The sequence below is a fragment of the Nocardia takedensis NBRC 100417 genome (genome assembly GCF_000308695.1).
In the GTDB taxonomy this organism is placed as follows: Bacteria; Actinomycetota; Actinomycetes; order Mycobacteriales; family Mycobacteriaceae; genus Nocardia; species Nocardia takedensis.
The window spans coordinates 1-41,785 of the sequence record NZ_BAGG01000075.1; the positions used below are offsets into that span (position 1 = coordinate 1).

Consider the following 41,785-nt stretch of genomic DNA (forward strand, 5'->3'; position numbering starts at 1 on the left):
GAGCCGGAAACTGCGCATCGCGTCCCGGTCGCGGTCGTGCCCGACCAGATACCAGCGGCCGTGCCTGGTGACCACGCCCCACGGTTCCACATCGCGCATGAGATAGGGCGCGTTGACCGCGCCCCGGTGTTCGAATCGCACCGCCTGACCGGCGTCGATCGCCGCGAGCAGTTTGCCCAGCACCGGTTCGGAGCCGCGGGTGCGGGCGGGCACCGCGGGCACCGAGGCCACCGCCGCGTCGGTCTCGACGTGCACGCCCGCCGCGCGCAGCTTGAGCAGCGCGCCGTCGGCCGCCGCCGACAACTCCGGGGACTCCCACATCTGCACCGCGACGGCGACCGCGGCCGCTTCCTCGTCGGTGAGCTCGATATCGGGCAGTTCGTAGGCGTCGCGGTTGATCCGGTAGCCCTCGACCGAGGAGTAGCGGCCCACCGGGCCGACCTCCAACGGGATCCCCAGATCGCGGAGTTCGTTCTTGTCGCGCTCGAACATCCGGCTGAACGCCTCGTCGCTAGCGGACTCCTCGTACCCCGCGACACTGTCCCGGATCCGCTCCGCGGTCAGAAACTGCCGGGTCGACAGCAGCGCGATGACCAGATTCATCAGCCGCTCGACCTTGGATATCGCCACCCGATAGAGGGTAATGCGCCCCGCAAGCGGCGCGCGCGGCGGCGCGCTGTTCGAATGCCGGACACCGGCGGGTCCGGTCCGGGAGTCGTCGTCGCCGACGACCCCGGACCGGTGCGACTACATCGAGGCGATCAACCGGTCGACGCGCTCGTCCACCGAGCGGAACGGGTCCTTGCACAGCACCGTGCGCTGGGCTTGGTCGTTGAGCTTGAGGTGCACCCAGTCGACGGTGAAATCGCGACCGGCTTCCTGGGCGGCGGTGATGAAATCGCCGCGCAGCTTGGCCCTGGTGGTCTGCGGCGGGGTGTCGACCGCGGCGTCCACGGCCTCGTCCTCGGTGATCCGCTTGGCCAGACCCTTGCGCTGGAGCAGGTCGAACACCCCGCGTCCGCGCTTGATGTCGTGGTAGGCCAGATCCAGCTGGGCGATCTTGGGATCGGACAGCTCCATCGAGTAGCGATCCTGGTAGCGCTGGAACAGCTTGCGCTTGATCACCCAGTCGATCTCGGTGTCGACCTTGGCGAAATCCTGCGCCTCGACCGCGTCCAGGGTGCGACCCCACAGGTCCACGACCTGGTCGATCTGCGGGTCCCGGTCCCGGTTGCGCAAGTGCTCGACCGCGCGGGCGTAGTACTCGCGCTGGATGTCGAGGGCGCTGGCCTGCCGCCCGCCCGCCAACCGGACCGGACGCCGCCCGGTCAGGTCGTGGCTGACCTCGCGGATGGCCCGGATCGGGTTGTCGAGGGCGAAATCGCGGAACGACACTCCCGCCTCGATCATCTCCAGCACCAGCGCCGCCGTGCCGACCTTGAGCATGGTCGTGGGTTCGGCCATGTTGGAATCGCCCACGATGACGTGCAGCCTGCGGTACTTCTCCGCGTCGGCGTGCGGTTCGTCACGGGTGTTGATGATGGGGCGCGAGCGGGTGGTCGCCGAGGAGACGCCCTCCCAGATGTGCTCGGCGCGCTGGGACAGGCAGAACGTGGCCGCCTTGGGCGTCTGCAACACCTTGCCCGCACCGCAGATCAACTGTCTGGTCACCAGGAACGGCAACAGCACGTCCGAGATCCGGGAGAACTCGCCCGCGCGCACCACGAGGAAGTTCTCGTGGCAGCCGTAGGAGTTGCCCGCGGAGTCGGTGTTGTTCTTGAACAGGTAGATGTCGCCGCCGATACCCTCTTCGGCCAGTCGCTGCTCGGCGTCGATCAGCAACTCCTCCAGCACCCGCTCACCCGCGCGATCGTGGGTGACCAGCTGATGCAGGTTGTCGCATTCGGCCGTGGCGTACTCCGGATGCGAACCGACGTCGAGGTACAGCCGAGCACCGTTGCGAAGGAACACGTTAGAGCTACGGCCCCAGGACACCACCCGGCGGAACAGGTACCGGGCAACCTCGTCGGGGGACAGCCGACGGTGACCGTGGAAGGTGCATGTCACACCGAACTCGGTCTCGATCCCCATGATTCGTCGCTGCACATCATCGACATTACAGCCATGACCGGCTCTCGCGGGGGGCTGCGGACAACACCGACGCATACGTCTTCACAACGATTCGGCACGATTTGTCGGCTTTTCCGGGGTTTCACCGGGCGATTCCCCCGCCGCGGGCCTGCCGCGCACCCGGTGTCACAAATACGGCGGACCCGCGTCGGAACCGGCGAAACCACCGTATTCCGGACGCGGGTCCGAAGAGTTTACTACTCGGTCGCGGAGTCGTCCGCGGCCGGGGCCGACTCGGCCGTGGCCGGGTCGCCGCCGGTCGCCTCGGCGCCTTCGGCGGGGGTCTCGCCCTCGCCCAGCAACCGCCGCAACTGCAGCGCCGAGATCCGGCGGAAGGCCCGACGCGGGCGCGCCTGCTCCAGCGTCGCCACCTCCAAGGAGGCCACGCCCAGCGTGCGCTTGTCCTTGTCGGCGGTCTCCGGGATGCCCGCCTGCAACGCCTTGACCGCGACCCCGATGGCCGCCGACAGGTCCAGCCCCGCGGTGTAGGACGACTTGAGCGCGGTGAGGATGGGTTCGGTGGTACCGCCCATCACCACGTATTCGCGCTCGTCCACGATCGACCCGTCGAAGGTGATCCGGTAGAGCACCGACTGGCTCGCCTGCTCCGGATAGCCGATCTCGGCGATGCAGATCTCGACCTCGTAGGGCTTGAGCGAATCGGTGAAGGTCGTCCCCAGCGCCTGGGCGTAGGCGTTGGCCAGCGCACGACCGGACACATCGCGCCGGTCGTACTGGTATCCGCGCAGGTCGGCCTGGAGGATGCCGCCCCGGCGCAGGCTCTCGAACTCGTTGTACTTGCCCACGGCCGCGAACCCGACGCGGTCGTAGAGCTCACTCACCTTGTGCAACGTCGCCGACGGATTCTCCGCGACGAACAGCACACCCTTGTCGTACACCAGCACGATGACGCTGCGACCCCGAGCGATGCCCTTGCGCGCGAGCTCGGTCTTGTCGCGCATGATCTGCTCGGCCGACGCGTAGTACGGCAGCGTCATGCGGTGGCACTCCCTTCCTCGGCGGCCGCCCGGTCGGCGACGATCGCGCGGGTGATCTCCTCGAGGCGCGCCTCGTCGACCTCCTCGGCCCCTTCCTCGGTGATGAGGACGGCCGTGGGGTAGATGCCGCGCACCAGATCGGGCCCGCCGGTGGCGGTGTCGTCGTCGGCGGCGTCGAACAGCGACTCCACCGCGATGCGCAGGGCCCGCGCGTCGTCGAGTCCCTTGGTGTACAGCTTCTTCAGCGAGGTCTTGGCGAACATCGACCCGGAACCCACGGCGGTGTAGCCGAAACGTTCCTCACTGCGCCCGCCGACCACGTCGTAGGAGATGATCCGGCCCGCGCGGTCGGGGTGGGTGGCGTGCTCGTCGTAGCCGACCAGCACCGGCACCACCGCCAGGCCCTGCATGGCCGCGGCGAGGTTGTCGCGCACCATCTTCGACAGCTTGTTGGCCTTGCCGTCGAAGGTCAGCGAGATGCCTTCGATCTTCTCGTAGTGCTCCAACTCCACGGCGAACAGCCGCACCATCTCCACGGCGATGCCCGCGGTGCCCGCGATGCCCGCCGCGGAGTAGGTGTCGGTGATGTACACCTTCTCCATATCCCTGCTGGCCAACAGGTTTCCCTGGGTGGCCCGCCGATCGCCGGCGATCAGCACGCCGCCGCGGAAACTCACCGCGACGATGGTGGTGCCGTGCGGGGCCAGGTCCTTCGCGACGGCGCCACCGGGAAACCCGGTGGCGTCGGCGGCGAACCTGTTGCCGGGCAACAGCTCCGGTGCGTGCGAGCGCAGGTGTTCGGTGAAGGAGGAGAGTGCGTGCCCCGCGCGGAGCCGCATCGGATCACCTGCGGTCACTGGCCACCCTTCTGCACGTACGCGCGGACGAAGTCCTCGGCGTTCTCCTCGAGCACGTCATCGATCTCGTCGAGCAGGTCGTCGGTGTCCTCCGCCAGTTTCTCGCGACGTTCCTGACCGGCGGCGTCGACACCCTCCGGGCCTTCGTCCTCGTCGCCGCCCCCGGCGCGCTTGGTCTGCTCTTGTGCCATGGCAGCCGACCTCCTCTGTTCGAGGGCGGCGCCACCGGGCCCTACGCGGTTGCGCAGGCTCTCGCCTCCGGGTCCGCCTCGCGCCGCCGTGTCCTCATCATGACCGAAGCTCGAGTATGAGCACTGCTCCGATCATGAGCAATGTTCGGTGCTCGTTCCACAACCCTACCCAGCGCGGCCGACACGATGGCGATTCTGTGTCGAAATCGCCACGCCGGGCGGGGCGTCACTGGGTGAGCTGCTCCACCAGTTCGGCGGCGCTGTCGACCCCGTCGAGCAGCTTGCCGACATGCGATTTGGTGCCGCGGCGCGGTTCCAGGGTCGGGATGCGCACCAGCGAGTCACCGCCCAGATCGAAGATCACCGAATCCCAGCTCGCCGCCGCGATGTCGGCGCCGAAACGGCGCAGGCACTCGCCGCGGAAGTAGGCGCGGGTGTCGGTGGGCGGCTTGGTCATGGCCTCGAGCACCTGCTGCTCGGTGACCAGGCGTTTCATCGACCCGCGGGCCACCAGGCGGTTGTAGAGGCCCTTGTCCAGGCGCACGTCGGAGTACTGCAGGTCCATCAGGTGCAGTTTCGGCGCGGCCCAGCCCAGGCCCTCGCGGTTGCGCATGCCCTCGAGCAGGCGCAGTTTGGCCGTCCAGTCCAGCAGGTTCGCCGTCTCCATCGGATCGCGTTCGAGCAGGTCCAGCACCATGGCCCAGTTGTCGAGGATGTCGCGGGCGCGCGGGTCGTCGTTGCCCTCGCGGTCCATGAACTTCGCGACCCGCTCGTGGTAGAGCCGTTGCAGGGCCAACCCGGTCAGCTCGCGGCCGTCGGAGAGCGCGACCGCGGTGCGCAGGGTCGGGTCGTGGCTGATCTGGTGCACCGCCGTCACCGGACGGGCCAGTTGCAGATCCGAGAGATCCTCCCCCGCCTCGATCAGGTCCAGCACCAGCGCGGTGGTGCCGACCTTGAGATAGGTCGACATCTCGGCCAGGTTCGCGTCGCCGATGATGACGTGCAGCCTGCGGTACTTGTCGGCGTCGGCGTGCGGTTCGTCGCGGGTGTTGATGATGCCGCGCTTGAGGGTGGTCTCCAGACCGACCTCGACCTCGATGTAGTCCGCGCGCTGGGACAGCTGGAAGCCCGCGCTGTCGCCGGACTGGCCGACGCCGACGCGCCCGGAGCCGCTGATCACCTGCCGGGAGACGAAGAACGGCGTCAGGCCGAGGATGATCTGGTTGAACGGGGTGTCGCGGCTCATCAAGTAGTTCTCGTGGGTGCCGTAGGAGGCGCCCTTGCCGTCGACGTTGTTCTTGTACAGCTGCAACCGGGGCGCGCCCGGCACGCTCGAGGCGTGGCGCGCGGCGGCCTCCATCACCCGTTCGCCCGCCTTGTCCCAGATCACCGCGTCCAGCGGATCGGTGACCTCCGGCGCGGAGTACTCCGGGTGGGCGTGGTCGACGTAGAGGCGCGCGCCGTTGGTGAGGATCATGTTGGCCGCGCCGACCTCGTCGGCGTCGATGACCGGTGCGGGACCGTTCATGCGGCTCAGATCGAATCCGCGCGCGTCGCGCAGCGGCGATTCCACCTCGTAGTCCCACCGGGTCCGCTTCGCGCGCGGCACGCCCTCGGCGGCCGCGTACGCGAGCACCGCCTGGGTGGAGGTCAGGATCGGGTTGGCCGCCGGCTCCGTGGGGGTCGAGATGCCGTATTCGACCTCGATACCGATGATGCGCTGCATGCCATCGAGCCTAGGCGAACGAAAGCCGCGTTCTCCCGAGGGTGCTGGATGTCTCCCGGCCGGGCGCGCCGTGACCCGGGCACGCACCGGTATCGGCGCGGACGGCGGCGAACACGAGTAGCGCGGTACTCGTGTACCGCGGGCGCGCGGCCGCGAAGCTGGGGCGGCGTGGTCATCGCGGACACGCGCTCACCCCCACCCGCATGCGGCGGCGAGCGACCCGCGAATCGGCCGCCGCGCGACGGAAAGACGGAGTAATCACCGATGAAAGCCGCGGTCCGGGCGATCTGGCTGCCGTTCAATGTCCCCTTGGAGGGCCGAGTTCCCTGGATGTATCTCGATGTCCGCGGTCGCGTCAGCACCGCGGTCGGCGTCACCCTCGACGACACGGCGCGCGAATTCGCCGAACCCACCGCGACCGAGCGCGCCGGGTCGCTGGCGGCCTCGCGGCGGTTGCCGTGGCGGCACGGGACGCGCGGCCGGTTCGCCGCCGATCCGGCCGTCGACGCCGCCTGGGACATCGTCAAGGGCCGCCGCGATCTCGCGCGCGGCGGCTGTCGCCGGTTCGAACGGCTCACCGACCTGCGGTTGACCGCGGCCGCGATCGACCGGGTCGTCTTCGAGCGCCTCGACCGGTTCGAGGCGTTGCTGCGCGGCCGGATGACACGCGATTTCGACGGCTCGGTGACGCTGCCCTACGCGCGGTTCGACAGTTGGCCCGCCGACGCCCAACTCGGTGCGCTGAGCATGTGCTGGATCGCCGGTCCCGCCTTCGACTTTCCGCGTTTCGCCGAGGCGGCCCGCGAGCGCGACTGGTTGCGCTGCGCCGCGGAGTGCCGGATCAACCCCGAGGTCGGCACGGTGACCCGGCGCAACGATCGCGACCAGGAGTTGTTCCGCAACGCCTTCCGCGTCGAGCGCGACGGCCGCGACCCCGAGCAGTTGCTGTTCACCCTGCCGTGACCGCAACGGCCGCCGCGCAATCGGGGGCGCAAGCCGGGTGGGCGGCCCGCCGGAAACGATCATCGGGAATTCCGGATCGGGTGCGGCGAAACCCGCACCGCGACGGTGCCGCACCGATAGTCTCGGCGGTGGATCCGAACACGGATTCGCGTGTCACCTGCCGGGAGCGTCCGATGGAGAAGGCTCTGGTCACCGAAGGAGTGTCGACGGTCACCGAAGGAATGTCGACGGTCACCGAAGGAATGTCGACGACACCCCGCGAACCGGGCGGCACACCCACGCCCGACGAGTACCGTTGCGCGACAGCCCTGCTGCGGCCCGGTCTGCTCGCTTTCGGCGGCGCGATCGCCGAGACGACGCTGCACGCCCATCACGCCGTGCAGATCCTCACCGCGTCCACGCCGCTGACGGTCATGGACGCCAGCGGTGTGCACCACCACGGCACCCTGCTCATCGTTCCCGCCGACGCGCCGCATCGCATCGACGCGGGCGCGGCCGACGGCGCGGCGCTCTACCTCGATCCGGAGACGGTCGCGGGCGCGGCCGCGGATCGCCGCGCGCACACCGACGGCTGGACCGGCCGCGGCCGGCTGCCCGCCGCCGCGCAGACCCGGCACACTCTCACCGACCGGGTGGAGACGATCGTCGCGGACCTGCGCGGGGACCTGCCCCGTTCGACCGCGCGGCACAGCGCCGTCACCGAGGCGCTGCGGATGCTGCCCGGCCTTGTCCCCGACCGCACGGTGCGCGGCGCGGATGTCGCTCGGCGCGTCGGGCTCTCGCCGACCCGGTTGTCGCATCTGTTCGCCGCCCAGGTCGGTCTGCCGTTGCGCCCCTACATTCTCTGGCTGCGGTTGCGGCTGGCGGTGATCCGGGTGCGCTCGGGCGACGATCTGGCCGCGGCGGCCGACGCGGCGGGCTTCGACGACAGCGCCCACCTGACGCGCACCTGCCGTCGCACCTTCGGCTTGTTCCCGACCGCGTTGGATTCCGACGACCACTGGGATCTCGACGACGACTCCTGGGAGTGCGACGGGCGCTGACCCCGTACGCTGAGAGCATGTTCCAGCGGGTTCAGGTGACGGCCTACGCGATCCTCGCGTTGCTGCTGCCCGCGCTCGCCCTCTTGACGAACCCGTCCGCGGATTCCGCCGCGCTGGCCGTTCTCGGCGCGTTGGCCGTTTCGACGGTCGTCCTGGCGACGATGCCGCCCGGCGTCGTCGGGGCCGCGCCGCCCGTCGCGCACGCGGGCCCGCCGTCTTCGGCACGCCGCCGCAGGCGCGGCAGCTATCTGCGCCAGAGCAATCCCGACACCGCGGGACGTCCCCGACCGAGAGCACCGGGCGCGGTCGCGCGCTGACGACGTCGATCCGGCGTCGTCGGCCCGTCGCCGACCTCGTCCGTCCCGTGCCGTCCCGGCACGCGGTCCTTCGACCGCACCGCCACCCCGTCGCATCTGCCGTTCCAGGCCATCGCGACCCCGATGACGCCCGAGCAGAACGCCGCGACGGCCAACTACGTCTTCGACCCCGAGCAGGTGCGCTCGTTCCTCGACGCCGACCTGTTCGGCGCGCCGCTCTCGGCGACGCTCGCGGGCAGTCCCGGCGCGGCGGTGGCGGTCGTCTCGATCGCGCTGATGCTGATCGCGGCGGTGGCCACCCACCTGACCGCGCGGATCGCGGTCGCCCGACAGGACAGCGACACACCACAGGCACGCGTCATGAACTCGATGACGCTGTGGGTCTTTCCCGCCGGTGTCCTGGTCGGCGGCGCGCTGCTGCCCGTGGTGATCCTGCTGTACTGGGTCACCAACAACGCCTGGACCGTGGCCCAGCAATTCTTGATCTACCGCAAGGTCGACGCCGAGTTCGCGACCGCGCCCCCGCCCGTGGTCCGCACCGCCACGGCACCGAAGCCGGGGGTGAAACCGCGGCGCGCCCGTCGCCGTCGCTAGCGGGTCGCGGTGTCGCGGGTGCGCAACGCCTTGCGCGGCCGGTTCGGGCCACTTCGCGGGTCCACGAACCGCCGCGGCCGAGAATCATCTGCCGTCGAAGAGCTCGGCGAGGCCGTCAGTTCCCGGCGGTGGGGAACACCCGGCCGACGGCCAAGGAGACGACGCGCTGATAGGAGGAGCCGAGCAGGCGGACGAGGACGTCGGCTACGTAAGCGTCGGGGCCGACGAGGATCTTGGGTCTGCCCGCGGCGGCGCCGTCGAGGATGGTGCGGGCGGCGCGTTCGGGGCTGGTGCGGGCGATGACGTCGAACAGGCGGGCCAGACGCTCGACTTCGGCGGTGTCGGTGCCGGTGGCCTTGGCGGCGATGGCGGTGCGCACGCCGCCGGGGTGCACGCTGGACACGGTGACCGGGTGGCCCGCGGCGAGCATCTCCAGGCGTAGCGATTCGGTGAATCCGCGGACGGCGAATTTGGCCGCGTTGTAGGCGCTCTGGGTCGGTGCGGCGAAGAGTCCGAAAATGCTGGAGGTGTTGGCGATGCGACCGTGGCCCGAGGCGATGAGGTGGGGCAGGAAGGCTTTGGTGCCGTGCACCACCCCCCAGTAGTCGACGTCGAGAACGCGGGCGATGTCTTTGATGTCGCTGTTCTCGATCGTGCCGACGAAGCCGATGCCCGCGTTGTTGAACAGGTCGTGCACGACGCCGAATTCGGCGAGGACGCCCTCGGCGAAGGAGAGCATCTGTTCGTATTCGGCGACGTCGACGACCGCGGTGTGGACCCGGTGGCCGTGCGCCCGACACCGCTCGGCGGTTTCACCGAGCCCGTCGGCGTCGAGGTCGCACAGTGCCACGTGCGCGCCGCGGCGCGCGAGTTCGATCGCGAGCGCGCGGCCCATTCCCGAGGCGGCTCCGGTGACGACCGCGACGTGTCCGCGGTAATGGTCGGACATGGTTCTCCCGTAGGTGGTTTCGAGGCACGGCGGCCCGGGTGCGGCGGATGACGATACCCGCCTCGGGTTTCGGGTCAGTGTCGGATGCGGTCGAGGTAGGCGCTGCGCTGACGCTGGTCGTATTGTCCGGGTTCCCGGCCGACGAATCGGCGTTTCACCGCGCGCAGAGCGGTTTCGGGGACGCCTTGTTCGACCGTGCCCATCGGCGCGAGCCAGCGGGGGATGGTGACTTCGGCACGGCGGTGGCGGACGGTGTCGACGATCGCCGCGCCGACTTCTTCGGGTTGCAGAGTGGGTTGCAGTCGCAGATTCACCCCGGAGGTGAGTTCGGTGTGCACGGCGGCGGGCATGACCGTGGTGACGCTCACCCCGGTGTCGGCGAGTTCGGCCCGCACCGCCCGGGACAGCGCGCCGACGGCGAATTTCGACGCGCAGTAGACCGCCGCGCCGGGCGTGGTGACCTTGGCGGCCATCGAGGCGACGTTGACGATGTGGCCGCGGCCGCGCGCCACCATGCCCGGCAGCGCCAGGCTCATGCCGTTGATCACCCCGCCGACGTTGATCGCCATCTCGCGGTGGTGTCCGGCCAGGTCCAGGTCGAGGAACGGGGCCAAGCGCATGATGCCCGCGTTGTTGACCAGGATCTCGACCGGCCCGGACGCGCCCGCGGCGATCAGGAATTCGGCGAAGCCGCTGGGGTCGGTGACGTCGAGATACGCGGCGTGCCCGCCGATCTCGGCGGCGGTCGCCTCGGCGGCGGGCAGGTCGATGTCGCCGATCCAGACCCGCGCGCCGCGCGCGGCGAGGGCGACGGCGGTGGCGCGGCCGATCCCGCGCGCCCCGCCCGTGACACACGCGACGGCGCCTTCGAGCCGGATCACCGGTCCACCTCCCGCAGCGGGGCGCGCAGCGCGAAGTAGCCGATGGCCCGCACCTCGCCGGCGCGGGAGGTCATCGACGCGCGGCCGAGATACACCCCGGGGACGAGTTCGACGAGTTCGTCGCGGATGCGATCCATGGGCACCACACCACTGGCCGGGGTGCCGAGAGAAGGATCGGTGTAGCTGACCGCGGCGACCAGGTTGTGAGGCGGCAGCACGGCGGGTTCGATCCGGTAGCGGAATCGGAACCCGTGATACACCTCGCCGGACTTCTCCCAGCCCCGGTACCGGGGCACTACCACGCGCAGCGCGGCGTAGGCGAGGCGGTTGAGGCGATTGTGCCCGGTCGCGGTGGCGGCGTCGAAACTCTTGCCGACCCACCCCGGTTGGACGGCGACCACCGGATTGAGCAATGCCGCCTCGGGGATGCCGAACAGCTTGCCGGCGATCATGCCTTCGTAGTCGCCGTCCAGTTCCGGCGCCGCGCCGCGGGCGAACAGCGCCGCCAGCAGATCGCGGTCGTCGGCTTCGGAGGCCGCGCGCAGGTAGTCCCAGCAGGCGGTGGCGGCGCGGGCGGGCGCGGCGGCGGCCAGTTCGCGTAGTTCGTCGAGCAGCGAGAACGGGTGGGCGACCGCGGTTTCGCGGCCTCGTTCGGGTGAGGTCCGGGTGGGCATCGGGGTCCTTTCCGCTGGGGAAGACAGGGGTATCGGTAGGGAGTTCAGGCCGCCGTCGTGGCAGCGGCGGGGTGGAGGTGTTCGCGGGCGAAGCGGGCGATCTCCGCGGTGAGCGCGCGACTTTCGGGCAGGTACGGGAACACCACGGGGAAGGCGTGGATCTGGCCGTAGAACAGGTGCAGTTCGCACGGAACGCCCGCGGCGGTGAGCAGTTCGGCCATGACTTCGGAGTCCGGGCGCAGGAATTCGTCGTCGCAGGCGACCAGCATCGTCGGCGGCAGCGTTGCCGGGTCGCCGTTGACCGGAGACAGCGTCGAGTCGATGCGGCCATCGCGGGCGCAGCCCAGTTCGGCGATGCGGGTGAAAGCGGCCAAGGGAAGGTATGCCTCGGTGTCGGCGTTGGCGTGGGCGAGTTTGGCCGTCAGATCGAGGTCGAGCCACGGACTGATCGCGACCACCGCGCCCGGCCTGGGTAGGCCGGCCTTCGCCACGGTCAGCGCGGTGCTCACCGTCAGGAACCCGCCCGCGGAGTCGCCGGCGAACACCACCGAACCCGGCGGCGCGCCGCGCCCGAGCAGCCACCGGTAGGCGGCCACGCAGTCGCTCACCGACTCCGGGACCGTCGCCGCGGGCAGATACCGGTAGGCCACCTGCACCACGGGCAGACCGGTGCTCGCCGAGAGTTCGGCGGCGAATCGGCGATGGGTGTGCGTCCCGCCCGCCACGAAACCGCCGCCGTGCAGGTAGAGGACCGCTCCCGCGCCGAAGCCGTCGCCCACGCCCGCGGCCCGCACGATCTCGCAGCGCACCGTCCCCGCCGCGACCGCCTCGACGGTCACCGCGGTCCGCACCGGCAGCAACCGCGCGCCCAGGTCGATCAGGGCCGTCGCGCGCAGCACCGGCGGGGAGAGCGAGATCCGGCGCAGGACGGGGCGCACCAGTTCGCGCACCGCCGCGGTCGCCACTCGTGACCGCAGGCTGGGGTGACGACGCGCTCCGGGGCCGAAGTGGTGGCGGGCACGGGTGGTGGAGGTCATGCGAATCACCTTTCCGGGGCCGGACGTGCGAGGCGCGCCGTCGGGAAATCAACAAGGTGAAACGAGCGTTTCATGTTGAAACGGCCGATGTCAATAGTGGGCGGAATGCCCGCACATCCCGGGCGCGATGGAAGGATCACCCCCATGAGCACTCCGAAGCTGTGGCGCGGGCAGACGCTGAAGGACCGCTCGCTGGATCGCCGCGAGCAACTGCTCGACGTCGGCGAAGAACTGCTCGGCACGGGCGGGGCCGCCGCCGTGACGACCCGCGCGGTGATCCGCCAGGCCAACCTGAGCCCGCGCTACTTCTACGAGACGTTCGACACGCGCGAGGACCTGATCGTCGCGGTCTACGACCGTGTCGAGGCCCGACTCTTCGAGCGCATGCGCGACGTCCGCATCGAGGGCGGTCTGCGCGCCGCCATCCGGGAGATCTTCGAGATCTGCGCGCGGTACTTCGAGGAGGATCCGGCCCGCGCCCGCATCCTGTTGCGCGAACCGCTCGGCGACGAGACCCTGCACCGCCACGCCGCCGACCGCGCACCGGTCTTCCTGCGCATGCTGATCCCGATCCTGGGCGCCGAAGCGGGCGCGCTGGTGCCCACCGCGGACGAGGACCTGGCCATGGCCGCCGCCGCCCTGAGCGGAACCTTGATCTCGCTGTATCTGGAATGGGTCGACGGACGCTTGGGCGTGGACCGGGAGCGATTGGCCGAGGTAGCGGTCGCGTCGGTATTCGCCCTGCTCGAGGCCGTGCAACGCCGCGAGTGAGCACTCCGGCCTTGACAGGGGCGGCGCTAACTTGAAACATTCGTTTCATCTTGAAACGGATGTTTCTCCTATCGCCGACCCGAAAGGGGTTCCGCCGATGACCGTCGAACCCACCGCGACACCACCCCGCGCCCCGCACGTCGCCCCGGACCGCCACATCGTGATCGTCGGCGCGGGCATCGCCGGCATCGGCATGGCGATCCTGCTGCGCCGCAACGGCATCGAGGATTTCACCATCCTCGAACGCGGCGACGACATCGGCGGGGTCTGGCGCGACAACGTCTACCCCGGCGTCGGCGCCGACGTGCCCTCGTTCACCTATCAGTTCTCCTTCGAGAAGAACCCGCACTGGTCGCGCCTGTTCCCCGAGGGGCGCGAGATCAAGTCCTACCTCGACCACTGCGTCGCCAAGTACGACATCGCCCGCCACCTCGAATTCGACACCGAAGTGCTGCGACGACGCTGGTCCGAGGACGAGCGGGTCTGGCACGTGCGCACCGACAAGGGCGAATTCACGGCGCGCTACGTCATCAGCGCCCTCGGCCCCTTCGTCAACCCGCGCACCCCGGCCATCCCGGGCCTGGCCGAGTTCACCGGGACGGTCATGCGATCCCAGCACTGGGACCACGACCGCGACCTGAGCGGAGCCCGCGTCGCCGTCATCGGCACGGGGGCCAGCGCGGTGCAACTGGTCCCCGAAATCGCCGGAACCGCGGCGCATCTCACCGTATTCCAACGCCGACCCATCTACGTGCTGCCCAAACTCGACCTGTCGGTGCCCCGACCGGTCCAGAAGGCGATCGAAACCGTGCCCGGCGCGCAGAACGCGCTACGGTTGGCTTTCGCCGCGCAGGTCGAGGTCCTGCTGGTCGCCGTGGCCGCCTACGGCAAGACGATGACACCTTTGGCACGCGGACTCTCCGCCGCCAGCCGCGCCCTGCTCTTCGCCCAGGTACGCGACGCCGAACTACGCGAAAAACTCACCCCCGACTACGATTTCGGCTGCAAACGCCCCAGCGTCTCCAACGCCTGGTACCGCACCTTCGCCCGCGACAACGTCAACCTGGTCACCGACCCCATCGAGCGCATCACCGCCACCGGCGTGCGCACCGCGGACGGGACCGAACACCCGGTCGACGTCCTGGTCCTGGCCACCGGGTTCCACTTCGCGCACGAACCGGTCAACTACCGGATCTCTCCGGTCGAGACCAGCGACGGATTCGACCTCGCCGACTTCTTCGAGACCGAACCCCTCCAGTCCTACGAAGGCGTCAGCCTGCCCCAACTGCCCAACGCGTTCTCCCTGTTCGGCCCCTACTCCTGGTCCGGCGGTTCCTACCACTTCATGGTCGAGACCCAGGCCAACCACATCATCCGAGTCCTGCGCGAAGCCGAACGCCGCGGCGCCGAACGCGTCGCCGTCCGCCCCGACGCCAACGCCCGATTCCTCGAATTCGTGCGCGCCAAGGCCTCGAATTCGCTACTGGCCGTCAGCAATTGCGCACCGGCCAACAGCTATTACTTCGACCACCACGGCGACTTCAGCTCGCTGCGTCCCACCACCGGCCTCCAGGCGTGGTGGACCAGCCGCCACTTCCCCCTCGAGGACTACAGCTACGCCTGAGCGCCCCCGCCCTCCGACAGCCCCGACGAAACGGCCCCCGGGAAGCGACAACGCTTCCCGGGGGCCGCTGCGCTGTGGTTCAGCCGCCGAAGCGCTGCCGGAATTTCTTGGTGGCCGCGGGAATCCGCGAGGCGGCCATCAGGGTGCGGAAGGGCCAACTGTCGTCGCGGGGCAGGATGCCCGCGCGCTGCACGCCGTCGAGGAAGTCGTAGAGGGTCTCCCCCTCGGCCATCAGGCCGTCGGCGTTGAAGTGGTAGCGGTCGACGGCGGGAGCCTGGATGAAGCGGCCCGTGCCGTACACGGTGGGGGCCGACTCGTCGTAGGGGTAGAACCGCAGCGGGCCGCTCCAGTGACCGCTGCCCATGTAGCGGATCACCGTGCGCACGGTGCCGTCCGGTTGCACATCGATGTAGACCTGATCGGGCAGCGGATCGTAGCGCCAGTCGGGGATGGCGTCGAAGAAGGCGAAGTTGTACTTCACGAATTCGTCGATCCCGACGATCGTGCGACCGAAGGTGGTGACGTCGGTGTAGCGGACATCCTGGGCGTACAACTCGTCGTTGACGCTCATGTCCCGCACCAGGAAACTCCACCAGTACTTCTTGGCCCAGGTCATGACCCACGACAGGTCACGGTCGTGCCGTTCGGACAGATAGTCGAGCTTCTTCGCGAAATCGTCGAACCACTGCCGGGTGGTCTCCTGCAACTCCGTCTCCGGAATCGCCCTGATGGGCACCGCGCGATTGGATTCCAGGAATTCCGGGACCGGGCGGGCCAGACGCGGCTGCGCCAGCGCGCGGTGGAACTCGTCTTCGTCGTACATCGGCACTCCTCGTCGGACCGGTCCGTAGCGGATCGACCAGAATCTTGAATCAAATGATTCATCTGTAGTCGGGCGATGTCAATCGGCCGTCCACTCTCCGACACACCGGTCTCCGATGTATCCTCCCGACCGGGCCGTCCCTGCCGCGTCTGGAAGCCACCGCCGAGCGACTGCGCGCGGTAACGGAAATCCTCGCCCGACACAAGGATCGGCGCGCGAGTTTCGCCCTCGGTCTCGACGCGCTCGAACAGTTCTCGGTTCTGTCGCTGCAACGTCGGGAGTCGGCGTTCGACGACCCCGACTACGCCCACCGGCTCAGCATCGAGGTGATGCGCCAGTTCCTGGTCAACCTGCACGGCGAATTCGCCTCCGGCCCCGTCGAACCCCGCTGGGCACGCCATTTCGAGCCGGCCCGCGACTGCGACGTCTCGATCGGACGCGTCACGATGGCCGGATACAACGCCCATTTCAGCATGATATGCCGCACGCGGTGGCCGCGATCGGCTCCGCGCCCGCGAATCGGCGCGACTATTTCACCGTCCTCGACACCATCGCGCGAGACCGGCACGTCATCGTCGCCCCGACCGAGGCGGTATTCGGCGAGGCCGTCCGTCCGCCGCTCGAGCGACTCGCGGGCAACGGGCTCGTGGGGCTCGGCTTCACCAACGTCAACGCTCTCAATTTCGCCAACGGCCTCGCCCTGCGGAGCAGAATCCTCAACGGCGTCACCGAAGCCCAGATCACCCTGGTGTGGCGGGCCGTCGACACAGCCGTTCAGGTCCTCTGAGACGGCTCGATTCCACGGTCCCCGGCCTCGGCGCAACCGGGTGATACGAGCGCGAGTTCGGCTGTGACCGGGCTCTCCTCGCAACTCGCGGGCGAATACGCCGCATGCGAAATCGCGATGAACAAAGTTTCTTCCCGATGAAATCTTCTCGATTCCCTTTACGGGCGAGAGACTTTCACGCGGTCGATCTTGACTCGGCGATCGGACGTCACGATCGTCTATGAAAACCGACCGCTCGACATTTGAGGGATGCGTATGCCACCGGCTCGCCGGAACGACCACCACGTCTCACGACGCCGGATCCTGCGAGGCGCGGGCGCTCTGACAGTGGCCACCGCCGCGTCGACCCTGCTCCCCCGGCCCGCCGCCGCGACGCCGACCGGGCGCAGGGTCGCGATCTTCGGCGCGGGCCCCGGCGGCATGAGCATGGCACACGAGATGGCCGAACGCGGATTCCAGGTCGAGGTCTACGAACGACTGTCCCGCCTCGGCGGCGGCGTCCGTTCCTACGTCACCCCGGGAGGCGGCACGGACGGGCGGCCGTCGCTGCCCTACACCTGCGGCGGTCACTTCTTCCTGCCGGGCTACGCCGCCCTGCCGAATCTGTTGCGGCGCATACCGACCGGTGACGGAGGCAGCATGATCGACCGCCTCACGGTCTCCTCGCACGGCATGACCGGACTGGGTTTCGGCGTCAACGGCACCCTGCTCGGTCTGGGCGTGCCCACCTCGCCCGATCGGCTCGCCGATTTCTCCCTCGACCAGGTGCTCGACTCGGTGCGCGGCCTGCTGGCGCCGCGTTCGGCCACCTGGCCCACCGACGCCCCCTTGCTCGCGAGCAAGGTCGCGGCCTGGGTCACCAGCGGTCCGCTGCGCCGCGCCGGACAGTTGGAGTTCCTCGATCTCGAGAACGGCTTCTTCCGCGCCGACCTGCTCTCGCCGACCGCGCACACCCTGATCCGCGACCTGTGTCAGACCACCTCCAACGACTCCCCGACCACCGGCCTGAACGCGCTGACGATGCTGACCTCGGTGGTCGACCAGAACATGAGCATGGCCGCGGGTCGCCTGGGCCCCGACAACTCCGGCCCGAGCGGACTGCTCATGGACGGTCCCGAGACCGAGGTCTGGTTCGACCCGTGGGCGCGCCACCTGGAAAGCCTCGGAGCCACCTTCCACACCCGGCGCACCGTCACCGAACTGGCCGTCGACAACGGACGGATCACCGGCGCCACCGTGCAGGACGAGAACGGCGCGCAACACCGCGTGGAAGCGGACTGGTTCGTGCTCGCGATGCCGCCGGACCGCCTCGCCCCGCTGATCAGCCCCGCGCTGGTGGCCGCCGATCCCGAACTCGCCGACATCGGACGCCTGCACCTGTCGGCGGAATCCGGTTTCGAGCTCTTCTTCCGCGATCACGTCGACACCCTCGGCGGCCAGGTGACCAACCGGGACGTCGGCGACGGCTGGCTGCTCACCCTGGTGGGCATGTCGGAGATCTGGGACCTGGACCTGCGCGACCACGGCGACGGTCGAGCACGCGGAATGCTGTCGGTGGAGTTCAACAACCACCCCTACTACGACTCCCCCGGCCCCACCTACCGCAAACCGATCCGCGCACTCGGTCACGACGAGGCTTTCGCCGAGATCCGCAGGCAGATCATCGAGGGATTCCCCGGCGGCGACAAGCTTTTCGCCGGGGACAATTTTCTCGGCTGGCGCCCGCACCCCACCCTGAACTGGGATGCGGGCACGGGCTGGACCGTGCCCGATCTGCGCACCGCCTCCGCGCCCGGAACCACCCGCTATTTCCCGCGTCAGGCCCGCGCCGTCCCGAATCTGTTCCTCGTCGGCGGTCACACCGCGACGCCGTTCGGACTCGACTGCATGGAATCGGCGGCGTATTCGGCCTGCGTGGCCACCAACGCGCTGCTCGAGCGGGCCGGCATCGACGCCCCCGTCGCCGCGCTCCCCTTCACCGGGATCGGTCCGGAATTCGCGCGCGAACGCGAACAGGACGACGCGCTGTTCCGCGCGGGCCGACCGAACATGTTCGACACCATCGCACCAGCCCGCATGCCGTAATCCGTTCTCCCGCACGGAAGTGACAACCATGGTCCGTCCCCGCCTCGCCTGCGCCGTCCTCGCCGCGGCGATCCTGCCCCTGACCGCGTTCACCACCCCCGTCGCCACCGCGGACGCACCGATCCCCGAATGGCAGAAATACGAACCGCGCAGCTACGACAGCGGCGACCAGCAGCCGAGCGGACACCCGATCCGCGTCGCCACGCCGCGGGACTCGAACCTCGAGGCCCACGACGGCGACATGGTCGCGTCCTGGTGGCTGCTCAAGGACCCGCGCGCCCCGCAGCGGGCCTTGATCCTGCTGCAATTCGAGTTCGACTGGCAGCAGCCGCGCCGGATCGGCGACAGCGCCGACATCAACTGGATACTGATCGACGAGACCAACGCCGCCACCGCGAAATTCCCGTTCCGCAACGGCATCCTCGACCTGGCGGGCGGGCTGCCGGCCGGGGCCGCCCGCGAGCGGGTGCGGATCGACGGACAACCCGGCGTGCGGGGCGCCGACTACGCCATCGACCACATCCCCGACGCGAACAGTTGGCGGGTCCGCGCCCGGAGTTCCGCCGCCACCGCGGAATTCTCCGTCGACGAAGTCGTGCCCGGCTCCTACGGCCCCTACTTCGGCCCCGGCGGAGACCTCCAGGCCACCAATATCGCCGTGGTCGCCAACAGTCGCGCCACCGGAACCGCCCGGATCGGCGAGAAGGTCTACGACCTGAACGGCTGGCGCGCCCAATACTGGCGGATGAACTTCCCCGACCTGCAACGCACCCAATTCGACCCGGATCACGCCTGGGGCGGTTGGGAATGGATTCACACCTTCGAACCCGACGGCGGCTACAGCGAATTCCAGGGCATCATCGACGCCGCGGGCGAATTCCGCGGCTACATGATCGACGGCCGCCCCGGAGACATCCGGATCTGCCGCCGCGTCGACGTGCGCTTCGGCGACTACGCGTGGGGCAACTCGATGTACGGCGACGTCACCCCACCCTTCCAGCGCTACACCATTCCCGGCGCGATCACGGTGACCTGCGCCCCCGGCCAGGGACCGTCCATGGAAAAGACCTTCTACCCCGACAGCCGCGACTACTTCGATATCGGCCACTTCACCTACACCGAAATGCCCGTCCACACCGTCCCAGGCTCCATGGGCTCCTACGAACACATCCGCCTCGGCGACTACCGAGCCGAGAAATACCGCGAGGGCCGAGGCGAATAGCCGCGAGCACTGCCCGACCGGGCAGCGAGCCGCCGCGTGGTCGCTATGGGTCCCGTGAAAAGCTAGGGTGTATCGAGGTCGACCTGTCCGTTGTCGGGAATCGTATCCCGCCTGCTCCGCCCCGAGCGCCGACTCACTTCGGTACGTGGACATCGAGAAGTATTTCCAGCGTTGGATTTTCATCCCTTCCGACCAGAACAGGAAGAAGATATACCCAAGGGAAGAAACGACTGCGACCGTCGCCGGCCGAGACGCCGGGGAGGTGCGGGCAGGGGGAACGACATGACCGACGTCGCGATAGGCGTAGAGACCGATCGGGAGCCAGGCCACTGAGATCGAACCAGCCCTCACAGCCGGAGAGGTGGTGGTCTGTGATCGCTATCTGCCCTCGTCATTGGTGTTGCAGGTTCTCGACGGAGTCGCACCGCGGACCGTGTGGGCACTCAATGAGGGTGTTCGGGTTCCGCACCTCGCGGTGTTCTTGCGCGCCGATGCCGACATCCTCACCGAGCAGGTGCTCACGCGAGGCGCGCACAACCGGTTCGAACGGGTCGCCGATTTCGCCGTCCGTGAACTGGCTTTGTTCGCTACCGTCGCCGAGGAACTGGCTGAGCAGGGGTGGCCGGTCCGGGTGATCGACTGCACACGTCTGTCATTGCCCGAGACCGCCTCCGCCGGCCACGCTGGGTCGGGATGAATCTGCTGGCACCCACCTACGAGATCTCGGCGCGGATCGTCGACGGTCTGGCCGACGACATCCGCGTCATGCTCGGCGGTCACCAAGCCAAAGCCATGCCCACCCGGATTCTCACCGACCCGCGGATGCGCCGATGCGACGCACTCGTGATCGGCGAAGCGGAAACACGAGTGGTCGAGCTACTCGCCGACCATCGCACCCGCTCCCAGCTTCCCGGGGTGATGTGGCTGGACCCGATTCTGAAGACACCGGTGACCGGTGGAATCCCCGGCATGAGTCACCACTTGGCGCCTCCGGTCGATGAGCTGCCTTTCGTCGACCGGCAATACCTCTGCCAGGACCCGCACTTCGACGACGGTCGCTGGGAAGCGAACATGGTCGGCGCCCGCGGGTGCCCCTACAACTGCTCGTTCTGCGGGGCCGCCGTCAGCGCAAACCCCGACATCACGATCCGCGTCCGACGCCCGGACAACATCCTCGCCGAAATGCACGACCTCCGTGAAATTCTCGGGGTGACCGCCTTCCGGTTCGTCGATGACCTGTTCCTCGGGGCCCGCCGCGTCATCGAGACCATGATGGAGGGGTTCACCGCCGAGCATGTCGGCGATTGGGCGCGTTGGGACGCCACCGGGCGCGTCAACGTCCTGCACCGCGCCTCCGACGCGACTCTGGATACGCTCGCCGACAACGGGCTGCGTGAAGTCGCGCTAGGGATCGAATCCGGCAACGAAGCCATGTTGCGCCACATCGACAAACGCATCACCCCTGGAATGGCACTGCGTGTGGTCGAGCGCCTGCTCGACCGAGGCATCGGCGTCAAAGGCTATTTCATCCTCGGTTTTCCCGACGAGACCATCCAGCAGATCAGTGACACCGTCACCCTGATCCACCGACTCTGGGACGCAAGCGAGCACCGGCCGGGCCGGTTCCGGGCCTCGGTATTCGAGTTCCGGCCCTACCCGGGCACCCCGGACTGGACCCGGTTGATGGGCAGCGGCCGCTACACCCCCGAACAACTGCTCGATTACACCGCGGTCGATCTCACCGACGGAGGCGTCGACGAGAGCATGTATGGGCGCGACGAATTCAACTTCTCCGTCGGAATCCAACTCTCGCGCGCACCGATCAGCCACGTCCGCGACCAACTCGCCCGGCTCAGCCGCGCCCAATACGAACGGCTGCGTAGCTAGACGGCGACCGGCACCCAGCCGTGCTCGCTGAACGAGGCCGCCGCGCCGTCGAGGAACGCCCGGATACCCACTGCCGGGTACTCGATCACATCCCATTCGTCCACCCGATCCAGCGCCGCCCAGCAGACCGCGGCGCATTTGTCCGGTTCCCTGTTCATCGGCTCACCGGCCCACCGGCCCACCGGGCAGCGTGCAAGAAGACTCCCAGCCGCGGTTCCGGACCTGATCCCGCGACGTGAGCGACATGAACCACCCGCAGGTCAGCCGGATCGATCACCACACCGACCTCCTCGAGCGCTTCACGCGCGGCCGCGGTGGTGATCGACTCCGAGGCGTCGAGTTTGCCCGAAGGGACATGCCATCGGCCCGAGAACGCGTCGTTCCCGGACCGCTGGGTGAGTAGGAGACGGTCACCGTCGACGAGCAGGACATGGACGTCGATCAGATGACGGTCGGCCATCGGGCAACTCCTCGCGAACGGCGGCAGTGACCCGAGAGACTACGTCATGGCCGAGATCGACATGACGGCCGACACAGCTACTTGCGACTTCCGGAGGGGATCGGCCAGGGGCGTGCGTGGGCCAGGAGGCTGTGGTGGGCCGAGATGCCGAGCAGGACTTGGCGGACGACCGGTGGGGCCCAGGAGGCGGCGGGGTCCTCGATCACCGTGGGGTCGGTGAGTTCTATGGTGCGACCGCGGGTTTCGATCTGGAAGGAGCCCGCGGCGAGGACGTTGCGGACCCAGTCCACGTCGCGGCCGTAGGTGAGGGCGAAGCGGTAGGAGCCGTCGTGGGGGAAGACCCAGACCGGGGTGCGGTAGGTGCGGCCGGAGCGGCGGCCGCGGTGCACCACCACGGCGAACGGGGGGACGCGGCCCGCCACCAGTCCGGCGACGGGGTTGGTGACGTGTCGGTTGAATCTCGCCAGTGCGCGCGGCATGACCATCGCGACGGTCCTCTCTCCGGGTGGGCGATGGGTTCACGCTACTCTCGGACGATGTCGACGGGAGCCCCGAACGCCGATCCGCGGACCGAGCGGATCGCGGTCTACGACGAACTGGGCCGGGTGACGGGGGCGGCGGACCGGGAGACGGTCTATCGCGAGGGCTTGTGGCACGCCAGTTCGGGCGTGCTGGTGCGTTCGACCGACGCGCGGCGCGTCTATGTGCATCGGCGCACGGACACGAAAATGGTGTTCGCGGGGATGCACGATTGTCTGGCGGGCGGGGTGGTGGGTCCCGACGAGTCGCCGGAGCAGACGGCGGTGCGCGAACTGGCGGAGGAGTTGGGGATCGTGCTGCCCGAGGGCGTGGCTCCGCTGCCGATGGCGGGGGCGTCGTGGGACGGCGAGTGGGCGGGTCGCCCGATGCGCTGCCACCTGTTCGCCTATGAGTTGCGTCACGACGGCCCGATCCGGCATCAGCCCGAGGAGATCGCCGACGGCTGGTGGTGGACCGACGCCGAACTGCTGGCCCATCTGGCCGACCCGGCCTGGCCCTTCGTCCCGGACACCAGGGTGCTGGTGGAGGATCTCCTCGCCTGAGCGAGGACCGGGCAGAAACCCGTGCGGCCCGCCGGATATCCGGCGGGCCGCACGATTTCGTCGAACGATTACGCCACGCTGCCCGCGCCGGCCAGGAGGACGGTCTGGAAGATGGTGGCGAGAACGGCGAGAAGCTCCATGGAATTCATTCCTAAATCTATGACGAACAGGGGCCCACAGCATCGACCACGACGGTGTCGGGGGGATTGACGGGCGGTGAACACCGTGACATGTCAGCCCGAACTACGCAATGGATTCGCTTCGAAGATTCTTATCCGGAGGAGGCGACCGAGGCGGACCAGGCCGCGAATGCCCCGGGGTTGCGGGTCTGCAACAGCACCCGGCCGGGGCCGACGAAATCGAAGACGAATCCCTCGCCGGATTTCAGCGACTGGATCGAGCGACCGGACACCGCGCGCCGGATGGTGAAGTTCATCGCCAGGTCGTAGGCGACCACGTGACCGGTGTCGATGGTGATCGGTTCGCCCGGTTGCAGGTCGATCACGTCGATCGCCCCGAAGACGCCGACGACGATCTCCCCGTCGCCGTGGGCGCGCAGACCGAAGCCGCCCTCGCCGCCGAACAGATTCGAGAAACCGCCCCATTTGCTCTCCACCTGCACGCCGTGGGAATTGGCGATCCACCCGCCGCGGCTGATGAAGTAGGGGCGGTCCTGGGTGATCTGAAGGTTCAGCATGTCGCCGGGCAGCGCGGGCGCGACGTCGACCCAGCCGCCCTGCTGGGGCGCGGTGAACGTGGAGACGAAGAACGATTCCCCCGCCAGCACCGAGCGCTTGAGCCCGGCGAGGATGCCGCCCTCGGCCTTGGCCTGCAAACTCACGCCGGCCGAATGCGCCACCATGGCACCGCTTTCGACCCGCATCGGCTCGCCACCGGCCAAAAAGCACCGCGCGATGGTCGACGCGGGATTGTGGCGCAACTGTACCTTCATGCGGGCGACCCTACCGGGTGTCGGACGGGGACGGCGGGCCGCCGATCCCCCGCTCGCGGCCGACGCGGATCAGCCGAGCGAAGCCAGCGCCTCGTCGGTGCGGGCCACGATCGCCGACCCGTCGGCGCGCAACACGATCGGCCGCTGGATCAGCACCGGGTTGGCGGCCAGCGCCTCGATCCACCGGTCGCGGTCGGCGGGTTCGCGTCCCCAGTCCTTCATGCCGAGGTCGACCGCGACGCGTTCGCCGGTGCGGGTGATGTCCCACGGTTGCGCGCCGAGTCGGTCCAGGACCGCGCGCAGTTCCGCTTCGCTCGGCGGATCGTCGAGGTAGCGGCGGACGGTGTAGTCGAGGCCGGTCGCGTCCAGGCGCGCGGTGGCGGCGCGACTCTTGGAACAGCGCGGGTTGTGCCAGATCTCGTTCTGTCCAGCGGTCATGCCCCCAGCCTGTCACACGCCGGGCTACAGGTGCATGAGGGTCGGCCAGATCTCCGACCAGGGATGCCGCGCCCCCGCGCACACCCAGACGGTGACGTCCTGGGTGTTGCCGGGGTAGCCGATCCTGGTGTCGACCTTGCCCTCCGGGCGCACCTCGTCGAAATTCCAGCGCAGGAATCCCTCGTTCATCCCGACGGCGATCACCGTGCTCGCCGCATCCGGCGGCGCGCCGAAATAGCCGTAGCCGCGACTGGCGCTGTAGATGGGGGGCAGTCGGTCGCGGCCGAGTTGGTCGAGCGCGGCGGCCTGCCAATAGGTGTCGGTGAGCACGATCGCCGAATCCCGCCGCGCGGCGGGGAGTTCCGCGTAGACCCGCTCGACCTCGGCGGTCAGTTCGGGCCAGCCGAATTCGCCGTAGACGCCGATGTTGATCGCGGCTTCGACGTCGTCGCGTGGTGGACGCAATCGATCGGCCGAGCGCCACGGGGTGTCGTAGAGCACCATGCCGACCGCGACCGCCGCGAACACACTGCCGAGCACGAGCACGGCGTGTCTGCCACTGCCGCGCAGATGTCGCGCGAGACCGACGAGTCCGACCGCGCCCGCCGCCAGCACCACCCCGTACATGCCCGCGATGTAGTAGATCCGGCCCCCGACCGCCAACAGCAGCACCGTCAGCAGCACGAACGCCAGACCGAGGAATCGGTAAGGCCGCAGGTTCCGGTCACGCAGCAGCGTCCACACCCCGTAGAGCAGCACGATCGCGCCGAGGTAACCGGCCAGCAGCACGGCGAACGGCACGAACATCAACCGGCCGCCGAGAATGCCCTGTTCACCGCTGATCACCTCGCCCATGTGCAGTTGCGGCCACCCGTTGCGCGCCTGCCACATCAGTTCCGGGATCGTCACCGCCACCACGATCGCGCCGCCCAGCCACAGCAACGGCCTGCGGGCCAGTTCGCGAGGCCCGACCAGCAGCGCGCAGCCCACCGCGCAGATCCAGAAGAACGGGATCAGCCATTTGACCTGCATGTCGAGGGCGGTCACCAACGCCGCGAGCACCAGCAGTCGGTCGCGGCGGGTGCGGACCCAGCGCACCACCAGCCAGGTGATCAGCACCCACAGCGCGGTGTCGACGGCGTTGGTGGTCAGCATCTTGCCCTGCAACAACAGGAACGGCGAGGTCGCGTAGGCCAGGGCGGCCAGGGTCTGGGCGAGTGCGCCGCCGCCGAACTCACGGGCGATGGCGGCGGTGAGCACCACCGCCAACACGGTCAGCAGGACCGCGGGCCAGCGCAGGATCGCGTAGGAACCGGGGGCGACGGTGTCCATGAAACGGGCCAGCAGCGGCAGCACCGGCCCTTGGTCGGCGTAGCCGAAGGCCGGGCGGCGACCGGCGGCGAGGAAGTACAGTTCGTCGCCGAAGTAGCCGTAGCGGGTCACCGAGAACAGCAGCGCCGCCGTCGCGCCCGCCGCCACCGCGCCGACGCCGAGAACCGCGAACGGGGGGCGGGTGAGCACCGCCGTGTCCTCCGACCGGCCTGTCGCGGCATCGTCGGCACGGTCGGCGGCGACGTCGGCGCGCGCGGCGTCCACGGGCCGACCGGCGTCGAACGGCGAAAGGTATTCGGCCGGTTCGGATCTCCCGGTCGGGCGGTCTTCGCGGTGGGTCACTCCGGCTCCTGGCGGGTCGGGGTCTGGGCCGTGGTCAGTGTTCGGTGACGTAGTCGTCGGCCACGGCCAACACCTCGTCCAGGATCGCGAGGCCCGTGCGGAGTTCGTCGGCGGAGATGGTCAGCGGCGGGGCGATCTGGAGTCGGTTGCCCGCCACGAACGGCCACAGTCCGCGTTCCCTGGCGGCGGCGGTCACGGCGGCCATCGGCGCGGCGTCGGGTCCGGCGGCGGCGAAGGGGATCAGCGGTGTGCGGCGCGCGGGGTCGCGGACCAGGTCCAGCGCCCAGAAGCACCCGAGTCCGCGCACCTCCCCGACACTGGGATGCCGGGCGGCCAGATCCCGCAGGCCCGGCCCGAGCACGTCGGTCCCGAGGTCGCGCACCCGCGCGAGAATGCCGTCGCGCTCGAAGATCTCGATCGAGGCGACGCCCGCCGCGCAGGCCAGCGGGTGACCGGCGTAGGTGAGCCCGCCCGGATACACGCGGTCGTCGTAGCGGCGGGCGATGCGCTCGGCGATGAGCACACCGCCCAGCGGCACGTAGCCGGAGTTGACGCCCTTGGCGAAGGTGATCAGATCGGGTTCGACGTCGTACTCCTGCACCGCGAACCATCGGCCGACCCGGCCGAACCCCACCATGACCTCGTCGGCGACGTAGACGATGCCGTAGTCGTCGCACAGCGCCCGCACGCCCGCGAGATAGCCGGGCGGCGGAACCAGCACGCCGTTGGTGCCGACCACCGTCTCCAGGATCAGACCCGCGATGTGGTCGGGTCCTTCCAACTCCACGACTTGGCGCAGGTGCCGCAGCGCGGCCGCCGACTCCTGCTCGGGAGTGTCACTGCCCCAGGGAGATCGGTAGAGATGGGGGCCGAGGATGCGGGTGACGTCGACCCCGGTGGGTTCCGCGCCCCAGCGGCGGGGTTCACCGGTCAGGCCGATCGCGACGCCGGTGCCGCCGTGATAGGAGTGGTAGGCCGAGAGCATTTTGGTGCGTCCGGTGTAGCTTCGGGCCAACCGCACGGCGTGCTCGACGGCCTCCGCGCCGCCGGTGGTGAACAGCACCCGATTCAACTGTCCTGGAGCGCGTTCCACGATGAGCCGGGCCAATTCCGCGCGGACGCGGTTGCCGACGGTCGGCGAGATGGTCGCCAACTCCCCCGCCTGCGCGCGGATCGCCGCCACCAGGTCCGGGTGCTGGTGGCCGAGGTTGAGGTTGACCAGTTGGGAGGAGAAGTCGAGGTAGCGCCGCCCGTACTCGTCGGTGAACCACGAACCGGCGGCCTCGGTGACCGTCACCGGCGCGGGCCCGCCCTGGGCGCTCCACGGATAGAAGACGTGGTCCTCGGCACTCACCGGCCCGCGCCCACCGTGTGTTCGGCGTGCGCGGCGGTCGCGGTGACGGGCCCGCTCAGGCGGGGCAGCACCGATTCCCCGTACGCCTCGAGCGTCGCGGCCTTGGCGTCGTGCTGGAGGTAGACCGCGAACTGGTCGACGCCGAGTTCTTCGAGTTCGCGCAGGCGGGTGAGGTGTTCCTCGGCGCCGCCCAGGACGCAGAACCGATCGATGACGGCGTCCGGCACGAACTCGGCGTGGGTGTTGCCCGCGCGCCCGTGCTCGTTGTAGTCGTAGCCGCGCCTGCCCGCGATGTAGTCGGTGAGCGCGGCGGGGATCGCGCCGCCGGTGCCGTAGCGGTCGACTATGTCGGCGACGTGGTTGCCCACCATCCCGCCGAACCAGCGGCACTGCTCGCGGGCGTGGGCCAGCGCGGCGGGCGACCCGTCGGTGACGTAGGCGGGCGCGGCCACGCAGATCGTCACCGAAGCAGGGTCGCGGCCCGCGCGTTCGGCGGCCTCGCGCACCTTGGCCACCGTCCAGGCGGTGATGTCGGGATCGGCCAGTTGCAGGATGAAACCGTCGGCGACCTCGCCGATCAGGTCCAGCGCGCGCGGACCGTAGCCTGCCACCCATACTTCGAGCCGGGATGCGCCCGCCCACGGGAAGCGGACGTCGGTGTCGCCGATCCGCGCGGTCCGCCCATTGCCGAGTTCCCTGATCACCCCGATGGATTCGCGCATCGTGGCCAAGGTCGTCGGGTGGCGGCCCAGCGCACGGACCGCCGAGTCGCCGCGTCCCATCCCGCAGATCGTGCGGTTGCCGAACATCTCGTTGAGGGTCGCGAACGTCGAGGCCGTGACCGTCCAGTCCCTGGTCGCCGGATTGGTCACCATCGGCCCCACCGTGACGGTGTGGGTGGCCGAGAGGATCTGGCTGTGGATCACGTACGGTTCCTGCCACAGCAGGTGCGAGTCGAAGGTCCACACGTGCGAGAAGCCGTGTGTCTCGGCCTGTCTGGCCAACTCGACCACCCGCCAGGCGGGCGGTGTGCACTGCAACACCACGCCGATGTCCATGCGACACACTCCGTTCGGATCAGAGGAGGTTCTGTGACAGGCCGCGACGCAGGAAGCGGCCGTGGCCCGGCGCGCCGAGATAGCGTCCGTCCTCGACGATCACCCGGCCGCGCGAGAGCACGGTGTCGACGTGTCCGTCGACCTCGAACCCCTCGTAGGCCGAATAGTCCATGTTCATGTGGTGGGTGTCGCGGCCGATGCGGGTGCGACCGTTCGGGTCGTAGACGACGATGTCGGCGTCGGAACCGGGGCTGAGCACGCCCTTGCGCGGGTAGAGACCGAACATCCGCGCGGGCGCCGTGCAGCACACCTCCACCCAGCGCTCCGGCGAGATCCGACCGTCAACGACGCCTTGGAACATCAGGTCCATCCGGTGCTCGACGCCGCCGATCCCGTTGGGAATCCGGCTGAAATCGCCGCGGCCCATTTCCTTCTGGTCCTTCAGGCAGAACGGGCAGTGATCGGTGCTGACCGTGGTGACCGCACCGGTCCGCAGATACCGCCACAGCGCGTCCTGATGCCCCTCGGCCCGCGACCGCAGCGGCGTCGAGCACACCCACTTCGCGCCCTCGAAACCCGGTGCGCCCAACTGCTCCTCGAGCGAGAGGTACAGGTACTGCGGACAGGTCTCGCCGAACACGTTCTGCCCGGCTTCGCGCGCCCGCACGATCTGTTCGAGGGCTTGGGCCGCCGAGACGTGCACCACGTACAGGGGCGCACCGGTGACCTGGGCCAGCATGATCGCGCGGTGGGTGGCTTCCTCCTCGAGCTGCCACGGGCGGGTCAGACCGTGATACAGCGGCGCGGTCTGTCCGCGCGCCAACGCCTGCTCCACCAGGACGTCGATCGCGATGCCGTTCTCGGCGTGGGTCATCAGCAACGCGCCCAGCTCGGCGGCGGACTGCATCGCGCGCAGGATCTGGCCGTCGGTGGAATAGAACACGCCCGGATAGGCCATGAACAGTTTGAAACTGGTGACGCCCTCGCCCACCAGTTCCGCCATCGCCTTCAGCGATTCGTCGTTCACCTCGCCGACGATCTGGTGGAAGCCGTAGTCGATCGCGCAGGCGCCCTCGGCCTTGGCGTGCCAGTCCGCGAGGGTGTCCTGCACGCGCTGCCCGGGGGTCTGGACGGCGAAATCGATGATCGTGGTGGTGCCGCCCCACGCGGCGGCCCTGGTGCCGGTCTCGAAGGTGTCGCTGGCCTCGGTGCCGCCGAAGGGCATCTGCATGTGGGTGTGGCCGTCGACGCCGCCCGGGATCACGTACTTGCCTGCGGCATCGATGACCCGATCGGCGGTGGCGGCGAGATCGGCCCCCAGCGCGGTCGAACCGGGACGCAGCACCGCCGCGATCGTCGCGCCGTCGACCAGCACGTCCAGCGGTTGCGCGCCGGTCGCCGACACCACGGTCCCGCCGTGCACGAAGGTGGTGCTCACGGCGTCACCAGCGGGCCGTAGGCGTCGGGACGTCGGTCACGGTAGAAGGCCCAGCGGTCGCGCACCTCGCGGACCTGCCCGAGATCGATGTCGCGGATCAGCAGTTCGGGCTCCCGGTCCGAGGCCGGGTCGCCGACGAAACGCCCGTCCGGGTCGACGATGTAGCTGGTGCCGTAGAAATCGTCGTCACCGTAGTCGCGTTCGACGCCGACCCGGTTGATCGCGGCCACGAAATACTCGTTGGCCACCGCCGCCGCGGGCTGTTCCAATTTCCACAGGTGCGCCGAGAGCCCGCGCGAGGTGGCGGAGGGATTGAACACGATCTGCGCCCCCGCGAGACCCAGCGCCCGCCACCCCTCCGGGAAATGCCGGTCGTAACAGATGTAGACCCCGATCCGCCCCACCGCCGTGTCGAATACGGGCCACCCGAGATTCCCGGGCCGGAAATAGAACTTCTCCCAGAAACCGTGCACGTGCGGAATATGGTGCTTGCGGTACTTGCCCAGATAGCTGCCGTCGGCGTCGATCACCGCAGCCGTGTTGTAGAGCACGCCCGGTTGTTCCATCTCGTAGACCGGCAGCACCATGACCAGCCCCAACTCCGCGGCCAGGGCCGCCAATCGCCGGGTCGTCGGCCCCGGCACCGATTCGGCGTACCCGTAGAATTCCGCGTCCTGGAGCTGACAGAAATACGGCGCGTTGAACAGTTCCTGGAAACAGATCACCCCCGCCCCGCGCGCCGCCGCCTGCCGCGCGTACTCCTCGTGCGCGACCACCATCGATTCCGTATCCCCGGTCCACCCCGTCTGGACCAGCGCGACGCGAACGGTTCCCATACCAGACATCGTGCACCCTGCACCACCCCGATCCCGGTAGCCCCGGACCGAAAGTCTCCGGTTTCCCGGATCGGGGATGCGCCGCGGAAGGTGGCGAGCACGCTCTCGGGTCAGGTGGCTCTCCGAGTGGGTCGCGCAAGCAACCGCTTCCACACCGACCGCCCGGTACGGCCGGCTGACCTGGGCCGTCACCGCCCGCGCGGACCCGGACGGTTTCGGGACGCGCGCGAAGGGGTAGGTGGCAGGATGCGGACGGGCATCGATCGGTGCGTGGATCAACGAAGGAGATTCCAGCGGTGAACAGTGGAGCGCGGATGCGGGCGGACGGCCGGAACGAGGGCGCTGCGCGCCGCCGCGGGATGATCCGACGACTGCTGCCCGGCCTCGGCGTCCTCGTGGCGGGCGCCGCGCTGACGCTCTACGCGGCGGGCGGGGTCTCCGCGCAGACCTGGCAGTTGCGGCAGAGCCCGGCGGGCTGCGTGCCGGGCCAGGGTGTGCCCAACGGCAAGCAGTGGCAGGCCGAACCGCCGCTGACCATCGACACCACCACCGACTACACCGCCGCGCTGGAGACCAACTGCGGCACCATCCTGATCGCCCTGGACGCGGCGCGCGCCCCGCGCACGGTCAACTCCTTCGCCTTCCTCGCGAGCGAGCAGTACTTCGACCAGACCCGCTGTCACCGGTTGACCACCGAGGGCATCCACGTCCTGCAGTGCGGCGACCCGACCGCGACCGGCACCGGCGGACCCGGCTACCGCTTCCCGGACGAGAACCTGGTCGGCGCGACGTATCCGGCGGGCACCCTGGCGATGGCCAACTCCGGCCCGAACACCAACGGCAGCCAGTTCTTCCTGGTCTACCGCGACGCGCCGCTGCCGCCGAACTACACCCCGTTCGGTCGCGTCACCGCGGGCATGGACGTGATCGACCGCATCGCGGCGGCGGGCGTGCGCGACGGTTCCGGCGACGGATCGCCGCTCGACGACGTCGTCCTGACCCGGGTGAGCGCAACCCGCGGCTGATGTCCTCCCGTGATCCCTTGTGCCGCAGGGGATCACGGGTCCACTTCACGCGCGATGCCCCCGGAATCGACGGCACCGCCGTCGGTGATCACGTGTAGCCTGTTCCCCATCGAGAATCGAGGGAGGGCGTCATGGGCGATCTCGAAGTGCGAGTGTCGTTTCCGGAGATCGATACGGCCACCGCCGACGAATTGTGCGCTGATCTGTCCGACAGCCTCGCTTCGGCCGTTCCCGAGACTTCGCCCGCGAGAATCCGCGAGGACGAACTTGCCCAGGATCTGGGCACCGCGCTCACCCTGCTGGTCACCTCGCCCACCGCGGCGCTGCTGATCCGCGAACTGTCCCGATGGGCGGCACGGCGTTACGACGCGACCCTGAAGTTGAAGCGGGCCGACACCGGCGCGACCGTGGAGATCAAGGGACCGTTGAACGACCGGCACGAACGGATCCTGCGTGAATTCCTCGGCGCACCAGACGATGTATGAACCCGACCGCACCGCTGCGATCATTCTCGGTGCGAGCAGTTGGCCGCGCATGCCGGGGTTCAACGCGGCGACGGCGTTCCGCAACACCGCGAACGGCCTGCGCGAATACTTGACCGATTCGACGGGGATGCGACTGCCCCCGGAGAATCTGCTGGACCTGTTCGACAGCACGCTGTCCTCGGTGCAGCAGATCGACGCCGTGCAGACATTCCTACGCGGCCGGATGGGCCGCGTGCACAGCAAGCACGGCGAGAAGATGCTGGTGCTGGTCGCCTACATCGGGCACGGCGCGTTCTTCGAGACCGAGCGGTTCTACTGCCTGCTGGTGCGCGACACCCACGAGCCGAGCCTGGTGGAATCGAGTCTGCGGGTCTCGACACTGGCGGGCACCCTGAAGAAGACCGCGCCGCGCAGCGCCCGCGTCGTCATCCTCGACTCGTGTTTCGCGGCCGAAGCGGTCAAGGGCTTCCAGAGCGACGTCGAGCAGGTGGCCTCGGCGAAAGTGCAGAAGGTGGCCGACCAGGAAATCGAGTTGGACCGCCTGCACCAGCCCGTCGGCGAGGCCGCCGAGAACGCCTCGGCCCAGGAGCGCCCGGACTCGGGCGGCGTCGCACTGCTGTGCGCGTCCAGTTCGCGCGATCCGGCCAAGTTGGCCAGCAAGGACTCGTTCACGCTGTTCGGCCGGGCCCTGCTCAGGGCGCTGCGCCACGGGGACGTGCACAAAGACCGGCCGCTGAGTCTGCGCGACATCTACGATCTCGTCCGCACCCACCTCAAGCCGATCGGCGACGCGCCCCAACCGCAGATCCACACCCCGGAACAGAACGGCGACGACCTCGCCCACCGCAGGATCTTTCCCAACCCCGGCACCGGTCATCTGCCCCCGGACAACGAATCCGAGCCGCGACGCCGCCGCCAGCGGACGATCCTCGCCGCGATGCTGGCGGTCGCCTCGGTCGTGGTGGCGGGCGCGGTCTACTTCACCGTCGAGCAGATGCAACGGTGGGCGCACTGCGGCACCGAGATCCCCACCCTCGAGCAGATCGACGGCGAATGCGTCGGTTTCACCGACGGCGAGGTCGACCTGTTCCAGCCCAGCGGCGGCGATCCGCTCGTGCGCGCCCGCATCCGGCAGGTGTTGAGCACGTTGCGCGACCAGAACCGGCTCGCGGAGCAGAAGCATCGGGAGCAACCGCATCGACCGTACGTCACCCTGATCAGTCTGGAAGCGCTCACCGCGGCCGAGGGCGGCACGGTGGCCGGACTGACCGCCGAACGCGAGAGCCTGCAAGGATTCGCGGTCGCGCAGCGCGGGCAACTGGACTCCACCGACCCCGACGCGCCTCTCGTGCGCATCCTCGTCGGCAACACCGGGCGCGGCACCCGGCACGGCGTCCACGTCGCCCAGATGGTGCGCGAGGCGGCCGAGCGGGACCGGTCCGTCGTCGGCGTGGTCGGGTTCAACATGAGCAACCAGGCCACCCTGGACACCATCAGGACCCTCGACAAGGAGAAGATCCCCACCGTGGCGACCACCCTGTCGCTGGACGAATTGGGCGACCGGATCGTCAATTTCGTGCAGGTCGCCCCGCAGAATCGCAACGAGGCCGCCACGGCGGCCGCGTTCGCCGCGCAACTGCCGGGCGCGCTGCCCGGCAAGGCCCGCGTCTACTACTCCGACGACGCCTCGGACCTGTACAGCACCAACCTGCGCGACGACGCCGAATTCTGGTTCGAGCGGCTCGGTTTCGAGGTGGAGACCTACCTGTACAGTCCCGCCGAGCGCGGCAGCGACACCGAGATGTACCAGCCCGGCGACACGGTCACGGGCGATGCCGTCGAAGCGGGGGCCTCGGTGTGCTCCTCGTCCGGGATCGTGTTCTTCGCGGGCCGCGGCATCCCCGACTACGGCGATTTCCTGCGCGGCGCGGCCCCCTGCGCGAAGGACGTGACCATCATCGGCGGCGACGACGTGACCAAACACGTCGCCGATCCCGCCACTCGCCAAGCCGTCCCCGGCGTGCCCTACTACTACATGTCCTTCGCGCCCGCGCCCGTCACCGACGACGCCACCAGTCACGAGTTCTACGGACGCCTGAGCGCGATGTTCCCCTTCGAACAGGATCTGGCGAAGAAGGATCGCTCCCTCGACGGCCACGCGGCGCTGTCCTACGACGCGGCCAGGCTCTACATCACCGCGGTCGAGCAGGTGCACCGCCGCTCGCCGGGTGAGGTCGGCATCGCCGCGGTCACCGCGCAACTGGGCGCCGTCGGCACCGTCCAAGGTGTGACGGGGACGTTCTTCTTCGATCCGCGGTCACGGCAGAAGGTGCCCCAGCGCAAGCCGGTGACGGTGCTGCGTGTGGTCGGTGGCGAGGTGGAGGGTCGAATCCAGGCCTACTGCGGCCTGTTCGAGGGCCGACCGGATCTGCCCGCGCCCTGGTGCCCGCCGGACGCCGACAAACTCCCCGAATCGAAATGACCGCCGCGGGCCGACGCCCGAGGTCATCGCGGAATTCGCCCGCTCGGAGCGAGGTGGGCGGGCATGATGGAGGTGTCATGGCACCTCGTTCCAGCCTGTCCCGCCGACGCGCCGCGCTCGAAGACGCCTGGGCCCGCTGGGTGCCGGGACGCGTGATCGAGCGCGCCGGGGCCGACTCGCCTGCACCCGCGACCGGGAGTGTGACCGAGGAGTCGCCTGCGCCCCCGGACGAGGAACTGACCCGCTCGTGGCTGCGGTCGCTGCGCACCGTCGATCCGACCCAGGACAGTGCGCCCACCAGCGCCGACGCGGGAGCGCGGTGGGCCGACTCGCCGCTGCGTGCCCCGGTCGAAGCGCTCGACGACGAATTGCGCAGCATCGCCGAGGACGCCGATTTCGTGGCGGCGGTGACCGACGAGACGGGCACGATCCTCTGGTCGCACGGCGGTCGGGTGATGCGCCGCCGGGCCGAGCGGGTCAATTTCGCGCCCGGCGGACGCTGGGACGAGGCGCACATGGGCACCAACGCGCTGTCGCTGGCGCTGCGCACCGATCGGGCGCACACCGTGTTCTCGGCCGAACATCTGGTGGCCGCGCTGCACGGGTGGGTCTGCTACGGCGCGCCGATCCGGGCGGCCGACGGGCGCGCGCTGGGTGTGCTGGACCTGTCCACGACCTGGGATCGCGCGCATCCGCTGGCCTTGGCGACGGTGCGCACGCTGGCCGCGTCGGTGGAGACGGCGTTGCGGCAGCGCGCGCCCGCCGTACCGGGCGTCCGGTTGACCTGTCTGGGCGCGGGGCGACTGGTCCGCGACGGTCGGCCGATCCGGTTGCGCCCCCGACACCTGGAGATCCTCACGTTGCTCGCGCTGGAACCCGACGGCTTCACCCACGAACGACTGCGGTGCGCGGTCTACGGTGAGCGCGCGGTGGGGTCGAGCACGCTGAAATCGGAGATGTCCTACCTGCGGCGGGCCACCGGCGGGGAGATCACCAGTCGCGTCTACCAGTTGGTGAGTCCGCTGTCCTGCGACGCGGTGGATCTGGCGGCGGCGTTGGCCGCGGGCGACACCGCGACGGCGGTGGCGCTGTATCGCGGTCCCCTGCTGCCGGGGTCGGACACGCCGGGCATCGTGGAGTGGCGCGACTTCCTCGAGGTGGGTGTGCGCACGGCGGTTCTGTCGGCGACCGATCCCGAATTCGCCCTGCGCTACGGCGAATACGCGCCCGAGGACCTCGCGGTGCACGAACACGCGCTGCGCCTGCTGCCCGCCCACGACGCGCGTCGCGCCGTGGCGACCGCGCGCCTGCACCACGCCGCGCGCGGCTGACGGCGGTTGTCCAACGTTTCCTCAACCCTCGGCGAGGATAGTGACGTGGGTCACGGCCATGTGCCGTGACGGTGACAGGTCCGGATCAACCCCAGGAGTCGTCCGCCATGATCTACGCACAGCCGGGAGCCGAGGGCAGCATCGTCGAATACGCCGCCCGCTACGACAATTTCATCGACGGGCAGTGGCGCGCGCCCGTCGAGGGACGCTATTTCCACAACCCCTCCCCCGTCGACGGCGCGAACTTCTGCGAGGTCGCCCGCTCCTCGGCCGCCGACGTCGAGTTGGCGCTGGACGCCGCGCACAAGGCCGCCGACGCCTGGGGCCGCACCTCCACCACCGAACGCGCCACCATCCTCAACAAGATCGCGGACCGGATCGAGAGCAATCTGGAAGCCCTCGCGGTCGCCGAGACCTGGGAGAACGGCAAAGCGGTCCGCGAGACCCTGGCCGCGGACCTGCCGCTGGCGGTGGACCACTTCCGCTACTTCGCGGGCGCACTGCGCGCCCAGGAGGGCGGGATCTCCCAGATCGACGAGGACACCGTCGCCTATCACTTCCACGAACCGCTGGGCGTGGTCGCGCAGATCATCCCGTGGAACTTCCCCATTCTCATGGCGACCTGGAAGCTCGCGCCCGCCCTGGCCGCGGGCAACTGCGTGGTGCTCAAGCCGGCCGAACAGACGCCGGTCTCGATCCTGCTGGTGGTCGAGTTGATCGCGGATCTGCTCCCGCCGGGAGTTCTCAACGTGGTCAACGGATTCGGCGTCGAGGCGGGCAAGCCGCTGGCCTCGAGCCCGCGGGTGGCCAAGGTCGCCTTCACCGGTGAGACCACCACCGGCAGGCTGATCATGCAGTACGCCAGCGAGAACATCATCCCGGTGACGCTGGAGTTGGGCGGCAAGAGCCCCAACATCTTCCTGCCCGACGTCCTGGCCGCCGACGACGAATTCCTGGACAAGGCCGTCGAGGGTTTCGTGCTGTTCGCGCTGAATCAGGGCGAGGTGTGCACGTGTCCCTCGCGCGCGCTGATCCATTCGTCCATCTACGACGAGTTCATGGCCCGCTGCCTCGAACGCACCGAGGCCATCGTCGGCGGCAACCCGCTCGACGAGGCGACCATGATCGGGGCGCAGGCCAGCAACGACCAGTACGAGAAGATCCTGTCCTACATCGACATCGGGCGCAAAGAGGGCGCCGAAGTGCTCACCGGCGGGCAACCGCGCAAGGTCGAGGGCTTCCCCGACGGCTACTACATCGAGCCGACGATCTTCAAGGGCCGCAACGACATGCGTGTGTTCCAGGAGGAGATCTTCGGCCCGGTGGTGTCGGTGACCACCTTCGACTCCACCGAGCAGGCGCTCGAGATCGCCAACGACACCCTCTACGGACTCGGCGCGGGCGTGTGGACGCGCGATATGAACACCGCCTACCGCCTCGGCCGCGGGATCAAGGCGGGCCGGGTGTGGACCAACTGCTACCACGCCTACCCCGCGCACGCGGCCTTCGGCGGCTACAAGAAGTCCGGCATCGGACGCGAGAACCATGCCATGATGCTCGACCACTACCAGCAGACCAAGAACCTGCTGGTCAGCTACTCGCCGAACAAGCTCGGATTCTTCTGATGCCCGACGGGATCGACCGGGTCGGGCTGACGGAGGCGGCGCGCGACCTGCTCGACGCGCTGACCCGGCAGCACGGCCCGGTCATGTTCCACCAGTCCGGTGGCTGCTGTGACGGGAGTTCACCGATGTGCTATCCGCTCGGCGAATTCCGCGTGGGCGCCTCGGACGTGCTGCTCGGACATGTCGGGGACGGCGCGCCGTTCTGGATGAGCGCCGACCAGTTCGCCTACTGGGAGCACACCCACCTGACGGTGGACGTGGTGTCCGGACGCGGCAGCGGATTCTCCCTCGAGGCGCCCGAAGGCGTCCGGTTCCTGATCCGCTCCCGGTTGCTGACCGACGCGGAACTGGCCGTGCTGGCCGACCATCCGCCGCCCACAGGGGCGCAAACGCAGTCCTGAGCGGCATCACGGGGTGCCGGAGAGTGACAGTGTTCCCGCCTACCGGCGGGTTCGGCGTAAGCTCTGTTCGAGCGGACGGATTCATAGGATACTTTCCGTCACCCCCGGTTCTCAGCAAGCCCACAGAGATCTCTGGCACCCGCCACGGCTTGAACTGTTCCACTGGTGGTATGTCGGTAGACAGTACCGACAGCGTCCGATCCAGGAGGTCAGGGCCGTGAGTAGCGCGATGACGACAACCCGGCGCGAGCTGGTCCGGCTCACCGGTATCTCCGGCGATTCCATCAGCAAGCGGGGCCTGCGCGCCATCAACGCCGACGCCCTCGCCTCCTGGACCGATCCCGTGGGCGGCCGGTCGGCCTTCGTCGTCGCCGACGGGGTGGGCGATCACCTGCTGGCCGCGCGGGCCGCTCGCGCCGCCGCCACCTGCGCGGCGCGCGAAGCCGCCCACGCGGGCGCCGCCGCCGGGATCATGGCCGCGCAGCGCCAACTGCTGCACGAATTCCCGGAGCCCAAGGCCGACTGCGCGGTGGTCGTCGTGGTCGTGCCCACCACCGACCGCCCCGACGCCCCCGCCGATATCGCCTGGGTGGGCGACTGTCGCGCCTGGCGCTGGAACGGCCGTGCGCTACACCAGATCACGACCGATCACACCCTCGCCGAATATCTGCGGTTGCGCGGCCGCCACGCCGCCCCGCGCACCGAACACATCATCACCACCACCGTGCGCACCGTGCGCGCCGACCAGATCGGTCACGCGGCCACCGGTTCCAGCAACGGCAGGCTGCTGCTCAGCACCGACGGCGTGCACAAGGTCCTCGACATCGCCACCGTCAAAGCGCTGCTCGCCGGCGGGCGGACACCGCAGATCACCGCCGACGCCCTGGTCGAACTGGCCCTGAGCAGCGGCGGCCGCGACAACGCCTCCGCGTTCGTCATCGACCGCCACTGATTCCTCGGCCCAACCGATCCCGAGAACGAGATCACGGCACTTCGAAACGACCGGAGCCGCGCCCCGAGGGGACGCGGCTCCGTTGTCGCGGAGTCGATTACAGGTACTGACCGGTGTTCGACTCGGTGTCGATCGCCCGGCTCGCCGAGGCGTTCTTGCCGGTGACCAGGGTGCGGATGTAGACGATCCGCTCGCCCTTCTTGCCCGAGATGCGCGCCCAGTCATCGGGATTCGTGGTGTTGGGCAGGTCCTCGTTCTCGGAGAACTCGTCCACGATCGAATCGTAGAGATGCTGGATGCGCAGCCCCGGGTTGCCGGTGTCGAGCACGGACTTGATCGCGTACTTCTTGGAGCGGTCCACGATGTTCTGGATCATCGCGCCGGAGTTGAAGTCCTTGAAGTACAGGACCTCCTTGTCACCGTTGGCGTAGGTGACCTCCAGGAAGCGGTTGTCCTCGCTCTCGGCGTACATCCGGTCGACCACCCGCTCGATCATCGCCCGGATGCAGGCCACCCGGTCCCCGCCGAATTCGGCGAGATCGTCGGCGTGCAACGGCAGACCCGAGACCAGGTACTTCGAGAAGATGTCCTGCGCGGACTCGGCGTCGGGACGCTCGATCTTGATCTTGACGTCCAAGCGGCCCGGTCGCAGGATCGCGGGGTCGATCATGTCCTCGCGGTTGGAGGCGCCGATCACGATCACGTTCTCCAGGCCCTCGACGCCGTCGATCTCGGAGAGCAACTGCGGCACGACGGTGGTCTCCACGTCGGAGGACACGCCCGAACCGCGGGTGCGGAAGATCGAGTCCATCTCGTCGAAGAACACGATCACCGGGGTGCCCTCGGAAGCCTTCTCGCGGGCCCGCTGGAAGATGATCCGGATGTGCCGCTCGGTCTCGCCGACGAACTTGTTCAGCAGTTCGGGGCCCTTGATGTTGAGGAAGAAGGACTTGGCCTCCTTGGCGTCCTCACCGCGTGCCTCGGCGATCTTCTTGGCCAGCGAGTTGGCGACGGCCTTGGCGATGAGCGTCTTGCCGCAGCCGGGCGGACCGTAGAGCAGCACGCCCTTGGGCGGGCGCAGCGCGTACTCGCGGAACAGGTCCTTGTGCAGGAAGGGCAACTCGACCGCGTCGCGGATCTGCTCGATCTGGCGGGCCAGACCGCCGATGTCGTGGTAGTCCACGTCGGGGACTTCCTCGAGCACCAGATCCTCGACCTCGGCCTTGGGGATGCGCTCGAAGGCGAATCCGGCCTTGGTGTCGACCAGCAGGGAATCGCCGGGCCGCAGCTTGCGGATGGGCGAGTCCGGATCGTCGAGGTCGTCGTTCTCGGCGACCTTGGCCAGCGGGCCGGACAGCCAGACCACGCGCTCCTCGTCGGCGTGGCCGACCACGAGGGCGCGACGGCCGTCGTCGAGGATCTCGCGCAGGGTGCCGATCTCGCCGACCGAGTCGAACACGCCCGCCTCGACCACCGTCAGTGCCTCGTTCAGGCGCACGGTCTGGCCGTACTCGAGTTCGGCGGTGTCGATGTTCGGCGAGCAGGTCAGGCGCATCTTGCGGCCCGAGGTGAACACGTCGACGGTCTGGTCGTCGTAGACGCCGATCAGGATGCCGTAGCCGCTCGGGGGCTGACCGAGGCGATCGACCTCCTCGCGCAGCGCGACCAACTGCTGACGCGCCTCCTTGAGGGTGTCCATCAGCTTGGTGTTGCGAATGGTCAGCGAATCGATGCGGGCTTCCAACTCGCGTGCGCGATCCGGCGAGTCGGCGAGTTGCCTCCGGAGTGCAGCCGCCTCGGCGCGCACTGCCTCGAGCTCTCTCCAGGCCGCCGAATCGGAATTCTCGATGGGGCTCATGTGCTGCTCCTCCCAGTCCCGGTCTATCAACGCTACCGGGCGTGAACGTTTCTCGCTTTCCGACATGGTTTATTCGTGATCACATCTGCGCCGCGATCGGCCCGGGGAGGTCCATGTTAGCCTCCCCTAACCCAGTAGGAACGGGAGATCTCGTTCCTAGAGCCGAAAGGTTGCCAGCAATGCTCCTCTCCGCCAGAACGCTGCGCGTCTGCGTCGCCACCGCCGCCGTGGCGATCACCGCGACGGTCGGGCTCACCGGATGTGGGTCGGACGACTCCGACACCGCCACCAGCGCCACCTCCACCTCGATCACCACCTCCGCCGCGGCCGCGAGCACGGGTTCGGCGGGTCAGGCCAACGGGGCCGCCCCCTCGGCCGAGCAGCTCTCGGGCACCCTGAGCACCCTGGCCGACCCGGCCAAGCCGGTCGCGGACAAGGTCGCGATCGTCGTCGACGGCCAGAAGCGGGCCGCCAACATCGAGACCATGACCCAGGCGCTCGCCGGCTACGGCACGCTGAAGTTCGTGGTCAGCGACGTGAAGGTGGACGGCAAGTCCGCCACCGCGCAGGTCGTGATCAGCTCCCCCAACGGCGATGCCCCGCCGATGCCGCTGACCTGGCAGCAGGTCGACGGCACCTGGAAGATCTCCGATGCCAGCGCGTGTGTGCTGCTCGGTTTCGCCCAGGCGCCCTGTACGCCGTAACAACGCGCGTCCGGCCCCGTGCGCGAGCGATGCCCGGCACGGGGCCGATTGCTCGCGGGCGGGAAGGGGGC

The 41,785-nt window shown here is 69.1% G+C and carries 42 protein-coding genes; 20 read left to right on the forward strand and 22 right to left on the reverse strand.

Translation table 11 applies throughout. The features are described 5' to 3' along the window. The 6 genes from ON30_RS15750 to dop all read right to left on the reverse strand — a co-directional run. The coding region (locus ON30_RS15750; RefSeq protein WP_157183750.1) for a helix-turn-helix transcriptional regulator at positions 1-630 on the reverse strand (630 nt) is incomplete at its 3' end. 117 nt (positions 631-747) lie between these two features. Beyond that, positions 748-2,106 (reverse strand): Pup--protein ligase, encoded by a 1,359-nt coding sequence (pafA, locus tag ON30_RS15755; RefSeq protein WP_218006267.1) that lies wholly within the window; start codon positions 2,104-2,106, stop codon positions 748-750. 221 nt (positions 2,107-2,327) lie between these two features. Further along, on the reverse strand, positions 2,328-3,128 hold the full coding sequence (gene prcA, locus ON30_RS15760; protein WP_040707956.1) for a proteasome subunit alpha: 801 nt from the start codon (positions 3,126-3,128) through the stop codon (positions 2,328-2,330). Continuing rightward, complete coding sequence (gene prcB / locus ON30_RS15765) at positions 3,125-3,967, reverse strand: proteasome subunit beta (RefSeq protein ID WP_051029416.1); 843 nt, start codon at positions 3,965-3,967, stop codon at positions 3,125-3,127. The genes prcA and prcB overlap by 4 nt, the downstream gene beginning before the upstream one ends. Before the next feature lie 14 nt (positions 3,968-3,981). Continuing rightward, positions 3,982-4,176 (reverse strand): ubiquitin-like protein Pup, encoded by a 195-nt coding sequence (locus tag ON30_RS15770; protein WP_014351559.1) that lies wholly within the window; start codon positions 4,174-4,176, stop codon positions 3,982-3,984. A gap of 226 nt (positions 4,177-4,402) precedes the next feature. Further along, positions 4,403-5,902, reverse strand: coding sequence for a depupylase/deamidase Dop (gene dop, locus ON30_RS15775; RefSeq protein WP_040707958.1), 1,500 nt, complete (start codon positions 5,900-5,902; stop codon positions 4,403-4,405). 264 nt (positions 5,903-6,166) lie between these two features. Here dop and ON30_RS15780 point away from each other — a divergent pair, with 264 nt between their 5' ends. From ON30_RS15780 to ON30_RS15795, 4 genes are all read left to right on the forward strand, one after another. Continuing rightward, positions 6,167-6,865, forward strand: coding sequence for a hypothetical protein (locus tag ON30_RS15780; protein WP_040707959.1), 699 nt, complete (start codon positions 6,167-6,169; stop codon positions 6,863-6,865). Positions 6,866-7,038: 173 nt separating this feature from the next. After that, positions 7,039-7,908, forward strand: a complete 870-nt coding sequence (locus tag ON30_RS15785) for a helix-turn-helix domain-containing protein (RefSeq protein WP_245554070.1) — start codon at positions 7,039-7,041, stop codon at positions 7,906-7,908. A gap of 17 nt (positions 7,909-7,925) precedes the next feature. Further along, positions 7,926-8,225: a DUF6412 domain-containing protein gene (locus ON30_RS15790; protein WP_040707995.1), complete on the forward strand. Its 300-nt coding sequence runs from the start codon at positions 7,926-7,928 to the stop codon at positions 8,223-8,225. A 123-nt stretch (positions 8,226-8,348) separates the two neighbouring features. Then, positions 8,349-8,819, forward strand: coding sequence for a YidC/Oxa1 family membrane protein insertase (locus ON30_RS15795; protein ID WP_040707961.1), 471 nt, complete (start codon positions 8,349-8,351; stop codon positions 8,817-8,819). A 115-nt stretch (positions 8,820-8,934) separates the two neighbouring features. Here ON30_RS15795 and ON30_RS15800 read toward each other — a convergent pair whose 3' ends face one another. The 4 genes from ON30_RS15800 to ON30_RS15815 all read right to left on the reverse strand — a co-directional run bounded on the left by ON30_RS15800 (position 8,935) and on the right by ON30_RS15815 (position 12,360). Beyond that, positions 8,935-9,768 carry an SDR family NAD(P)-dependent oxidoreductase gene (locus ON30_RS15800; protein WP_040707963.1) on the reverse strand — a complete coding sequence of 278 codons (834 nt, stop codon included), beginning with the start codon at positions 9,766-9,768 and terminating at the stop codon, positions 8,935-8,937. Positions 9,769-9,842: 74 nt separating this feature from the next. Next, on the reverse strand, positions 9,843-10,649 hold the full coding sequence (locus tag ON30_RS15805; protein ID WP_040707965.1) for an SDR family oxidoreductase: 807 nt from the start codon (positions 10,647-10,649) through the stop codon (positions 9,843-9,845). Continuing rightward, positions 10,646-11,323 (reverse strand): hypothetical protein, encoded by a 678-nt coding sequence (locus ON30_RS15810; RefSeq protein WP_051029407.1) that lies wholly within the window; start codon positions 11,321-11,323, stop codon positions 10,646-10,648. Before ON30_RS15810 ends, ON30_RS15805 begins: the two co-directional genes overlap by 4 nt. Before the next feature lie 44 nt (positions 11,324-11,367). Continuing rightward, the gene (locus ON30_RS15815; protein WP_063719889.1) at positions 11,368-12,360 is read right to left on the reverse strand and encodes an alpha/beta hydrolase; all 993 of its coding nucleotides are present in this window, start codon (positions 12,358-12,360) and stop codon (positions 11,368-11,370) included. 144 nt (positions 12,361-12,504) lie between these two features. Between ON30_RS15815 and ON30_RS15820 the strand changes: the two genes are divergently transcribed. Together ON30_RS15820 and ON30_RS15825 are read left to right on the forward strand one after the other, a co-directional pair. Then, the gene (locus ON30_RS15820; RefSeq protein WP_040707966.1) at positions 12,505-13,131 is read left to right on the forward strand and encodes a TetR/AcrR family transcriptional regulator; all 627 of its coding nucleotides are present in this window, start codon (positions 12,505-12,507) and stop codon (positions 13,129-13,131) included. A 97-nt stretch (positions 13,132-13,228) separates the two neighbouring features. Beyond that, on the forward strand, positions 13,229-14,755 hold the full coding sequence (locus ON30_RS15825; protein ID WP_051029410.1) for a flavin-containing monooxygenase: 1,527 nt from the start codon (positions 13,229-13,231) through the stop codon (positions 14,753-14,755). A 79-nt stretch (positions 14,756-14,834) separates the two neighbouring features. Here the strand turns inward: ON30_RS15825 and ON30_RS15830 are convergent, their stop codons facing one another. Beyond that, positions 14,835-15,578, reverse strand: a complete 744-nt coding sequence (locus ON30_RS15830) for a nuclear transport factor 2 family protein (RefSeq protein WP_040707968.1) — start codon at positions 15,576-15,578, stop codon at positions 14,835-14,837. A 478-nt stretch (positions 15,579-16,056) separates the two neighbouring features. Between ON30_RS15830 and ON30_RS36155 the strand changes: the two genes are divergently transcribed. The 5 genes from ON30_RS36155 (at position 16,057) to ON30_RS15855 (ending at position 21,559) form a co-directional block, all read left to right on the forward strand. After that, positions 16,057-16,365, forward strand: a complete 309-nt coding sequence (locus ON30_RS36155; protein ID WP_051029411.1) for a hypothetical protein — start codon at positions 16,057-16,059, stop codon at positions 16,363-16,365. Between the two features lie 249 nt (positions 16,366-16,614). After that, a complete protein-coding gene (locus ON30_RS15840) occupies positions 16,615-18,450 on the forward strand; it encodes an FAD-dependent oxidoreductase (RefSeq protein ID WP_245554071.1) in 1,836 nt (611 codons plus the stop codon). Between the two features lie 28 nt (positions 18,451-18,478). Beyond that, entirely contained in the window at positions 18,479-19,672 is a 1,194-nt protein-coding gene (locus tag ON30_RS15845; RefSeq protein WP_245554072.1) for a hypothetical protein, read from the forward strand. 334 nt (positions 19,673-20,006) lie between these two features. Next, positions 20,007-20,369: a nucleoside/nucleotide kinase family protein gene (locus tag ON30_RS38480; protein WP_281004732.1), complete on the forward strand. Its 363-nt coding sequence runs from the start codon at positions 20,007-20,009 to the stop codon at positions 20,367-20,369. Next, positions 20,366-21,559: a B12-binding domain-containing radical SAM protein gene (locus tag ON30_RS15855; protein WP_085999341.1), complete on the forward strand. Its 1,194-nt coding sequence runs from the start codon at positions 20,366-20,368 to the stop codon at positions 21,557-21,559. Before ON30_RS38480 ends, ON30_RS15855 begins: the two co-directional genes overlap by 4 nt. Here the strand turns inward: ON30_RS15855 and ON30_RS41100 are convergent. The 3 genes from ON30_RS41100 to ON30_RS15865 form a co-directional block, all read right to left on the reverse strand. Then, a complete protein-coding gene (locus tag ON30_RS41100) occupies positions 21,556-21,717 on the reverse strand; it encodes an NUDIX hydrolase (RefSeq protein WP_245554073.1) in 162 nt (53 codons plus the stop codon). The genes ON30_RS15855 and ON30_RS41100 overlap by 4 nt on opposite strands. After that, positions 21,714-22,019, reverse strand: coding sequence for an NUDIX domain-containing protein (locus ON30_RS15860; protein WP_245554074.1), 306 nt, complete (start codon positions 22,017-22,019; stop codon positions 21,714-21,716). The genes ON30_RS41100 and ON30_RS15860 overlap by 4 nt, the downstream gene beginning before the upstream one ends. Positions 22,020-22,096: 77 nt before the next feature. Further along, positions 22,097-22,504, reverse strand: a complete 408-nt coding sequence (locus tag ON30_RS15865) for a nitroreductase family deazaflavin-dependent oxidoreductase (protein ID WP_051029412.1) — start codon at positions 22,502-22,504, stop codon at positions 22,097-22,099. Between the two features lie 51 nt (positions 22,505-22,555). Between ON30_RS15865 and ON30_RS15870 the strand changes: the two genes are divergently transcribed. After that, complete coding sequence (locus tag ON30_RS15870) at positions 22,556-23,101, forward strand: NUDIX hydrolase (protein ID WP_040707969.1); 546 nt, start codon at positions 22,556-22,558, stop codon at positions 23,099-23,101. A gap of 271 nt (positions 23,102-23,372) precedes the next feature. On the opposite strand, the gene ON30_RS15875 is transcribed toward ON30_RS15870, so the two are convergent. The 7 genes from ON30_RS15875 to ON30_RS15905 all read right to left on the reverse strand — a co-directional run bounded on the left by ON30_RS15875 (position 23,373) and on the right by ON30_RS15905 (position 30,851). Beyond that, positions 23,373-24,053 carry a TIGR00266 family protein gene (locus ON30_RS15875; protein ID WP_040707972.1) on the reverse strand — a complete coding sequence of 227 codons (681 nt, stop codon included), beginning with the start codon at positions 24,051-24,053 and terminating at the stop codon, positions 23,373-23,375. A 69-nt stretch (positions 24,054-24,122) separates the two neighbouring features. After that, positions 24,123-24,491 carry an arsenate reductase family protein gene (locus tag ON30_RS15880; protein WP_040707974.1) on the reverse strand — a complete coding sequence of 123 codons (369 nt, stop codon included), beginning with the start codon at positions 24,489-24,491 and terminating at the stop codon, positions 24,123-24,125. A 24-nt stretch (positions 24,492-24,515) separates the two neighbouring features. Continuing rightward, entirely contained in the window at positions 24,516-26,012 is a 1,497-nt protein-coding gene (locus ON30_RS15885) for a glycosyltransferase family 39 protein (protein WP_040708010.1), read from the reverse strand. Between the two features lie 187 nt (positions 26,013-26,199). Beyond that, positions 26,200-27,519: an aminotransferase class III-fold pyridoxal phosphate-dependent enzyme gene (locus ON30_RS15890; protein WP_040707976.1), complete on the reverse strand. Its 1,320-nt coding sequence runs from the start codon at positions 27,517-27,519 to the stop codon at positions 26,200-26,202. Continuing rightward, positions 27,516-28,577 carry a TIGR03842 family LLM class F420-dependent oxidoreductase gene (locus ON30_RS15895; protein ID WP_040707978.1) on the reverse strand — a complete coding sequence of 354 codons (1,062 nt, stop codon included), beginning with the start codon at positions 28,575-28,577 and terminating at the stop codon, positions 27,516-27,518. Before ON30_RS15895 ends, ON30_RS15890 begins: the two co-directional genes overlap by 4 nt. A gap of 19 nt (positions 28,578-28,596) precedes the next feature. Beyond that, on the reverse strand, positions 28,597-30,015 hold the full coding sequence (gene hydA / locus ON30_RS15900; RefSeq protein ID WP_040707980.1) for a dihydropyrimidinase: 1,419 nt from the start codon (positions 30,013-30,015) through the stop codon (positions 28,597-28,599). Beyond that, on the reverse strand, positions 30,012-30,851 hold the full coding sequence (locus ON30_RS15905; RefSeq protein ID WP_040707981.1) for a nitrilase-related carbon-nitrogen hydrolase: 840 nt from the start codon (positions 30,849-30,851) through the stop codon (positions 30,012-30,014). Before ON30_RS15905 ends, hydA begins: the two co-directional genes overlap by 4 nt. Before the next feature lie 296 nt (positions 30,852-31,147). Between ON30_RS15905 and ON30_RS15910 the strand changes: the two genes are divergently transcribed. From ON30_RS15910 to ON30_RS15940, 7 genes are all read left to right on the forward strand, one after another. Next, positions 31,148-31,876, forward strand: coding sequence for a peptidylprolyl isomerase (locus tag ON30_RS15910; RefSeq protein ID WP_245554076.1), 729 nt, complete (start codon positions 31,148-31,150; stop codon positions 31,874-31,876). 131 nt (positions 31,877-32,007) lie between these two features. Then, positions 32,008-32,361, forward strand: a complete 354-nt coding sequence (locus ON30_RS15915; RefSeq protein ID WP_040707982.1) for a hypothetical protein — start codon at positions 32,008-32,010, stop codon at positions 32,359-32,361. Then, positions 32,354-34,843: a caspase family protein gene (locus tag ON30_RS36160; protein WP_085999342.1), complete on the forward strand. Its 2,490-nt coding sequence runs from the start codon at positions 32,354-32,356 to the stop codon at positions 34,841-34,843. The genes ON30_RS15915 and ON30_RS36160 overlap by 8 nt, the downstream gene beginning before the upstream one ends. Before the next feature lie 77 nt (positions 34,844-34,920). Continuing rightward, entirely contained in the window at positions 34,921-36,174 is a 1,254-nt protein-coding gene (locus ON30_RS15925) for a helix-turn-helix domain-containing protein (RefSeq protein WP_083911436.1), read from the forward strand. A gap of 107 nt (positions 36,175-36,281) precedes the next feature. Continuing rightward, entirely contained in the window at positions 36,282-37,799 is a 1,518-nt protein-coding gene (gene adh / locus ON30_RS15930) for an aldehyde dehydrogenase (protein ID WP_040707984.1), read from the forward strand. Then, positions 37,799-38,200 (forward strand): DUF779 domain-containing protein, encoded by a 402-nt coding sequence (locus ON30_RS15935; protein ID WP_040707986.1) that lies wholly within the window; start codon positions 37,799-37,801, stop codon positions 38,198-38,200. The genes adh and ON30_RS15935 overlap by 1 nt, the downstream gene beginning before the upstream one ends. Positions 38,201-38,417: 217 nt before the next feature. Continuing rightward, positions 38,418-39,152: a PP2C family protein-serine/threonine phosphatase gene (locus ON30_RS15940; protein ID WP_083911437.1), complete on the forward strand. Its 735-nt coding sequence runs from the start codon at positions 38,418-38,420 to the stop codon at positions 39,150-39,152. A 97-nt stretch (positions 39,153-39,249) separates the two neighbouring features. On the opposite strand, the gene arc is transcribed toward ON30_RS15940, so the two are convergent. After that, positions 39,250-41,010 (reverse strand): proteasome ATPase, encoded by a 1,761-nt coding sequence (arc, locus tag ON30_RS15945; RefSeq protein ID WP_040707988.1) that lies wholly within the window; start codon positions 41,008-41,010, stop codon positions 39,250-39,252. 179 nt (positions 41,011-41,189) lie between these two features. Here arc and ON30_RS15950 point away from each other — a divergent pair, with 179 nt between their 5' ends. After that, positions 41,190-41,714 (forward strand): nuclear transport factor 2 family protein, encoded by a 525-nt coding sequence (locus ON30_RS15950; protein ID WP_040707990.1) that lies wholly within the window; start codon positions 41,190-41,192, stop codon positions 41,712-41,714. Positions 41,715-41,785 lie beyond the last annotated feature (71 nt).

Coding starts and splice junctions, on each gene's coding strand:
- prcA (WP_040707956.1), bottom strand. CDS start 3,128: ATGACGCTGCCGTACTACGCGTCGGCCGAGCAGATCATGCGCGACAAG.
- prcB (WP_051029416.1), bottom strand. CDS start 3,967: ATGCGGCTCCGCGCGGGGCACGCACTCTCCTCCTTCACCGAACACCTG.
- ON30_RS15770 (WP_014351559.1), bottom strand. CDS start 4,176: ATGGCACAAGAGCAGACCAAGCGCGCCGGGGGCGGCGACGAGGACGAA.
- dop (WP_040707958.1), bottom strand. CDS start 5,902: ATGCAGCGCATCATCGGTATCGAGGTCGAATACGGCATCTCGACCCCC.
- ON30_RS15780 (WP_040707959.1), top strand. CDS start 6,167: ATGAAAGCCGCGGTCCGGGCGATCTGGCTGCCGTTCAATGTCCCCTTG.
- ON30_RS15785 (WP_245554070.1), top strand. CDS start 7,039: ATGGAGAAGGCTCTGGTCACCGAAGGAGTGTCGACGGTCACCGAAGGA.
- ON30_RS15790 (WP_040707995.1), top strand. CDS start 7,926: ATGTTCCAGCGGGTTCAGGTGACGGCCTACGCGATCCTCGCGTTGCTG.
- ON30_RS15795 (WP_040707961.1), top strand. CDS start 8,349: ATGACGCCCGAGCAGAACGCCGCGACGGCCAACTACGTCTTCGACCCC.
- ON30_RS15800 (WP_040707963.1), bottom strand. CDS start 9,768: ATGTCCGACCATTACCGCGGACACGTCGCGGTCGTCACCGGAGCCGCC.
- ON30_RS15810 (WP_051029407.1), bottom strand. CDS start 11,323: ATGCCCACCCGGACCTCACCCGAACGAGGCCGCGAAACCGCGGTCGCC.
- ON30_RS15815 (WP_063719889.1), bottom strand. CDS start 12,360: ATGACCTCCACCACCCGTGCCCGCCACCACTTCGGCCCCGGAGCGCGT.
- ON30_RS15820 (WP_040707966.1), top strand. CDS start 12,505: ATGAGCACTCCGAAGCTGTGGCGCGGGCAGACGCTGAAGGACCGCTCG.
- ON30_RS15825 (WP_051029410.1), top strand. CDS start 13,229: ATGACCGTCGAACCCACCGCGACACCACCCCGCGCCCCGCACGTCGCC.
- ON30_RS15830 (WP_040707968.1), bottom strand. CDS start 15,578: ATGTACGACGAAGACGAGTTCCACCGCGCGCTGGCGCAGCCGCGTCTG.
- ON30_RS36155 (WP_051029411.1), top strand. CDS start 16,057: ATGCCGCACGCGGTGGCCGCGATCGGCTCCGCGCCCGCGAATCGGCGC.
- ON30_RS15840 (WP_245554071.1), top strand. CDS start 16,615: ATGCGTATGCCACCGGCTCGCCGGAACGACCACCACGTCTCACGACGC.
- ON30_RS15845 (WP_245554072.1), top strand. CDS start 18,479: ATGGTCCGTCCCCGCCTCGCCTGCGCCGTCCTCGCCGCGGCGATCCTG.
- ON30_RS15855 (WP_085999341.1), top strand. CDS start 20,366: ATGAATCTGCTGGCACCCACCTACGAGATCTCGGCGCGGATCGTCGAC.
- ON30_RS41100 (WP_245554073.1), bottom strand. CDS start 21,717: ATGAACAGGGAACCGGACAAATGCGCCGCGGTCTGCTGGGCGGCGCTG.
- ON30_RS15860 (WP_245554074.1), bottom strand. CDS start 22,019: ATGGCCGACCGTCATCTGATCGACGTCCATGTCCTGCTCGTCGACGGT.
- ON30_RS15865 (WP_051029412.1), bottom strand. CDS start 22,504: ATGGTCATGCCGCGCGCACTGGCGAGATTCAACCGACACGTCACCAAC.
- ON30_RS15870 (WP_040707969.1), top strand. CDS start 22,556: ATGTCGACGGGAGCCCCGAACGCCGATCCGCGGACCGAGCGGATCGCG.
- ON30_RS15875 (WP_040707972.1), bottom strand. CDS start 24,053: ATGAAGGTACAGTTGCGCCACAATCCCGCGTCGACCATCGCGCGGTGC.
- ON30_RS15880 (WP_040707974.1), bottom strand. CDS start 24,491: ATGACCGCTGGACAGAACGAGATCTGGCACAACCCGCGCTGTTCCAAG.
- ON30_RS15895 (WP_040707978.1), bottom strand. CDS start 28,577: ATGGACATCGGCGTGGTGTTGCAGTGCACACCGCCCGCCTGGCGGGTG.
- ON30_RS15905 (WP_040707981.1), bottom strand. CDS start 30,851: ATGGGAACCGTTCGCGTCGCGCTGGTCCAGACGGGGTGGACCGGGGAT.
- ON30_RS15915 (WP_040707982.1), top strand. CDS start 32,008: ATGGGCGATCTCGAAGTGCGAGTGTCGTTTCCGGAGATCGATACGGCC.
- ON30_RS36160 (WP_085999342.1), top strand. CDS start 32,354: ATGTATGAACCCGACCGCACCGCTGCGATCATTCTCGGTGCGAGCAGT.
- ON30_RS15925 (WP_083911436.1), top strand. CDS start 34,921: ATGGCACCTCGTTCCAGCCTGTCCCGCCGACGCGCCGCGCTCGAAGAC.
- adh (WP_040707984.1), top strand. CDS start 36,282: ATGATCTACGCACAGCCGGGAGCCGAGGGCAGCATCGTCGAATACGCC.
- ON30_RS15935 (WP_040707986.1), top strand. CDS start 37,799: ATGCCCGACGGGATCGACCGGGTCGGGCTGACGGAGGCGGCGCGCGAC.
- arc (WP_040707988.1), bottom strand. CDS start 41,010: ATGAGCCCCATCGAGAATTCCGATTCGGCGGCCTGGAGAGAGCTCGAG.
- ON30_RS15950 (WP_040707990.1), top strand. CDS start 41,190: ATGCTCCTCTCCGCCAGAACGCTGCGCGTCTGCGTCGCCACCGCCGCC.